Origin of the sequence: Candidatus Aalborgicola defluviihabitans (assembly GCF_016705985.1) — a bacterium.
Taxonomy (GTDB): domain Bacteria; phylum Pseudomonadota; class Gammaproteobacteria; order Burkholderiales; family Burkholderiaceae_C; genus Allorhodoferax; species Allorhodoferax defluviihabitans.
Map to the genome: position 1 here is coordinate 1 of NZ_JADJKN010000006.1, position 56675 is coordinate 56675.

At 57.7% G+C, this 56675-nt stretch carries 56 protein-coding genes, 5 tRNA genes and 3 pseudogenes (1 of these 64 running past the window's edge); 33 read left to right on the forward strand and 31 right to left on the reverse strand.

Annotated features, from left to right (window positions below; genetic code table 11):
• From IPI80_RS07510 to IPI80_RS07535, 6 genes and pseudogenes are all read right to left on the reverse strand, one after another.
• Positions 1-887: pseudogene (locus IPI80_RS07510) on the reverse strand (hypothetical protein); the annotation flags it as partial.
• Between the two features lie 182 nt (positions 888-1069).
• Positions 1070-1624 (reverse strand): PilX N-terminal domain-containing pilus assembly protein, encoded by a 555-nt coding sequence (locus IPI80_RS07515; protein ID WP_413858735.1) that lies wholly within the window; start codon positions 1622-1624, stop codon positions 1070-1072.
• 14 nt (positions 1625-1638) lie between these two features.
• The gene (locus tag IPI80_RS07520) at positions 1639-2640 is read right to left on the reverse strand and encodes a PilW family protein (protein ID WP_413858737.1); all 1002 of its coding nucleotides are present in this window, start codon (positions 2638-2640) and stop codon (positions 1639-1641) included.
• On the reverse strand, positions 2637-3236 hold the full coding sequence (gene pilV, locus IPI80_RS07525; protein WP_413858739.1) for a type IV pilus modification protein PilV: 600 nt from the start codon (positions 3234-3236) through the stop codon (positions 2637-2639). The genes IPI80_RS07520 and pilV overlap by 4 nt, the downstream gene beginning before the upstream one ends.
• Entirely contained in the window at positions 3224-3679 is a 456-nt protein-coding gene (locus IPI80_RS07530) for a GspH/FimT family protein (RefSeq protein WP_413858741.1), read from the reverse strand. The genes pilV and IPI80_RS07530 overlap by 13 nt, the downstream gene beginning before the upstream one ends.
• 38 nt (positions 3680-3717) lie before the next feature.
• Positions 3718-3795: pseudogene (locus IPI80_RS07535) on the reverse strand (prepilin-type N-terminal cleavage/methylation domain-containing protein); the annotation flags it as partial.
• Between the two features lie 106 nt (positions 3796-3901).
• On the opposite strand from IPI80_RS07535, the gene ribD reads away from it, so the two are divergent.
• Genes ribD through IPI80_RS07585 form a run of 10 tightly spaced genes read left to right on the forward strand, consistent with a single transcriptional unit; the run spans position 3902 to position 12451 of the window.
• Complete coding sequence (gene ribD, locus IPI80_RS07540) at positions 3902-5029, forward strand: bifunctional diaminohydroxyphosphoribosylaminopyrimidine deaminase/5-amino-6-(5-phosphoribosylamino)uracil reductase RibD (RefSeq protein WP_413858743.1); 1128 nt, start codon at positions 3902-3904, stop codon at positions 5027-5029.
• A gap of 44 nt (positions 5030-5073) precedes the next feature.
• Positions 5074-5706: a riboflavin synthase gene (locus IPI80_RS07545; protein WP_413858745.1), complete on the forward strand. Its 633-nt coding sequence runs from the start codon at positions 5074-5076 to the stop codon at positions 5704-5706.
• Positions 5707-5754: 48 nt separating this feature from the next.
• Positions 5755-6999 carry a nitronate monooxygenase gene (locus tag IPI80_RS07550; RefSeq protein WP_413858747.1) on the forward strand — a complete coding sequence of 415 codons (1245 nt, stop codon included), beginning with the start codon at positions 5755-5757 and terminating at the stop codon, positions 6997-6999.
• Positions 7000-7010: 11 nt separating this feature from the next.
• Positions 7011-8126 carry a bifunctional 3,4-dihydroxy-2-butanone-4-phosphate synthase/GTP cyclohydrolase II gene (ribBA, locus tag IPI80_RS07555; RefSeq protein WP_413858749.1) on the forward strand — a complete coding sequence of 372 codons (1116 nt, stop codon included), beginning with the start codon at positions 7011-7013 and terminating at the stop codon, positions 8124-8126.
• Positions 8127-8135: 9 nt separating this feature from the next.
• On the forward strand, positions 8136-8609 hold the full coding sequence (gene ribH, locus IPI80_RS07560) for a 6,7-dimethyl-8-ribityllumazine synthase (RefSeq protein WP_413858751.1): 474 nt from the start codon (positions 8136-8138) through the stop codon (positions 8607-8609).
• Positions 8609-9151 (forward strand): transcription antitermination factor NusB, encoded by a 543-nt coding sequence (gene nusB, locus IPI80_RS07565; RefSeq protein ID WP_413858753.1) that lies wholly within the window; start codon positions 8609-8611, stop codon positions 9149-9151. Before ribH ends, nusB begins: the two co-directional genes overlap by 1 nt.
• Positions 9152-9172: 21 nt before the next feature.
• On the forward strand, positions 9173-10357 hold the full coding sequence (locus IPI80_RS07570) for a pyridoxal phosphate-dependent aminotransferase (RefSeq protein ID WP_413858755.1): 1185 nt from the start codon (positions 9173-9175) through the stop codon (positions 10355-10357).
• A gap of 12 nt (positions 10358-10369) precedes the next feature.
• Complete coding sequence (gene tolQ / locus IPI80_RS07575; RefSeq protein WP_413858757.1) at positions 10370-11071, forward strand: protein TolQ; 702 nt, start codon at positions 10370-10372, stop codon at positions 11069-11071.
• Between the two features lie 2 nt (positions 11072-11073).
• A complete protein-coding gene (locus IPI80_RS07580) occupies positions 11074-11508 on the forward strand; it encodes a biopolymer transporter ExbD (protein ID WP_413858759.1) in 435 nt (144 codons plus the stop codon).
• Between the two features lie 37 nt (positions 11509-11545).
• Positions 11546-12451: a TonB family protein gene (locus IPI80_RS07585; RefSeq protein ID WP_413858761.1), complete on the forward strand. Its 906-nt coding sequence runs from the start codon at positions 11546-11548 to the stop codon at positions 12449-12451.
• On the opposite strand, the gene fdxA is transcribed toward IPI80_RS07585, so the two are convergent.
• Positions 12435-12764, reverse strand: coding sequence for a ferredoxin FdxA (gene fdxA, locus IPI80_RS07590; RefSeq protein ID WP_413858763.1), 330 nt, complete (start codon positions 12762-12764; stop codon positions 12435-12437). The two genes, IPI80_RS07585 and fdxA, sit on opposite strands and share 17 nt — an antisense overlap.
• 185 nt (positions 12765-12949) lie before the next feature.
• On the opposite strand from fdxA, the gene IPI80_RS07595 reads away from it, so the two are divergent.
• From IPI80_RS07595 to IPI80_RS07605, 3 genes are all read left to right on the forward strand, one after another.
• Complete coding sequence (locus tag IPI80_RS07595; RefSeq protein WP_413858765.1) at positions 12950-14242, forward strand: protein kinase domain-containing protein; 1293 nt, start codon at positions 12950-12952, stop codon at positions 14240-14242.
• A 208-nt stretch (positions 14243-14450) separates the two neighbouring features.
• Positions 14451-14780 (forward strand): type II toxin-antitoxin system RelE/ParE family toxin, encoded by a 330-nt coding sequence (locus IPI80_RS07600; protein ID WP_413858767.1) that lies wholly within the window; start codon positions 14451-14453, stop codon positions 14778-14780.
• Positions 14777-15097 carry an addiction module antidote protein gene (locus IPI80_RS07605; protein ID WP_413858769.1) on the forward strand — a complete coding sequence of 107 codons (321 nt, stop codon included), beginning with the start codon at positions 14777-14779 and terminating at the stop codon, positions 15095-15097. The genes IPI80_RS07600 and IPI80_RS07605 overlap by 4 nt, the downstream gene beginning before the upstream one ends.
• Positions 15098-15549: 452 nt before the next feature.
• Here IPI80_RS07605 and IPI80_RS07610 read toward each other — a convergent pair.
• The 6 genes from IPI80_RS07610 to uvrC form a co-directional block, all read right to left on the reverse strand.
• A tRNA-His gene (locus tag IPI80_RS07610) sits at positions 15550-15625 on the reverse strand.
• Positions 15626-15657: 32 nt separating this feature from the next.
• On the reverse strand, positions 15658-17586 hold the full coding sequence (locus tag IPI80_RS07615; protein ID WP_413858771.1) for a SurA N-terminal domain-containing protein: 1929 nt from the start codon (positions 17584-17586) through the stop codon (positions 15658-15660).
• A 65-nt stretch (positions 17587-17651) separates the two neighbouring features.
• A tRNA-Val gene (locus IPI80_RS07620) sits at positions 17652-17727 on the reverse strand.
• Between the two features lie 17 nt (positions 17728-17744).
• Positions 17745-18017 (reverse strand): HU family DNA-binding protein, encoded by a 273-nt coding sequence (locus tag IPI80_RS07625; protein ID WP_413858773.1) that lies wholly within the window; start codon positions 18015-18017, stop codon positions 17745-17747.
• Between the two features lie 298 nt (positions 18018-18315).
• Positions 18316-18891, reverse strand: coding sequence for a CDP-diacylglycerol--glycerol-3-phosphate 3-phosphatidyltransferase (pgsA, locus tag IPI80_RS07630; RefSeq protein WP_413858775.1), 576 nt, complete (start codon positions 18889-18891; stop codon positions 18316-18318).
• A gap of 18 nt (positions 18892-18909) precedes the next feature.
• Positions 18910-20817, reverse strand: coding sequence for an excinuclease ABC subunit UvrC (gene uvrC / locus IPI80_RS07635; RefSeq protein ID WP_413858777.1), 1908 nt, complete (start codon positions 20815-20817; stop codon positions 18910-18912).
• A 56-nt stretch (positions 20818-20873) separates the two neighbouring features.
• Between uvrC and earP the strand changes: the two genes are divergently transcribed.
• The 5 genes and pseudogenes from earP (at position 20874) to IPI80_RS07660 (ending at position 26089) form a co-directional block, all read left to right on the forward strand.
• On the forward strand, positions 20874-22025 hold the full coding sequence (earP, locus tag IPI80_RS07640) for an elongation factor P maturation arginine rhamnosyltransferase EarP (RefSeq protein ID WP_413858779.1): 1152 nt from the start codon (positions 20874-20876) through the stop codon (positions 22023-22025).
• A 115-nt stretch (positions 22026-22140) separates the two neighbouring features.
• On the forward strand, positions 22141-22695 hold the full coding sequence (gene efp / locus IPI80_RS07645; RefSeq protein ID WP_413858781.1) for an elongation factor P: 555 nt from the start codon (positions 22141-22143) through the stop codon (positions 22693-22695).
• A gap of 68 nt (positions 22696-22763) precedes the next feature.
• Positions 22764-24324: pseudogene (locus IPI80_RS07650) on the forward strand (thymidine phosphorylase family protein).
• Positions 24324-25214: a ribose-phosphate diphosphokinase gene (locus tag IPI80_RS07655; RefSeq protein ID WP_413858783.1), complete on the forward strand. Its 891-nt coding sequence runs from the start codon at positions 24324-24326 to the stop codon at positions 25212-25214. Before IPI80_RS07650 ends, IPI80_RS07655 begins: the two are co-directional and overlap by 1 nt.
• A gap of 11 nt (positions 25215-25225) precedes the next feature.
• Complete coding sequence (locus IPI80_RS07660) at positions 25226-26089, forward strand: TIGR00730 family Rossman fold protein (protein ID WP_413858785.1); 864 nt, start codon at positions 25226-25228, stop codon at positions 26087-26089.
• Between the two features lie 18 nt (positions 26090-26107).
• Here the strand turns inward: IPI80_RS07660 and IPI80_RS07665 are convergent, their stop codons facing one another.
• The 5 genes from IPI80_RS07665 to IPI80_RS07685 all read right to left on the reverse strand — a co-directional run bounded on the left by IPI80_RS07665 (position 26108) and on the right by IPI80_RS07685 (position 30993).
• Entirely contained in the window at positions 26108-27310 is a 1203-nt protein-coding gene (locus IPI80_RS07665; RefSeq protein ID WP_413858787.1) for an MFS transporter, read from the reverse strand.
• A complete protein-coding gene (rmuC, locus tag IPI80_RS07670) occupies positions 27307-28734 on the reverse strand; it encodes a DNA recombination protein RmuC (protein ID WP_413858789.1) in 1428 nt (475 codons plus the stop codon). The genes IPI80_RS07665 and rmuC overlap by 4 nt, the downstream gene beginning before the upstream one ends.
• A gap of 97 nt (positions 28735-28831) precedes the next feature.
• Positions 28832-29815, reverse strand: a complete 984-nt coding sequence (locus IPI80_RS07675; protein WP_413859713.1) for a 2-hydroxyacid dehydrogenase — start codon at positions 29813-29815, stop codon at positions 28832-28834.
• A gap of 21 nt (positions 29816-29836) precedes the next feature.
• Entirely contained in the window at positions 29837-30550 is a 714-nt protein-coding gene (locus IPI80_RS07680; RefSeq protein WP_413858792.1) for a nitroreductase, read from the reverse strand.
• Positions 30547-30993 carry an acyl-CoA thioesterase gene (locus IPI80_RS07685; RefSeq protein ID WP_413858794.1) on the reverse strand — a complete coding sequence of 149 codons (447 nt, stop codon included), beginning with the start codon at positions 30991-30993 and terminating at the stop codon, positions 30547-30549. Before IPI80_RS07685 ends, IPI80_RS07680 begins: the two co-directional genes overlap by 4 nt.
• Before the next feature lie 262 nt (positions 30994-31255).
• On the opposite strand from IPI80_RS07685, the gene IPI80_RS07690 reads away from it, so the two are divergent.
• Positions 31256-31798, forward strand: coding sequence for a phasin family protein (locus IPI80_RS07690; protein ID WP_413858796.1), 543 nt, complete (start codon positions 31256-31258; stop codon positions 31796-31798).
• Positions 31799-32006: 208 nt separating this feature from the next.
• Here the strand turns inward: IPI80_RS07690 and IPI80_RS07695 are convergent, their stop codons facing one another.
• Complete coding sequence (locus tag IPI80_RS07695; RefSeq protein ID WP_413858798.1) at positions 32007-32861, reverse strand: patatin-like phospholipase family protein; 855 nt, start codon at positions 32859-32861, stop codon at positions 32007-32009.
• Positions 32862-32963: 102 nt separating this feature from the next.
• Here IPI80_RS07695 and IPI80_RS07700 point away from each other — a divergent pair, with 102 nt between their 5' ends.
• Positions 32964-34007 carry an extracellular solute-binding protein gene (locus IPI80_RS07700; RefSeq protein ID WP_413858800.1) on the forward strand — a complete coding sequence of 348 codons (1044 nt, stop codon included), beginning with the start codon at positions 32964-32966 and terminating at the stop codon, positions 34005-34007.
• Here IPI80_RS07700 and clpA read toward each other — a convergent pair.
• From clpA to icd, 3 genes are all read right to left on the reverse strand, one after another.
• Complete coding sequence (clpA, locus tag IPI80_RS07705; RefSeq protein WP_413858802.1) at positions 34000-36333, reverse strand: ATP-dependent Clp protease ATP-binding subunit ClpA; 2334 nt, start codon at positions 36331-36333, stop codon at positions 34000-34002. The two genes, IPI80_RS07700 and clpA, sit on opposite strands and share 8 nt — an antisense overlap.
• A gap of 88 nt (positions 36334-36421) precedes the next feature.
• A complete protein-coding gene (gene clpS, locus IPI80_RS07710) occupies positions 36422-36781 on the reverse strand; it encodes an ATP-dependent Clp protease adapter ClpS (protein WP_413858804.1) in 360 nt (119 codons plus the stop codon).
• Between the two features lie 175 nt (positions 36782-36956).
• Positions 36957-38216, reverse strand: a complete 1260-nt coding sequence (gene icd, locus IPI80_RS07715; protein WP_413859715.1) for an NADP-dependent isocitrate dehydrogenase — start codon at positions 38214-38216, stop codon at positions 36957-36959.
• A 217-nt stretch (positions 38217-38433) separates the two neighbouring features.
• On the opposite strand from icd, the gene IPI80_RS07720 reads away from it, so the two are divergent.
• Positions 38434-38883 (forward strand): DUF192 domain-containing protein, encoded by a 450-nt coding sequence (locus IPI80_RS07720; protein WP_413858806.1) that lies wholly within the window; start codon positions 38434-38436, stop codon positions 38881-38883.
• A gap of 41 nt (positions 38884-38924) precedes the next feature.
• Here the strand turns inward: IPI80_RS07720 and IPI80_RS07725 are convergent, their stop codons facing one another.
• Entirely contained in the window at positions 38925-39506 is a 582-nt protein-coding gene (locus tag IPI80_RS07725) for a superoxide dismutase (protein ID WP_413858808.1), read from the reverse strand.
• A 56-nt stretch (positions 39507-39562) separates the two neighbouring features.
• Positions 39563-40861: an exodeoxyribonuclease VII large subunit gene (gene xseA, locus IPI80_RS07730; protein WP_413858810.1), complete on the reverse strand. Its 1299-nt coding sequence runs from the start codon at positions 40859-40861 to the stop codon at positions 39563-39565.
• A gap of 270 nt (positions 40862-41131) precedes the next feature.
• On the opposite strand from xseA, the gene IPI80_RS07735 reads away from it, so the two are divergent.
• The 6 genes from IPI80_RS07735 to adk all read left to right on the forward strand — a co-directional run bounded on the left by IPI80_RS07735 (position 41132) and on the right by adk (position 44964).
• Positions 41132-41758 (forward strand): MotA/TolQ/ExbB proton channel family protein, encoded by a 627-nt coding sequence (locus IPI80_RS07735; protein ID WP_413858812.1) that lies wholly within the window; start codon positions 41132-41134, stop codon positions 41756-41758.
• A 4-nt stretch (positions 41759-41762) separates the two neighbouring features.
• Positions 41763-42191 (forward strand): ExbD/TolR family protein, encoded by a 429-nt coding sequence (locus tag IPI80_RS07740; RefSeq protein ID WP_413858814.1) that lies wholly within the window; start codon positions 41763-41765, stop codon positions 42189-42191.
• A gap of 4 nt (positions 42192-42195) precedes the next feature.
• On the forward strand, positions 42196-43248 hold the full coding sequence (gene lpxK, locus IPI80_RS07745; RefSeq protein WP_413858816.1) for a tetraacyldisaccharide 4'-kinase: 1053 nt from the start codon (positions 42196-42198) through the stop codon (positions 43246-43248).
• Positions 43229-43411, forward strand: a complete 183-nt coding sequence (locus IPI80_RS07750; protein WP_413858818.1) for a Trm112 family protein — start codon at positions 43229-43231, stop codon at positions 43409-43411. The genes lpxK and IPI80_RS07750 overlap by 20 nt, the downstream gene beginning before the upstream one ends.
• A 7-nt stretch (positions 43412-43418) precedes the next feature.
• On the forward strand, positions 43419-44180 hold the full coding sequence (gene kdsB, locus IPI80_RS07755) for a 3-deoxy-manno-octulosonate cytidylyltransferase (RefSeq protein ID WP_413858820.1): 762 nt from the start codon (positions 43419-43421) through the stop codon (positions 44178-44180).
• Positions 44181-44307: 127 nt separating this feature from the next.
• Positions 44308-44964: an adenylate kinase gene (gene adk, locus IPI80_RS07760; protein ID WP_413858822.1), complete on the forward strand. Its 657-nt coding sequence runs from the start codon at positions 44308-44310 to the stop codon at positions 44962-44964.
• Between the two features lie 45 nt (positions 44965-45009).
• On the opposite strand, the gene IPI80_RS07765 is transcribed toward adk, so the two are convergent.
• Positions 45010-46659, reverse strand: a complete 1650-nt coding sequence (locus tag IPI80_RS07765) for a DUF6600 domain-containing protein (protein ID WP_413858824.1) — start codon at positions 46657-46659, stop codon at positions 45010-45012.
• 171 nt (positions 46660-46830) lie between these two features.
• A complete protein-coding gene (locus tag IPI80_RS07770) occupies positions 46831-47811 on the reverse strand; it encodes an asparaginase (protein ID WP_413858826.1) in 981 nt (326 codons plus the stop codon).
• Between the two features lie 114 nt (positions 47812-47925).
• On the opposite strand from IPI80_RS07770, the gene lexA reads away from it, so the two are divergent.
• The 3 genes from lexA to IPI80_RS07785 all read left to right on the forward strand — a co-directional run bounded on the left by lexA (position 47926) and on the right by IPI80_RS07785 (position 50052).
• Positions 47926-48600: a transcriptional repressor LexA gene (gene lexA / locus IPI80_RS07775; RefSeq protein ID WP_413858828.1), complete on the forward strand. Its 675-nt coding sequence runs from the start codon at positions 47926-47928 to the stop codon at positions 48598-48600.
• A gap of 24 nt (positions 48601-48624) precedes the next feature.
• Positions 48625-48957 (forward strand): hypothetical protein, encoded by a 333-nt coding sequence (locus tag IPI80_RS07780; protein ID WP_413858830.1) that lies wholly within the window; start codon positions 48625-48627, stop codon positions 48955-48957.
• Positions 48958-49044: 87 nt separating this feature from the next.
• On the forward strand, positions 49045-50052 hold the full coding sequence (locus IPI80_RS07785; RefSeq protein WP_413858832.1) for a D-2-hydroxyacid dehydrogenase family protein: 1008 nt from the start codon (positions 49045-49047) through the stop codon (positions 50050-50052).
• A gap of 9 nt (positions 50053-50061) precedes the next feature.
• Here IPI80_RS07785 and IPI80_RS07790 read toward each other — a convergent pair whose 3' ends face one another.
• Positions 50062-51951, reverse strand: a complete 1890-nt coding sequence (locus IPI80_RS07790; RefSeq protein ID WP_413858834.1) for a FimV family protein — start codon at positions 51949-51951, stop codon at positions 50062-50064.
• 212 nt (positions 51952-52163) lie between these two features.
• Here IPI80_RS07790 and IPI80_RS07795 point away from each other — a divergent pair, with 212 nt between their 5' ends.
• Genes IPI80_RS07795 through IPI80_RS07805 form a run of 3 tightly spaced genes read left to right on the forward strand, consistent with a single transcriptional unit; the run spans position 52164 to position 55298 of the window.
• The gene (locus IPI80_RS07795) at positions 52164-52883 is read left to right on the forward strand and encodes a Crp/Fnr family transcriptional regulator (RefSeq protein WP_413858836.1); all 720 of its coding nucleotides are present in this window, start codon (positions 52164-52166) and stop codon (positions 52881-52883) included.
• 35 nt (positions 52884-52918) lie between these two features.
• A complete protein-coding gene (locus tag IPI80_RS07800; RefSeq protein ID WP_413858838.1) occupies positions 52919-54007 on the forward strand; it encodes a phosphotransferase in 1089 nt (362 codons plus the stop codon).
• Positions 54008-54047: 40 nt separating this feature from the next.
• The gene (locus IPI80_RS07805; RefSeq protein ID WP_413858840.1) at positions 54048-55298 is read left to right on the forward strand and encodes an acyl-CoA dehydrogenase family protein; all 1251 of its coding nucleotides are present in this window, start codon (positions 54048-54050) and stop codon (positions 55296-55298) included.
• Between the two features lie 359 nt (positions 55299-55657).
• On the opposite strand, the gene IPI80_RS07810 is transcribed toward IPI80_RS07805, so the two are convergent.
• From IPI80_RS07810 to IPI80_RS07825, 4 genes are all read right to left on the reverse strand, one after another.
• A complete protein-coding gene (locus tag IPI80_RS07810) occupies positions 55658-56290 on the reverse strand; it encodes a DUF6806 family protein (protein ID WP_413858842.1) in 633 nt (210 codons plus the stop codon).
• 13 nt (positions 56291-56303) lie between these two features.
• A tRNA-Leu gene (locus IPI80_RS07815) sits at positions 56304-56396 on the reverse strand.
• 71 nt (positions 56397-56467) lie between these two features.
• Positions 56468-56541: transfer RNA gene (locus tag IPI80_RS07820), tRNA-Cys, on the reverse strand.
• Between the two features lie 84 nt (positions 56542-56625).
• Positions 56626-56675 (reverse strand) — tRNA-Gly (locus tag IPI80_RS07825); it runs 26 nt beyond the window's last position.

Below are 56675 nucleotides of genomic sequence, written 5' to 3' on the forward strand. Positions count from 1 at the left end.
CCCGGATCATGCAAAAAAGCAGCTGTAGGTGCCTCGCAACCCCGCCCTGAACCCGTGCCGGTGCCGGATATGCCGGTATTGGCAAAACACCAACCCCCAGATCCACCCGCCATGGTTCCCGCACTTGCGGTGCCTGTTCCAGAGCCAACGTTAGTAGCCGTAAATACCGTGCCCACATTGTTGTTAGCCGCGCCACTCAGATTGAATTTAGGCGACCCGCCCTTTGTCACGATGGTGTAGGTGGCCCCCACAACAAACGACCCTGGGGTGAAAGTGCCGTTTGGGCTGATTTGTGTTAAATCAACCATAGGGGATTGAACGAAGGTCCACCCCGCTAGCGTTCCGGTTCCACCTGCATCGGTCACATTGACTTTGATCACCCCCGTACCGGCGTTGAAAGAGGTAATGTCGCCGTACATCCATTGCGTGGTTGGTGAGGCGGTGGACGAAATAACTACATTCTTTCCGGTCGAAAATCCCTTGCCGGTCTGCGCCAGGGTAAAGGTTTTCGAGCCGATCGCAATCGCGTTGCTGGTCGTCGATGTTGCAGTCAGTGCCTTGAGCGGCGGGTTGAGATAGGCCGTGGTCACCGGCGCATTGGGGCGGCGGGTGACTCCGTCATCATTGAACCACGGCTGGTAGCGGATCTCGGGGTTGTAATAAATGGTGTTGGTATCTGGCGACCGCAAGGCGGGCAACACATAGTTGGGCGGCACCTGAATTCCGGGAACCGTACCCTGAAAATTTACCCGCTGATAGGTATCCGTCAGTTCCCAGCCAATGCCGTTACTTTGAACCGGATTGGTTGTGATAAACGTATCACTCGCGAATACGGTTTCTGGCATATGGCGAAAACCCATGGAGCCGGAGTCATCCATCAGCAACATGAGATTCGGCTGCACACCCGCGCCAGCCCTGCTGAGCAGCGGTAATTGCGCAGGTACCTGTGCATCGGCGACAGGTGTCCAGACCGCTACCAGTGGCACAACAGCGCATGCCAAGCGCTGGCAAAGCCTTGAAAAATTTGGAATTGTCATTTGAGGACCTCCTGGGATGGCACTACTGTGCATTACTCTGCATTAACAATGGACTGCAACCAAACGACTGCACCTTGGGTGGTGGCGCCCGTTCCAGCGTTGCGCGCGTAATCGGGGCTGAAACCTCGCGCGGTGATTACGGTAATTGAGAAGGATGCGGCTGCCGGTATGGTTTGCAACTCGACCATACACTGCGGATAGGTGTTTGGCGGATTGTTATTGGCGTCATAAATATTATCGGACGCGGTAAAGTCATATCGACCCGCTGGCGCTGTGACGGCCGTCCAATTGGCAGCAGTAACCCAACGCGGCGAAGCCTGCGTGCTCGCGGGCGGCGACTGAAAGGCTGCTAAGCGTGAGGCAGTAGCCAGTTTCATTTGTCCCTCGCAAATGCGCAAGGCTGCTTCAGCATACTGCTGGGCGATGGTTTCCATCCGCAGGTTGTTGGTCGCACGTTGCTCCGAGGTGGCGGTACGCATGGCGGTAGCCCCCGTGATACCAATGATCACCAGCATGATCAACACAATGATGAGTGAAATACCCCGACTAGCGCGCTTGTTGGCGAAAGGTTTTCTTGGCGTTTGCATAGTGGTTATTCTTATCAAAGCGGCATTTTGGAACGCAGGGTGCTAGTGGTGTAGTAAGCACGATACAAGCGCTTGTCTGGAGACGTTACGCGCGCTGCCGTCAAATCACACGGCTGGTAGGTCTGGTCGTCTTCGTCCCGCAACACGGGTTCGGCACTGCGCATCAAGAGGCAGATGCGTACGCTGATCACCGCATCCCACTCTGCCGGATTGCCGGATACGTTAATGGTCGCGGCCTTTTTGTACTGGATGACTTGACGATCATCGGCAACCAGCGGAAACGTCCGCATGCCGTACCAGATTTGCATGTCCTGTACGTTCTCAATCAAGGGCGCCTTGGCACTGCCGCCGCTGGCGTTGGGGTACGGCAAAACCTCGGTCCCAGCAGTCGGAGCAGGAAAATTGGGAGAGGCAGGGCTGGCGCAATACAACTCGGGGCGCCCGGAAGATGCAGAAACATCAATGAAGTAACGGTTGCTCGCAACGTAATACGGAATATTGTCCGCGTCTTGTTGCGGTCCAATACGTGTACCCAGACAATCCGTGGGGATACCGCCACCCGTTGGAGCAGTGTTCATGGCGTCTGCTTCATAGGCAACTGAAAGCCCCGAAGACGCGAATCCTACCGTTGCACTGCAGGCTAACGTTGCGGCAACCGGGTTGGTAAAAGGACCAACACCATAGGTACCACCATCACATCCACGTATATAGCCTGATGTCTGGACAACAAATCCGGCAGTGGGACTCAAACTGTGGTATCTAACCACCCGCGGAGTCCCAGTTAAGGAAGCAGGTGCCGAGTAACCGGCCAACTGAACTTCGCGCGACAACATATTCAACGCGATTTGTGCGTCCTGATTCATCTGGGTCAGAGCAGCAAGGTAACGGCTGGCATTGCCGGAGCCAACAAAACTGACAATCACCGCACCGACCACGACCAGGCCAATGGTCATTGAGATGAGTACTTCAATCAGGGTAATGCCCCTGACTGCGCGTTTAGACCGTATGGACTTCATAGGTTAATCCTGAAGAAACTACAGCGAACACTCTCATCTGCCGGTGCAAAACCCAAACCCGCCGGGGGGCACTCCTTGGCTGTGTCGGCCGCTGCGTTGCGAGAATCAGTGGAGTTCTCTGCAGCATTTGCCACCGCCGGATCCTGCCAGGCAATCCACACATCGGCGCCAACAGTCCCCTGAATGGAAATAAAAACCGACCCATGGGGCAACTGGCTTTGAACCACTTTGCGCCAGTTATTGAGGTCATAGGCTGCCAAGTTTGCGGCAGTGCAAGTCACAGCACCTTCACAACTGGTATCGGCTGCCACTGTACTGGCTTGTCCGGTCCAACTGGTGGTGTAGGTATAGGTATTCAAACCCAACTTGTTGGCTCGCATGCGCTCCGCAATATCCTGTGCCAACATCGTTGCCGTGCCCCGGTATTGCGACATTTTTGAATAACGAATGGCGGAAACATTGGCACCGGCCAACGCCAGCAACCCAATTGTGGCCAACAAAATAGAAATCAACACTTCCAGTAGCGAGACACCGCGGCTTTTGCGTCGATTGGCACGACGGGCGTAGGCTGGGCGTATGCGGGTCAGTTGTTGCATGCTGTTGCTCCCGATGCCCCTTGAACCAGCAATCTGGGCCTACCCTGGTTAGAGATACAAACGATGCGCTTGGTAGCTGATGACACATTGCTGGTCGGAGTAACCTCAAAAGTTTCAGAAGCTGCTTTCGACCAGCCATTGGCTTCATACATAAAATAGGTTCTGGTATTTGCGGGCGTGGCGATCTGCTGGATAGTGGCAATATTGGGAGGCGGTTGCTGGACACGAATGATTTCCTCCGTTGCAGGTTCATAAGTACCTGGAGTTGCGCCATCCTGATCCGTAAAAATCATCCAACCATTTGCCCAGGTGGCTGGAGCGCCAGAGCATGCGCTGGTGCTATTGGCCGCCAAACTGCATATTGAAACTTTTTTGCTGCGACGCAATGCCTCGGTTCTGGTATACCGAAAATCGTCAACCAGTGCCTGCGATGCACTTTGCACGGGCGCTTCACCAACATAAGGGAAAAGCTTGGCATAGCCAATGACGCCAAAATGGCCATGATAGCCACCGTTATCATCACTTCGATAATCGTGAAACCATTTGGACGAGTTTTCATGCGGTAGAGACTAACCGCCGATCATGGCAGTGACAAGGCGTTACGGACATTCGGCTACATTTTTCCGTCAAACGGTAAACTGCACCAATACAAGCCAAAGTCACTCGTGCCCAAATCCACTCTCGAACGCGCACTACAACTAGCCGCAACCGCACGGCACAACTGCCCCCCTAATCCGGCCGTGGGGTGCATCGTGGTTAACGCAGACGCCACGATATTGGGTCAAGGCAGTACCCAGTCGGCTGGCGGACCACATGCTGAAATCATGGCTTTGCGGGACGCGCAGACCAAGGGCCACTCCGTTAAGGGTGCCACCGCCTATGTGACTCTGGAGCCCTGCGCCCACCATGGTCGCACCGGCCCCTGCTGCGATGCACTGATTGCCGCTGGCATCCAAAAAGTGGTTGCCACCAATACCGACCCCAACCCATTGGTCGCCGGGCAAGGCTTTGCGCGCCTGCGGGCAGCGGGTATTGAAGTAGAAGTTCTGCCACCTGGCGATCCACTGGCTGTACAAGCCCGTGACCTGAACATCGGCTTTTTCAGCCGCATGGTGCGCAAGACACCCTGGGTACGGATGAAGGTTGCCGCGTCACTGGACGGCAAAACAGCACTGAATAACGGCCAAAGCCAATGGATTACCTCCACCGAAGCGCGGGCGGACGGTCACGCCTGGCGCGCACGTTCGTGTGCCGTGCTGACTGGCATTGGCACGATTCTGGCCGATGACCCGCAGCTGGATGTGCGGCTAATCCAAACCACCCGACAGCCCCATGTTGTCATTGTGGATAGCCACTTGAGAATTCCACTCGATGCAAAAGTCTTGTGCAGTGGCCGCACCGTCTATATCTACACAGCGGTTGCAAATACATCCAAGCAGGCTGAATTGGAGCAACGGGGCGCCAAGGTCATCCACTGCCCGCAGAGCCAAACCACCGAAGCCCAACCAGCCGTTGACCTCCAAACCATGCTGCTGGACCTGGGAAGACGGGAGATTAACGAACTGCACGTAGAAGCCGGGCAGCGGCTCAACGGCTCACTGGTAAGGCATGGGCTGGTGGATGAACTGTTGGTCTACCTGGCGCCAAAGTTCATCGGACAAGGGTGGGATATGGCCCATTTCGGCCCGCTGGTAGCCTTAGACAAAGCGCTACAGCTGGATTTCTCGTCTGTTGAACTGGTGGGGCCGGACGTCCGGCTTGTGGCCAGAGTGCGCGGTCGGGACGATTTTTAGCCTTGGTGTAGGGTCACGACCCTAATCCCTGCGAAAATAGTCGGATGTTTACAGGAATCATCTCCGGCGTCGGCCGCATTACGGACGTGCACGCCCAGGGCGATACGCCCAGCCATGGCAAGCGCCTAACCATTACCTGCCCTAAAGGTTATCTGAATGACGTTGGTTTGGGCGACAGTATTGCGCTCAACGGTGCCTGCATGACTGTCACCGGCCTCGATCCCGCAGCCAACCAGTTCACCATCGACATTTCCGCCGAATCCCTCGCCAAGACTGCCGGGTTGGACGCGGTGGGCCCCATCAACCTGGAAAAGGCCCTGCGCGCCAATGACCGGTTGGGCGGCCATTTGGTTTCTGGCCATGTGGACGGTATGGGAATAGTCACGCACTTTGCTCCCATAAGCGAAAGCTGGGAGTTGCGCGTGCTCGCCCCCACAACCCTGGCCAAGTACTTGGCTTACAAGGGCTCGATCACCATCAATGGCGTGAGCCTGACGGTCAACCGCATTGCCGACCAAGCCGACGGCTGCGAGGTCAGCATCAACCTGATTCCGCACACCGTGGAAAATACCGCATTGAACAGCCTGCAAAGCGGCTCGCGGGTCAACCTGGAAATTGACCTTATCGCACGCTATGTGGAGCGCATGCTCAGCAGCAGCCCCACACCCGCAGCCTAACGCCGGTTTGCACCGGCTTCCCATTTTTCAGATTCACCAAGGATACCCATGAAACGAGTTGATGACTTTCGCCTGAAGTTCGGCAAAAGAGAGTTGGTGCCGATCATGATTGGCGGAATGGGTGTCGATATTTCTACCGCCGAACTGGCGCTGGAAGCGGCACGCCTGGGCGGTATTGGTCACATTTCAGATGCTTTGGTTCATGATGTGTCCGACCGCCGTTTTGATACCAAATACGTCAAAGGCAAAACCAAGTTCTACAAAGCCAACATCAATAACTCAGACAAGAGCATCATCAAATTTGACTTGGGTCACCTGGCCGAAGCCACCAAGCTGCACGTTGGCAAAACCATGGAAGCCAAACGTGGCGACGGCATGGTGTTCGTCAACGTCATGGAAAAGCTGACCATGAACAGCCCGCGTGAGACCCTGCAGGTGCGCCTCAACTCGGCGCTGGATGCTGGTGTGGATGGCATTACCCTGAGCGCAGGCCTGCATCTGGGCTCATTTGCGCTGATGGCCGACCACCCCCGCTTTCGGGATGCCAAGCTGGGCATCATTGTGTCGTCCGTTCGGGCATTGCAGTTGTTCCTGCGCAAAACAGCACGCCTGGACCGTTTGCCCGATTTTGTGATTGTGGAAGGCCCGCTGGCCGGTGGCCACCTGGGTTTTGGCCTGGACTGGGCCCAATACGACCTGGCCACCATCGTTACCGAGATTGCTGCCTTCCTGAAGGCCGAGCAACTTGACATTCCTTTGATCGCCGCAGGCGGCATTTTCACCGGCAGCGACGCCACTCAGTTTCTGCAAAATGGCGCCGCCGCCGTGCAGGTGGCCACGCGCTTCACCGTGTCCAACGAATGTGGGTTGCCGGCCGACGTCAAGCAAGAGTACTTCAAGGCCAGCGAAGAAGACATCATTGTCAACACCATCTCGCCCACCGGCTACCCCATGCGCATGCTGCGCAACACACCCGCCATTGGCTCTGGCATTCGACCCAATTGCGAGGTTTATGGCTATTTGTTGGACGGCAATGGCAACTGCGGCTACATCACGGCCTACAACGAGCAGATTGCCCTGCACCCTGATGGCAAAAATATCTCGGTCATGGACAAAACCTGCCTGTGCACCCACATGCGCAACTACAACTGCTGGACCTGCGGCAGCACAACCTACCGCCTGAAAGATACCACCCGCAAGGCGGCTGACGGTAGCTACCAGTTGCTCAGCGCAGAGCACATATTCAAAGACTACCAGTTCAGCGTTGAGAGCCAGATTTTGCTGCCCGTTTGAGTGACGACACTATGACTACACCCAGCCCTGTACCCATTTCCCCGGTTGAAGACATCGTTGCCGACATGCGCGCCGGGCGTATTGTCATTTTGGTGGACGAGGAAGACCGCGAAAACGAGGGCGACCTGGTATTGGCTGCCGACCATGTGAGCGCCGACGGCATCAACTTCATGGCCCGCTATGGCCGTGGCCTGATTTGCCTGACGCTCACCCGTGAGCGCTGCGAACGCCTGAAACTACCTCCCATGACCGCCCGCAACGGCGACAAAAAAGGCACGGCATTTACCGCGTCGATTGAAGCGGCCGAGGGCGTATCCACCGGCATTTCCGCTGCCGACCGCGCCCGTACCGTGCAGGCCGCGGTGGCCAAGGCCGCTGTGCCCGAAGACCTGGTGCAGCCCGGTCACATCTTCCCCCTGCAAGCGGTCGATGGTGGCGTGCTGATGCGGGCTGGCCACACCGAAGCCGGTTGCGATTTGGCGGCCATGGCCGGCTGCACGCCCGCGTCGGTGATCTGCGAAATCATGAAGGACGACGGCACCATGGCCCGGCTGCCGGACCTGCAGGTTTTTGCCGCCGAACACGGTCTGAAGATTGGCACTATTGCCGACCTGATCGAATACCGCAGCAAAACCGAGTCGCTGATTGAGCAGTTGGGATCGCGCCCGATGCAAACCGCATTTGGCGAGTTTACGGCCCATGCGTTCCGTGATACTTCAGGCCTTGGCGTGCACCTAGCCCTCGTCAAATCTACATGGTTAGCTACTGATTCTGTAGCAGTTCGGGTGCATGAACCCCTTTCGGTATTGGACGCATTGGAAACCGGGCGCGGCATGCACTCCTGGAGCCTGGAAGCCACGCTGCAACACATTCAGCAAGAAGGCTCAGGCGTGGTAGTGCTGCTCAACTGCGGCGAAAGCGGTGAACAACTGCTGGCGCAATTCGACGGCACAGCCCAGTCGGCACAGGCCCCCGTGCGTGGGCGCATGGACCTGCGCACCTACGGCGTGGGCGCGCAAATTTTGCGCCACTGCGGCGTACAAAAGATGCGACTGATGGGCAGCCCGCGTCGCATGCCCAGCATGACCGGTTACGGCCTGGAAATAACTGGCTACATTAGTAAATAGGAACCCCATATGTTTGGCGCAGACAAAGGCGGTGTGGACGCAAACGACACACGCATGAACGGCAAGAAGCTCAAAATTGGCATCGTGCAGGCGCGCTTCAACGCATCCGTAACTGATGCGCTGGCTTTGGCCTGCAAGGCTGAGCTGGTGGCCCTGGGCGTTGCCGAGAAAGACATCGACCACATCACGGTGCCCGGTGCACTGGAAGTGCCGGTCGCATTGCAGGCCATGGCAGAGAAAGCCAATTACGACGCTCTGGTGGCTCTGGGCTGCATCATTCGCGGCGAAACCTACCATTTCGAGTTGGTAGCCAACGAATCTGGCGCCGCCGTTACACGCGTTGCACTGGATTACCAATTGCCCATTGCCAACGCCATACTGACCACCGAAGATATGCCCCAGGCCGTAGCGCGCCAGGAAGAAAAAGGGCGCGATGCCGCCCGTGTAGCCGTGGAAATGGCCAACCTGCTGGAGTCGCTGTAATGTCTGAAATCAAATCTGCTTCGGCTGCCAAGCGCCCGCCTCGCCAACCCCGTACCGGGCTGACCAGCACCGGTGCGCGCAAGGCTGGCAGCAAGTCCGATCGCAGCCGCGCACGCGAATTTGCACTGCAAGGCCTCTACCAGAGCCTGGTGGGCCGCAATGCAGTAGACGACATCGACACCTTTACCCGCGACCTGGCGGGCTTTAACAAAGCCGATTCGGTACATTTTGATGCCCTGCTGCAAGGCTGCGTGGCTGAGGGCGCGCAGTTGGACGCCTTGATCGTGCCACTGCTGGACCGCCCACTCTCGGAAATCTCCCCCATTGAACACGCCATCATGTGGATAGGCGCTTACGAGTTGCAGCACTGCATGGACGTGCCCTGGCGCGTAGTGCTCAATGAGTGTATTGAACTGGCCAAGGAATTCGGTGGCACCGACGGCCACAAGTATGTGAATGCCGTGCTCAACGGCCTGGCCCCCAGCCTGCGCGCCACCGAGATCGCGGCTGATCGCAGCCCCACCAAGAAACCCCGCGCCTGAGACGCGCCATCCAGACCCCCAATGCACATATCGTCACGCGCCCAGAAGATCGAACCCTTTTATGTGATGGAAGTGGCCAAGGCCGCCTCCACACTGGCCCACGAAGTAGCGCACACCGATGCGCCCATGATCTTCCTGAACATCGGCGAGCCTGATTTCACCGCCCCGCCACTGGTACAGGCCGCCGCCGAAAAGGCCATCCGCGACGGTCGCACCCAGTACACCCCTGCCACTGGCCTGCATTCCCTGCGTGAACGCATCAGCCACTGGTATACGCAGCGTTTTGGCGTCAACGTATCGGCCGAGCGCATTGTGGTTACCGCAGGTGCTTCCGCCGCGTTGCAATTGGCCTGCCTGGCCCTGATTGAGTCCGGCGATGAAATCCTGATGCCAGACCCCAGCTACCCCTGCAACCGACATTTTGTGAGTGCCGCCGAAGGCAGAGCGGTGCTGCTGCCCACCACGGCTGCCGAACGCTTCCAGCTTACCCCCGAAGCGGTGAAGGCGGCCTGGGGTGCGCGCACCCGTGGCGTGCTGTTGGCGTCGCCCTCCAACCCGACGGGTACCTCCATCCACCCAGATGCCCTGCGGGGTATCCACCAGGTGGTGCAGTCACACGGCGGCATCACCCTGGTGGATGAAATCTACCTGGGCTTGAGTTTTGATGCACAGTTTGGCCAGACCGCGCTGGCACTCGATGACAACATCATCAGCATCAACAGCTTCAGCAAGTACTTCAGCATGACTGGCTGGCGCCTGGGCTGGATGGTGGTGCCCGAAAAACTGGTCAGCGTGATCGAGCGGCTGGCCCAAAACCTGTTCATCTGCCCCAGCACCATTGCACAGCATGCCGCACTGGCCTGCTTTGAGCCTGAAAGCCTGGCCCTGTACGAGCAACGGCGCAGTGAGTTCAAGGCGCGGCGCGACTACTTTTTGCCCCAGCTCAACGCCATGGGACTGACCGTGCCGGTAATGCCTGATGGCGCCTTCTACGCCTGGGCCGACTGCTCCGCTGCCTGCGCCAAGCTGGGCGTTAAGGACAGCTGGGACTTTGCCTTTGAAGTCATGAACAAAGCCCATGTGGCGCTCACGCCAGGGCGCGACTTTGGCACAGCCCAGACCCAAAATTTTGTGCGCTTCTCCACCGCCAGCTCCATGGAACACCTGCAGCAGGCCGTGGCCCGTTTGCGTGCGTTGTTGATGTAAATTTTTATTTCTATGAACCAAGACCTTTCCATCCTCCACCTGGTTATCAACGCCAGCTTTGTCGTGCAACTGGTCATGGCGCTGCTGCTCACCGTTTCCGTGACCAGTTGGGCCGCCATTTTTCGCAAGTTTTTTGCCTTGAAGCGGGTCAAGTCTCAAAATGAGGCCTTCGAGCGCGAATTCTGGTCCGGCACCAGCCTGAATGATCTCTTTGACTCCGCCTCCCGAAACGCCGCCAAGACCGGCCCCATGGAACGCATTTTCGGAAGCGGCATGCGCGAGTTCCAGAAACTGCGCGAACGCCGCATCACCGATGTGGGCACCTTGATGGACGGCGCACGCCGGGCCATGCGCGCAAGCTTCCAGCGCGAAATGGACGAAGTGGAGACCAATCTGTCTTTCCTGGCCTCGGTCGGCTCCGTGTCGCCTTATGTTGGCCTATTTGGCACCGTATGGGGCATCATGCACGCCTTTGTAGGCTTGGCCGCCCTCACCCAAGTCACGCTGGCCACCGTGGCGCCCGGCATTGCTGAGGCTCTGGTGGCCACCGCTATCGGCCTGTTCGCCGCCATTCCGGCAGTGGTGGCCTACAACCGCTTTGCCCGCGACATTGACCGTATTTCCACGCAGCAAGAGACCTTTATCGAAGAGTTCTCCAACATCCTGCAGCGCAACGTGGGCGCGCAATCCGCGCCAGCACCTGCAGGACGCTGAACATGCCAGCCGTCTCACACCGTGGCCGCGGCCGACGCACCATCAACGAGATCAACATGGTGCCCTTCATCGACGTGATGCTGGTGCTGCTGATCATCTTCATGGTCACCGCCCCGCTTATCGCACCCAGCATGATCGACCTGCCCAGTGTGGGCAAGGCATCGCGCCAACCTGACCAGATTATCCAGATCATTCTGGGTAAAAATGACAGCCTGGAGATGAAAATCAAGGACAAGACCACCTCCATCACGCTCAAGGAACTGGCCAGTAAAGTGAAGAGCGCTCAGGGCAACAACGACGGCAAAGCAGCAGTCAGTTCTGCCGTCGTCATCAGCGCCGACAAGGCCACAAAGTACGAGAGCGTGGTCAAGGTGATGGACACCCTGCAGCGCGCGGGCATCCAGCGCGTGGGCCTGTCCGTGCAATTGGCCAACTAGGCGCCAACAGCACACTGCCACCGACATCTTAGCTGCCATGCACGCCACCACCGAACGCCTGGAATTTGCCCCGCCGCCCACGCGGGGCTTGGTGCGGGCCGTGGGCTTGGCCATTGTGGTACACGCCCTGCTGGTGGTGATGCTTGCCATTGGCGTGCACTGGAAACGCGATGCCACACCGGTCACCGTGGAGGCCGAACTGTGGTCTGCCCTGCCGGTGGAGGCTGCACCGCGCCCCGTGCCCGAACTACCTCCACCGCCGCCACCCGAACCCGTCAAGCCAGTGCCCAAAGCAGTTGTTACACCACCCGCGCCTACACCGCCGCTACCTGACCCGACGATTGCCATTGCCAAGGAAAAGGTCCGCTTGCAAAAAGAGAAGCAACTGCAGCAAGAGCGGCTGGAGCAGGAAAAACTGGAACGAGACAAGCTGGAGCGTGACAAGCACCAGAAAGAGGCCCTGAGGCAGAAAAAACTGCTGGAAGACAAGGCTGCCCACGACAAGAAGCTGCAACAGGAACAGCAAAAGCAACAGGACGCCAAATCCGCCGCCGACGCTAAAAAGCTTGCAGTTCTGCGGCAGCAACAAATCGACCGCACCCTGCGCATGGCAGGGCAGGACGTGGGCTCGGGAGACGACAAGGCGCGTGGCACCGGCAAGCAACCTTCCGGACCATCGGCGGGGTATGCTGGGCGCATCAACGCACGGGTCAAGCCCAACATCACCTACACCGACACACCCACCGGCAACCCCAAGGCTGAGGTGGAGGTGCGTACCTCGCCAGACGGCACCATCATCAGCCGCAAGCTGGTCAAGCCCAGTGGGGTCAAATCCTGGGACGATGCGGTGCTCAACGCCATCGACAAGACCGAGGTGCTTCCACGCGATGTGGATGGGCGTATTCCACAGCCCATGACTTTGGTGTTTAGCCCTCGCGGTTGAGCTCGGCGCGTTTGACTTTCACCGTCGCCCAATGGTCGGCATCCGGCAGCGCTGGCTTGGTGCGGGTGATGGGCTTCCATAGCGGAGATAACTCGGCATTGAGTGCTGTGAAGTCGCGCTGGTCCGCAGGTACATCATCATCGGCATAGATCGCGTTCACGGGACATTCGGGCACACACACAGCGCAGTCAATGCAATCGGCCGGGTCGATCACCAGAAAATTGGGCCCTTCGCGAAAGGCATCTACCGGACAAACGTCAACACAGTCAGTGTATTTGCAACTGATGCACGCTTCGGTTACGACAAACGTCATGGCCAACTCCTGTTGTTAGCTGCATCCGACAACTTCCGTTCAGCACCTATTGAATCCGCCGGCTAGTTCTAAATGATGCGCATTACATACATCTTTATTGTACTGCTACACCAAGACTTTGGATTAAATAGACCCCTTCCGGTAAAGTGGTGAACCCCTTGCACCTTTCGACATTGGAGCGCGACATGACGGCAACCCCATCGAAAATCGGAAAGTACCAGATCGAACGCGAGCTGGGGCGCGGTGCCAGTGGGGTGGTGTACCTGGCCCGCGATACGTTTCGGGACAACTGGGTCGCCATCAAACAAATCCATCCGCACCTGCTGCGGGACCCCACGCAGGCCAGCAAATACCGCCGCTTGCTGCACAACGAAGCCGTGCTATCTGGTCAGATCAACCACCCTCACATCGTCTCACTCATTGACGTAGACGAACGTGCCGATCCACCGTATCTGGTGCTGGAATACGTGCAAGGCCAATCACTGGAACAGCACACCACGCCCGACACCTTACTGCCAGTTTCGGAGGTATTGGACATTGCTTTCAAGTGCTGCAATGCGCTGGAGTACGCCCACTTTCACGGTCTGGTGCACCGCGACATCAAACCCGCCAATCTGCTGCTGCGCAACGACGGCGAGGTCAAGCTCACCGACTTTGGTGCCGCCGTATCGCAACACGGTGACGTCACCCAGTTGGTAGGCCTGATCGGATCACCCGCCTACATGTCGCCAGAGCAGATACGCGAAGAAAAGTTGACCCATCACTCCGACATGTTTTCCCTTGGCGTGGTTCTGTACGAACTGCTGACCGGCCAAAGGCCCTTCCAGGGTGAAACCGACTACGCGACCATCTACAAGATCGGGGCGGACGAACCAACACCAGTGCGCGTACTGCGCCCGGAATTACCCGGCGCTATGGACGAGGTTGTGCGCACCGCCTTGGCCAAAAATGCGACACATCGATTTGCCACATGGAGTGATTTTTCTAACGCCATCATTGGGGCAAGTACCAGCATCTCCAATGTGGCTTCGCAGATCACCGAGGTCCAACGCTTTCAGGCCCTCAGACAACTGGATTTTTTTGAAAACTTCAGCGATGTAGCCATCTGGGAGACTCTGCGCCTGGGGCGCATACGCACGTTACAAAACGGAACCGTGCTCATGAAAGAAGGGGCGGTCGGACAATCCTTCTATCTTTTACTGGATGGCGTGGTTCGCGTAACCAAGAAGAACCTGGCACTGACCAAGCTGCGCGCTGGAGTCAGCATGGGTGAAATGGTCTACCTGCAGCCCGGAGAGAACCGACGATCCGCCACCGTGAGCGCGGAGACGGAGGTAACGGTCCTCAAGATCAAGAGTGCATCGCTACATCAGGCATCTGCTGAATTACAGTCCTGCTTCGACAAGGCCTTTATCAAAATGCTGGTGAGCCGTCTAATCGCCACCAACCAGCAATTGTCGGAGTGGGATGTGCGTTGAAAACGCTGACCCAGATGGGCTGCATCGATTGATCTGAAGGTCACGTTTCAACCCTGCCCCCGCATGGTTACAACACGAAAAGGCAGAGGCGTGGATTCTGGAACAGGCTGGGATTGTGTTTGATGCCAAGGCAGTGCCAGATGGGCTGCGTGTTGTCGCCAGTTGATGCCTGTTGAAACAAATTGACCTGTAACGCATAATGCACACTGTGACGATTGAAATCAGAGCCTACCAAGATACCGCAGGGTGTAAGCCTTATGCCGACTGGCTGGACAGTCTGACCGATAACAAGACCAAGGCCAGGATTGTGGCGCGCGTCAGCCGTATGGCTGCTGGGAATTTTGGGGACTGCAAACCGCTGCGTGATGGTGTGCAGGAATTGAAAATTGACTTCGGTCCAGGTTATCGCGTGTACCTGAGCAAGCAAGGCCCGGTATTGGTACTGCTGCTATGCGGTGGCGACAAGAGCGACCAGAGCCGCGACATAGAGCGTGCTATTGCGTATTTAAAAGATTGGAAACAAAGGGGTAAACCATGAAAGTACCACGCGACATCAGCCACGATGAAATCGTCATTGGCATGCTCAAAGCCGACCCGGATTTTGCTAACGAGTATTTGGCTACTGCTTTGGAAGAGGTGGATTTACCGGGGGGCCAGTTTGCACTACTGGCTGCGCTTCGACATATCGCAGAGGCCCAGGGCATGAGCGCCGTAGCTGCCCGTGCCGGCATACCCCGCGAAAGCCTTTACCGCGCCCTGAGCCCCAAAGGGAACCCAACCATCAAGACCTTTTTGGCCGTTGTCCGTGGCGCTGGCCTGCACTTGGAGGTTAGGCGCGAGGCATTGGCTGCTTGAAACGATCGACCCAAAGCCGCGCCATGCAGAAACCTACTCACAGTGATCGCCAAAGATTCGCTAGCGTGTGGGATGCAATTGAAGACACCCCAGAAGAGGCCGCAAGGATGCGAGCACTGTCCAAATCAAAAATGGAAGCGGAAACTGTCGCCAGCGTTGTTGTCGGTCAGTGGCCTGCGGCCAGTCATGTGGTGTGTGCCCCCGCCCTCCCGTGGGCCTCGCCGCTGCGCGGCTTGGCTACGCGCTGAACTGCCCGTCCGCCCTCCAAGGGGGCTCACTCAGTCAGCGCAAAACCGGGGGGGGGGGCAGCGGCGCTGACGCGCCGCCTTGATGCCAAATCAACACGACCCAAGGGCACGGAATATCGAAAATCGTCTTACATCCGCCCTTACATCGCGCACAAATAAAAAGACCCTGCTACTTATTCAATAACAAGGTCTTCAATATCTATATGGGGTGGCTGATGGGGCTCGAACCCACGACAACAGGAATCACAATCCTGGACTCTACCAACTGAGCTACAGCCACCGTAAGCTTTCTATTATAACTCCTGATTCGGCCTACTCCGCTTGCGCTTCCAGTCCCGCAGTCACACTGGGGTGTGGGGCTTTGATCTTGACTTTGAAACGCTGGGTCAGCAGTTTGTAATAGGCTTGGCTTTCTGCACTGGCAATCCACTGGGCGTATTGTTTGCGCCCCTGCTCGGCAGCATCGCCACTAGGCACTGGACTGGGCAGTATCTTGTTCACACGCACCACGGCATAGCCCTGAGGACCCAGGTCTACGCCCACCCAGGTGGGCAGTTTGACCGTATCAGCCTGCAATATCGCTTCCAGCACCGGAGCCGGCACAGTCTGTGCATTTTCCCGACTCACCACTACCTGCGTTGGCAAACTGGCCGGCGCAGTCACTTTCCACGTAGCAAGCTTTTCAGCGCCATCTTTCTTCGCCAGTTCGGCGGCCTGAATGGCCACCAGACGCGCCTTGACGCTGGCGCTTACCTCAGCAAGCGGTTTGGTGCGCGCGGGTGTGTATTCGATGACGCGAGCCGCAGCCAGTTGGCTGGGGCCCACTTCGATGGCCTCTGTGTTGCGTTTCTTCTCCAGCGAATCCGGACTGAACACTGCCGCCAGAAATTTGGGGTTCGCCAGTACGCCCGTCACGCCAGGCGCCGGCTTGCGTTGCAGCTGGGTAGCGGTTTTGACTTCGAGCTTGAGCCGCTCAGCCACAGGCGCAAGGCTGTCCGATTGCTCGTACACACCATTGGTAAAGGTTTCTGCGACATCGGCAAATTTGCGCTGCGCTTGTTGTGTCTTCAGGTCCGATTCCATACTGGCGCGCAGTTCTTCGAACGTGCGCAGTTTGGGGGCTTTAATGTCGGTAACCTTGATGATGTGAAAACCGAAGTCAGACTCGACTACATCACTGATATCACCCTTCTTCATGGCGAATGCAGCGTCTTCAAAGGGCTTGACCATAGCGCCCCGGCCAAAGTAATCCAAATCGCCACCGTTGGGTGCCGAGCCCGCATCCTGCGAATTCTTTTTGGCCACATCGGCAAAAGTATCCGGCGCTTTGCGCACCTGTTCCAGTAATGCTTGCGCCCGCTCACGTGCCGCCTTGCGGGCGTCCGCCGGCATGTCTTTCGGCGCATTGATCAGGATGTGGCTGGCACGGCGCTCCTCTTTGCCGCTCAGGCGCGACACGTTTTGTTCGTAATACGATTTGAGGTCCGATTCGTTGAGCACGATGGACTTCTTGACCGTATCCAGATCCAGCACCGCATACTCAATGGAAGCGGACTCGGGTGCCTGGAATAACTTGGGGTTGGCTTGGTAGTAGGCTTCAATTTCGGCATCGGTGGGGTTCACCTTGCTGGTGTAGTCAGCTGTATTGAAACGCGAAACCTGGACTTCACGGCGCTCATAGAACGCATTCAGGGCGACATCAGCAAGCGCAGGGGGAGAGAACGCCGTGTCGGTGACACCGGCCTCTACCTGGCGGGACGACAACTGGCCACGCACACGGGCCTCAAAGCCATCCGGTGTCAGTCCCTGGCTGGCTGCCAACTGGCGATAGCGGTCCATGTCCACGGAGCCATCAGGCTTGCGCAACGATGCAATGGTGGGGCTTTGCTGCAGTTCACGGGCCAGACGTGCGTCAGATGTACTCAGATGAGAGTCTTTCGCTGCTTCTGCCACCACCCGCTCACGTACAAGGCGTTCCAGTGTCATGTAGCGTGCCGCAGGAGAGTCCAGCAACTTGGCGTCTACATTGGGTGCCTGGGCCCGTATGCGATCCACCTCGTTTTTATGTGCAGCATCCCACTCGGCTTGGCCAATGTTTTCATTTGCGACCGTGGCGACCGCATCGCCCTTGGCAGTGATGCGGCTAAAACCATCCACGCCGACCAGCACAAATGCGGGAATGATCAGCAAGAACATGAGGGACATCATGACCTTTGTGTGCTTGCGAACTAAATCGAACATGCGCTAACTCTCCAATCAATAACAAAAAAGGCGAACAACACTGTTCGCCTTTGTCTGGGTACCGGTGGTGGGTGATGACGGGCTCGAACCGCCGACATTCTGCGTGTAAGGCAGACGCTCTACCAACTGAGCTAATCACCCATCCTTAAACCTAAAAATCAATTCAGGGCATCTTTCAATGCTTTGCCAGGACGGAACTTGGGAACCTTGGCAGCCTTGATTTTAATCGCAGCGCCGGTGCGTGGATTACGACCGGTACGAGCGGCACGTTTTCCAACCGCAAATGTACCAAAACCCACCAAGGACACCGAGCCCCCTTTTTTTAGGGTGGTTTTTACAGCACCGATAGTGGACTCCAAGGCGCGCGCGGCAGCAGCCTTGGAAATGTCAGCGTGTTTCGCAATGTGCTCAATCAGTTCAGTTTTATTCACAAAGACCCCTTGTTTGGAAGCAGCGTTTATCGAATTGTCTCTTCAAAATAATTTCTTCACCGGACTTTGTTTTTCGGTACGCTGCATGGATCACATACGGACCGAAAACTGGTCTGGGCTACCTGGGTTGCGGCTACAAAATACCGCTACCCATTAGAAGCCACCGATCTTCGCCATGTCAATACGCCATGCAGCATTACAACGGTGCGGACGCCGATTCTAGCGGCATTTGGACACACCTGCCCTCAGGAATACCCAGGTCAAATATGGTAAGCGTTGCATGCGCCAAAAAGATGATTTAACTGGCCCGCGCGCGAATTTCGGGCAACGCCTTTTGCAGGTAATACACCATGGACCATATGGTAAGTACCGCCGCCGCCCAAATAAGCCACACACCCAAAACGCGCGTGTTGATCAAACCAAACAACATTCCGTCAAACAGCAAAAACGGAATTGCAACCATTTGTACAACTGTTTTGAGTTTCCCAATCATGTGCACGGCGACGCTCTTGGACGCGCCGATTTGGGCCATCCACTCCCGCAGAGCCGAGATGGCAATTTCGCGGCCCACGATGATCAGCGCAACAAACACATCCGCACGCTGCAAATGCACCAGCACCAGCACGCAGGCGCAGACCAAAAATTTGTCGGCTACCGGGTCCAGAAATGCCCCAAAGGAAGACGTTTGATTGAGCTTGCGGGCCAGATATCCATCCAGCCAGTCGGTCGCAGCAAACACCACGAACATCACCGTGGCAATCAGGTTTTTTTCGCTTTGCGTTGCCACGCTGTCGGGCAGATAGAAGATGCCCACGATAAGCGGGATCGCGAAGATTCGCGTCCACGTCATGATGGTGGGGATGGTCAAAAACATCGCGCAATTGTGGCACGCCTAATGCAGGGCCCGGTAAATTTCTTCCGCCAGTTGGTGTGAAATGCCTTCCACCGTGGCGATATCGTCCACACTGGCCAGTGCCACACCGCGCACACCACCAAAACGCTGCAACAAGCGGGCGCGTCGCTTGGGCCCGACGCCTGGAATTTCTTCCAGCTTGCCGCCACCCACGCGCACCTTGGCACGCTTGGCACGCATGCCGGTGATGGCAAAACGGTGCGCCTCATCGCGGATTTGGGCTATCAGCATGAGCGCTGCCGAATCCGAACCCAGGTACACCTTCTCGCGGCCGTCGGCAAACACCAATTCTTCCAAACCCACCTTGCGACCTTCGCCTTTTTCCACCCCCACAATCAATGACAGGTCCAACCCCAGTTGTTCAAACACTTCGCGCGCCATCGACACCTGACCACGACCACCATCGATCAGCACCAGATCCGGCATGCGTGCCGTACCGCCGGAAGGCTGCCCGGTGTGCTTGGACTCTTGCGCCACGTCTGCCAGCTTGCTATAGCGTCGGGTCAAGACCTGACGCATGGCTGCGTAGTCGTCACCTGGCGTGATGCCATCGATATTGAAGCGACGGTACTCGCTGTTTTGCATTTTGTGGTAGTGAAAGACCACACACGAGGCTTGCGTGGCTTCACCGGCCGTGTGCGAGATATCAAAACACTCCACACGCAGGGTTTCGAGGTTTTCCAGCGCCAAATCCAGTGCTTCGACCAATGCGCGGGTGCGAGCCTGCTGCGAACCCTCTTCTGCCAGCAACCGGGCCAATTGCAAGGCTGCGTTGGTTTGCGCCATTTCCAGCCAAGTGCGGCGCTGTTCGCGCGGCTGGTGCACTGCCGTTACTTTGAAGCCCACTTGTTCGGACAGCGCTTTCAACAACCCTTTGTGAATAGGCTCGCTCACGATCAGCGTCGGCGGCATGGCCACGTCGATGTAGTGCTGTGACAAGAATGCTTCCAGCACTTTGGCCTCTACGGGCCGCGCCGGTGCCTCCGATTCCTCGTCGTGCTCCAGACCCACCGCTTCTTCCACATGTACCGGGAAATACGGCCGGTCCCCCAGGTGGCGGCCGCCCCGCACCATGGCCAAATTCACGCAGGCGCGCCCGCCCTGCACTTTCACCGCCAGGATGTCCACATCACGGTCTTCCACGTTGTCCATGGACTGCTGGTGCAGCACATTGGACAAGGCCGCGACCTGATTGCGCAACTCTGCTGCCAGTTCAAACTCCAGCTTCTCGGCGTGCTGCATCATGCGGGCCTCCAATTGGCGCATCACAATTTGGGCATCGCCGCGCAGAAATTTCTCGGCATTGGCGACGTCTTCGGCATAGTCCTGTTCCGAAATCTGGCCCACGCACGGCGCCGAGCAGCGCTTGATCTGGTACAGCAAACAGGGCCGGCTGCGGTTGCTGAAAAACGTGTCTTCACAGGTGCGCAGGCGAAACACCTTTTGTATCAGCAGAATGGCCTCTTTCACTGCCCAGGCACTGGGATAGGGGCCAAAGTAGTGGTGCTTTTTTTCCACCGCGCCCCGGTAGTACGACACGCGTGAAAATGACCCACCGGTCAGCTTTAGATACGGGTAGCTCTTGTCATCCCGAAACAGAATGTTGTACTTGGGGCTGAGCGTTTTGATGAGGTTGTTTTCCAACAGCAAAGCTTCGGCCTCGGAGCGCACCACCGTGGTCTCCATGCGTACGATCTTGCTCACCATGTGGCCAGTACGGGTGCCACCATGGTTCTTCTGGAAATAACTCGAAACCCGACGCTTGAGGTTGATGGCCTTGCCCACGTACAGCAACTGGTTCTGCGCATCGAAATAGCGGTACACGCCCGGCAGGGCCGGCAGGGCGGCAACCTCGCGCAGCAGCGCTTCGGAATGGTTTTCGGACATGGTCGCTATTGTGCGTTTATTCGCCCGCCGCCCTGGCAGCGTGGACAATCAGCACCATGCAAAACGCGCCGCCCCCTTCGTCTGCTGCCCTCCTGCTGTGGGATGTGTTCTGCCGCGTGATCGACAACTTTGGCGACATCGGCGTGTGCTGGCGCCTGTGTGCCGACTTGGCCACACGTGGCCACACCGTCCGCTTGTGGGTGAATGACGCCTCGGCCCTACAGTGGATGGCGCCTGGCGCCTGCCAGGGAACTTGGCCGGGCATCACGGTACGCCCTTGGGAGCAGTCAACCGATGCAGCCCAGCTGGCTAGGCTACCACGCGCCGACGTTTGGGTGGAAGGCTTTGGTTGCGAACTTACTACTGAATTCATAGCTGCTTACGTATATTCCACGAAGGCTAGAGACACTATTGACAATAGAAATCCAGTATGGATCAACCTGGAGTACCTGTCGGCCGAGGCGTATGTAGAGCGCTCCCATGGCCTGCCATCGCCCGTGATGCACGGCCCGGCCAAGGGTTGGAGCAAGCATTTCTTCTATCCCGGCTTCACCGCCGCGACGGGCGGTCTGCTGCGTGAATCCGACCTGTTGGCGCGCCAGCAGGCCTTTGACTTGCCAGGCGCCAAGGCCCACTGGCTGCAGGGTCTGGGCATTGACTGGGCGGGCGCGCGGCTGGTATCCCTGTTTTGCTACGAGCCGACGGCGCTGGAGGGCCTTTTGCAGCAACTGGATTCAGAACCCACCCAGTTGCTGGTGACCGACGGCCGCGCCAACCACGCAGTGCAAGCGCTTCTGGCCCGCCGGAGAGTGGATGGCTCGCCGCCCTGGCACAAGCTGCAGATTCACTTTTTACCGCGATTGACCCAGCACGAATACGACCACCTGCTGTGGGCCTGCGACCTGAACTGCGTGCGTGGCGAAGACTCGCTGGTGCGCGCCCTGTGGGCGGGTAAGCCGCTGCTCTGGCAGATTTACCCGCAGGATGATGACGCCCACAATGCCAAGCTCGACGCATTTTTGGACCTGCTGGCCGCAGACGACAACCTGCGCGGTGCCCACCATGCCTGGAACGACACCCGACCAGCCCCGTTACCCTTGATGAATCTCAACTCTTGGTCACAAACCGTGCAATTGGCACGTCAACGCCTGCTGCAAATGCACGATCTGACCACGCAATTGGGGCAATTCATCGCGGAAAAACGCTAAAATCTGAGGCTTTGCTGACTTTGTCGCCTTAGATAGGGTGAGTCATGCTCCGCCGCACACTGCGGCCTATTCCTGCTGACAGCACAGGCTACCAGCACCAACCGCCCGAACATTTATGAAAATCGCTCAAGAAATCCGCGCCGGCAACGTGATCATGCACGGCAAGGACCCCATGGTTGTCCTGAAAACCGAATACGCCCGGGGTGGCCGCAATGCCGCAACCGTTCGGATGAAGCTCAAGAGCCTGATCGCCAACTTTGGCACCGAAGTCGTGTTCAAGGCTGACGACAAGATGGACCAGGTCATTCTGGACAAGAAGGATTGCACCTACTCCTACTTTGCCGACCCCCTGTATGTGTTCATGGACACCGAGTACAACCAGTACGAAGTCGAGTCCGAAAACATGGGCGATACCCTGAACTACCTGGAAGACGGCATGGAAGTCGAAGTAGTGTTCTACGAAGGCAAGGCCATTTCGGTTGAGTTGCCTACCAGCGTGGTGCGCGAGATCACCTGGACCGAGCCCGCCGTCAAGGGCGACACCTCCGGCAAGGTTTTGAAGCCTGCCAAGATTGCTACCGGTTTTGATGTGGGCGTGCCTATTTTTGTGGCGCAAGGCGACAAGGTCGAAATCGACACCCGAACCGGCGAATACCGCAAGCGCGTGTAACAAGGGCTCCTTCGGGAGTCTTTTTTTTGCCCCCCGTGGTAGCCAAAATTGCGTGTAGGCTTCACCCCATGAATACAGTGAATTCCGTACCCTCACGCCTGGCCCTGCGCCGCGTCCTGATCGACACCTACCAAGAGAACGTGGCCTACATGCACCGGGACTGCGAGATCTACCGGGCAGAAGGCTTCAAGGCACTATCCAAAGTCGAAGTGCGCACCAACGGCCGCCATATCCTGGCCACTCTCAACGTGGTGGAAGACGCCTCCATCGTGGCCTGCGGTGAACTGGGACTGTCGATTGCCGCATTCGCGCAGATGGGTGTGGAAGACGGCCACAGCGCCACGGTTATCACAGGCAGAGCCGCCGGCATCCATCAGCGCACTGCATCGCAAGCTCAACGGCGAACGCCTGGGGCGGGAAGATTTCCGAAGCATCGTGCAGGACATCGCGCAGCACCACTACTCCAAGATTGAGTTAACCGCCTTCGTCGTAGCCTGCAACCGCGACGAGTTGGATCGAGAAGAGGTCTACTTCCTGACAGAAGCAATGATTGGCGCGGGCCAACGCCTGGACTGGCACGAGAACCTGGTGGTAGACAAGCACTGCATTGGCGGGATTCCCGGCAACCGCACCTCCATGCTGATCGTCCCCATCGTGGCCGCACATGGCATGCTGTGCCCCAAGACATCGTCGCGTGCCATCACCTCGCCAGCCGGAACGGCCGACACCATGGAGGTGCTGGCCGAAGTGGAACTGCCGATCGAGCAGCTCAAGGACATCGTGCGCAAACACCGCGGCTGCCTGGCCTGGGGTGGCACTGCCAACCTGTCCCCGGCCGACGATGTGTTGATTTCGGTGGAACGGCCACTGTCGCTGGATTCACCGGGGCAGATGGTGGCATCCATCCTGTCTAAAAAGATTTCTGCTGGCTCCAGCCACCTGGTGCTGGACATCCCCATCGGGCCCAGCGCCAAGGTGCGCTCCATGCCCGAAGCCCAGCGTCTGCGTCGCCTGTTCGAATATGTGGCGCGGCGCATGCAACTCTCTCTGGATGTTGTTATCACCGACGGACGCCAGCCCATCGGTTTTGGCATTGGCCCGGTGCTGGAAGCCCGCGACGTGATGCGCGTGCTGGAAAATGACCCCCGCGCCCCAATGGACCTGCGCCAAAAGGCGCTGCGTCTAGCGGGTCGCTTGATTGAATGCGATCCCGATGTGCGTGGTGGGGACGGCTTTGCCATTGCCCGCGACATACTGGACTCCGGCCGCGCACTAACCAAGATGAACGACATCATCACCGCCCAAGGTAGTAAAGACTTTAATCACAACCAACCGGATTTAGGCCTGCTGACCTTTGACGTCCAGGCGCCACGCGCCGGTATGGTCGTTGGCATTGAAAACATCCAGCTGGCCCGAATTGCCAGCCTGGCGGGCGCACCCAAGGTTAAAAATGCGGGTGTTGACTTGCTTTGCAAACTGGGCGATACGGTGTTGGCTGATGCCGTGCTGTATCGCGTGCATGCCAGCTATCCCGCTGATCTGGAATTTGCCCGCCAGGCCAGCCTTAAATCCATTGGCTACACCATCGGCGTAGCCGATGAGCTGCCCCATGTTTTTGTGGAGTTTTGATGTCCCAATCGCCTGTAATGCTGCACTTTGCGCAAGACTTGGCCAGTGCCGAACGCATCGCCCAGGCTGCTGGCATGGCGAGCGCCCCGATCGACAGCCACCGCTTCCCCGATGGCGAACTCAAGCTCCGCTTGCCCGAACACCTGCCCGAACACGTGGTGCTGTTGCGCACCCTGGACAACCCCAACGAAAAGCTGGTGGAGTTGCTGCTGGTGGCACGCACCGCCCGCACCCTGGGCGCCCGCCACGTGACTCTGGTGGCCCCGTATCTTGCGTATATGCGACAGGACATTGCCTTCCACAGCGGCGAAGTGGTCAGCCAGCGCGTGGTGGGGCGCTTTCTGGCCGACCTGTTTGATGCTGTCATCACCGTGGACCCCCATTTGCACCGCGTAGCCACCCTGCAAGAAGCCGTACCAGTACCACAAGCCATCGTGCTCAGCGGTGCGCCCTTATTGGCCGACCTGATTGCCACGCAACTCACCCGACCATTGCTGATCGGCCCGGATGAAGAATCCGCACAATGGATCGCCCAGGCCGCCGAGCGCTACGGCTTTGACCACGGTGTGTGCCACAAGGTGCGCCATGGTGACCGCGAGGTGCAGATTGCCCTGCCCACGCTGGACGTGCAAGGCCGCTCCGTCGTGGTGCTGGACGACGTGGCCAGCAGTGGCCACACACTGGCCGGTGCCACGCGTTTGCTGCTGGCCGCAGGCGCCGCTACCGTGGATGTTGCTGTCACCCACGCCCTGTTTGCAGGCGATGCGCTGAAGGTCATCAAAGACGCTGGTGTTGACAGGGTCTGGAGCACCGATTGCATCACCCACCCAAGCAACGCCGTTAGCATGGCAGAAACCATTGCCTCGGCATTGCTTGCTCTTCACGATTAGGACAACACGTTTTGGATACCTCGAAAAATCTCGACGAACGCACCATGATGGATGCTTGGGCCTATATACAAGCCCAGGCGGATGCCGGCATTCCCCTCAAACCCAACGCCTACCGGCTGGCCTTTGGCGATCCGGAATTTCTGCTGCGCCGCGAAACGCGTGGCATCCGGTTGCAATTGGAACTCCTCAAGCCCGACCTGGACCAGGCCGAGATGGGTATCGAAAGCACCATCGTAGTCTATGGTAGTGCGCGCTTCAGCGCCCCCGAAGAGGCTCAAGCCCTGCTGCAGGCCGCACAGGCCAGCGGCGATGCGCCGGCCATTGCCTTGGCCCAGCGCCACATGCGCAACGCCCACTTCTACGAACAGGCCCGCCGGTTCGGCCACATCGTTGCCACCCACAGCAAGACCAAGTCACCCAAAGAGCGCATGTACATCTGCACCGGTGGTGGCCCGGGCATCATGGAAGCCGCCAACCGGGGTGCGTCCGAAGCGAGTGTGCCCACGCTGGGCTTGAACATCGCCCTGCCGCATGAGCAGCAAGCCAACCCCTATGTCACGCCAGAATTGAGCTTCAAGTTCCACTACTTTGCCATGCGCAAGATGCATTTCATGATGCGTGGGAAGGCCATGGTCGCCTTTCCCGGCGGCTTTGGCACATTGAACGAGCTTTTTGAGGTCATCACGCTGGTCCAGACCAAAAAATCGGTCCCTGTTCCCATCGTACTGTTTGGCAAAGACTATTGGAAGCGCCTGATCAACATGGACGCGCTGGTAGAAGAAGGCGCCATATCGGCAGAAGACCTGAACCTGTTCCACTACACCGACGACCCGCAGGAAGCTTGGGAGATCATTCGCGAGTTTTACAAACTCTAGGGTGCAGCTACCCCATTTTTAGGGACGCATTCGCCACGCCAGGCGAGACCCCAGCCCCACGGCCGCTCCCACTGTCCAGAACACCGCTGAGATACCGATAACGGCACCGGCTGTACCAAACAGCATGGGCATGAGCACGCTCGACAAGTTGATAGCAGCCAGACGCAACACTAGTGCCTGACCGTGCAGGTGGTGCGGAGTGATCTGGTGCAGGGTACTCATGATCATGGGCTGCACCGAGCCCAGGGCCAACCCCAGCAACACCGAACACAGCCCCATAGACCAGGGCGACTCCATCCACGGGTAAATGCCAAACAACGCAGCGGTGGCCACCATGGCTACAGCCACCACCAACCATTCCTTGAGGTGGTGCGCCAACAACGGCATCAACACCCGCACCGCAGCGGCGGCAATGGCAAAGCCGCCCAGGATGGCGCCAATCACCGAGGCGCTGAAGACCCGCTCGTGCCCCAGCACCGGTACCACAAAGGTGTGCACATCCCAGCAACTGGACAGCAACCAGTTCACCAACAGAAGCCGGCGCATGGGTGGCTCACGCAACAGGTTCCAGACATGGAGATGGGTTGCACCAACCACTGGTTCCACAGGGGGCAGTTCCACCGTGCGCCGCACCCACAACCAGGTGGCCCAGGGCAACAGCGCCAGTAGGATAAAGGCACCCCGAAAGCCGTTGTCGTCCCCCGCAGTGCCGCCCATCCAGACACCCACGTGGTCAATCAACAAGCCAGCCAGCACCGGGCCAACAAAGTTGGAAACGGCCGGCCCGATGGCCAACCAGCTGAACACACGCTTGAGTTCGGTGGAGGTGCGCGCAGCGCGTCCCACATGGCGCTGCAAGGCAATAGAGGCAGCCCCGGTCGCGCCGCCCATGAGCAACGCGCTCAGGCACAGTACCCAGAACTGTGGCCACAGCACAGCCAAGCTGGCACCGACGGATACCGCCACCACACCCATGCCCATAGGTCGCTTCAAACCATGGCGGTCGGCATAGCGCCCGGCTGGCAGCGCCAGGAACACCTGGGTCAGCGAAAACAGCGCCAGCAGCACGCCCACAGAAAATGCGCTATGGCCTTCGCGCAGCGCCAACAGCGGCGCGGCCATACGCAAGCCCGCCATACTGCCGTGCAGGCAGATGTGCCCGCAGATCAGGCGTGCCAGCGCCCAGGACTGGCCTTCTTCACTGCCCGGCGCAGCCCTCATGCGCCGCTGGCACCATCAGAATCACCGTCTGTGCGGTCAAAGTCCTTGTCCTGGGGAATCAGCGCCTGCGCCTGCGTGTCCGGCAAGGCCTCTACCTTTTTCAGCACGCGGCCCATGGCGCGGCTGCGGGTTTCGGCGCTGTCCAGCGTGTTGAGTACGGTCTGGGTTTGCGATTTGACCTTGGCCAACACGTCGCCAAACTTGTTGAACTCGGTCTTGACCGCACCCAGCACCTGCCAGACCTCGCTGGAGCGCTGCTCCAGCGCCAAGGTGCGAAAACCCATCTGCAGCGAGCTGAGCATGGCCAGCAAAGTGGTGGGCCCTGCCAGCGTAACCCGGTGGTCACGCTGCAGGCTTTCCATCAGGCCGGGGCGGCGTAACACCTCGGCGTACAGACCTTCGGTGGGCAGAAACAAAATGGCAAAGTCGGTGGTGTAGGGTGGCTCCACGTATTTCTCGACCATGGACTTGGCCTCCAGGCGGATGCGCAGCTCCAGCGCCTTGCCAGCCGCCTCGGCACCAACCACATCTGCCCTGCCCTGTGCGTCCAGCAGGCGTTCGTAATCTTCGTTGGGAAACTTGGCATCAATCGGCAGCCACAGGGGCGCACCGGTGTCAGATTTGCCGGGCAGCTTGATGGCAAAGTCCACCACGTTCTTGCTGCCGGGCCGGGTGGCAACCTGCACCGCGTACTGGTCGGGCACAAACACCTGTTCCAGCAGGCTGGCCAGTTGCGCCTCGCCAAAGATGCCCCGCGTCTTGACGTTGGTGAGCAGGTGTTTAAGGTCGCCCACGCCCTGCGCCAGGGTCTGCATCTCGCCCAGGCCTTTGTGCACCTGTTCCAGCCGGTCAGCCACTTGCTTGAAGCTCTCACCCAAGCGGGCTTGCAAGGTGGTCTGCAGCTTCTCGTCCACGGTAGCGCGCATCTCGTCGAGCTTGGCGGCGTTGGTGGTTTGGAGCTGCACCAGCTGCTTTTCCAGCGTCTCGCGCACTTCGTTCAGGCGGCGCGCGTTGGCCTCACTCAAGCCGGAGAGCTGGTTGTTCAGGGTGTCGGAAAGCGTCTTTTGCAGCAGGGTCAGTTGCTGGCCAAAGGCGTCAATCTGGGTGTTTTGGGTGCGGGTGGCTTCGGCGCTTTGCTGGGTCAGGGTTTGCTGAAAGGTGGCCAGGTTCTGGCTAAGTTCCTGGCGTCCGCTTTGGCCCGACTCCGACACCTCGCGGCGCAGTTCGCGCTCCAGCCGTTCGCTGCTGGACTGAAGCAGGGCGCGCAGGTCTTGCAGCTCTTTGCGCTGCAGCTGCGCCTGTACTTCGCCGCCCTGCATACGACCCAAGCTGCGGCCCAGCGCCACCAACACCCAGGCCACCAGGGCGAGATTGACTGCCGCCAGCGCCAGCAGTATCCACACCATTGCACCATTCACAGCCATAGCATCCTTGCAGCCAAGTTATTCAAAGAAAAACGGGCTCTAGCCCTCGTCGGATCTACATGAGAAGCTATCAAAACAATAGTAATTACGCAAACCCTCACTTTGCCAGCTCGGCTGCGTTCAGCGGCGTCACGGCCTTGCCGTGCACCAGGTAGCCAATCAGGTTATCCACGGCCAGCATGGCCATGGCTCGGCGCGTGCCGGCGGTGGCGCTGGCAATGTGGGGCGTGAGCACCACGTTGGAGCAGGCCAGCAAATCCGGGTGCACCGTGGGTTCACCCTCAAACACGTCCAGCCCCGCCGCTGCAATGCGGTTTGCGCGCAGGGCCGCCGCCAGCGCCACATCGTCCACTATGCCGCCGCGCGCAATGTTGATCAGGGTCGCGGTGGGTTTCATCAAAGCCAACTCCGGCGCACCGATGGTGTGGTGCGACGCGGCGGAATACGGCACCACGAGCAGCACATGGTCGGCGGTTCTGAGCAATTCTTCTTTGTCCACATAGTGGGCGCGGCATTCGGCCTCTACCGTGGCGTCCAGCCGGCTGCGGTTGTGGTAGACCACCGGCATGCCAAAGCCGAACGCTGCCCGGCGTGCAATGGCCTGGCCAATACGTCCCATTCCGATGATGCCCAACGTGGAGCCATGCACCTCGGCACCAGAGAACATCTCAAAGTGCCAGTGCTTCCATTGACCGGCACGCAAAAAGTGTTCGCTTTCGGTCACGCGTCGGGCGGTGGCCATCAGCAAGGCAAAACCGAAATCGGCGGTGGTCTCCGTCAGCACATCGGGGGCGTTGGTTCCCAGCACACCGACTGCGGTCATGGCTGTCAGGTCGAAGTTGTTGTAGCCCACTGTCATGTTGGCGCAGACCTTCAGCGTTGGGCAATGGGCCAGCAGGTCTGCATCGATGCGCTCCAGCCCAAAGGTCAGCGCGCCGTCTTTTCCTTGGAGTCGGTGCAATAGTTCATCACGGCTCCAGGGCGCATCGTCGGTGTTGGACTCCACGTCAAAGTACTCAGACAGGCGCTGGGCCACTTCGGGGAAGATGGCGCGGGTGACAAGGATATGGGGGCGAGGCAAAGGGTCGGTCATACCGTGCTGTCAGTCCAGCCAGACTGTGAAATCCTGAACCGGTACACGGGGCGTATGGAAACCATTGACCGTAGCGGCTTCGTCGGCGTAGCCCATGGACATGGCGCAGACCATCATTTCACCCGCGCCAGCACCAATGTGCGGCATGATGATCGAGTGAAAGCAGTTCCAGGCAGCTTGCGGACAGGTGTGCAAACCGTGTCCACGTGCCGCCACCATGATGCTTTGCAAGAACGTACCGAAGTCCACCAAGGAGCCACGACCCATCACACGGTCGATGGTGAAGATAAATCCCACCGGTGCATCAAAAAAACGCAAATTGCACTGGTGCTGGGCGTGCATCTTGTCCTTGTCGCCCTTGCCAATACCCAACAGGCCATACAGACCCCAGCCATTCTCGCGGCGCCGTTCAAGGTACGGACTGACCCATTTCGGCGGATAGTAGTCGTAATCTTCGGTGTACTGGGCTTGCAGTGCCGGGTCGGTCAGCATGGCGTCGTGTATTGCGCAGGCTTTCGCGACCAGCGCGTCACGGCTGGCGCCTTGCAGAACATAGACTTTCCAGGGTTGGGCATTGGTACCCGAGGGCGCACGGCTAGCCACCTGCAGGATTTGCTCAAGGGTCTGGCGCGGCACCGCCTGGTTGGTAAACGCGCGAACCGATCTGCGCGAAGTAATCGCCGCATCCACGACTGACTGGGTCAACTGGACCGACTGGGTCATAACAAAGTCTCCAAAACGACTTTCAAAGGGGCCGGCAGAGGCACCGGACGGCGGGTGGTCTTGTCAACATAGACATGCACAAAATGGCCTTTGGCAGCTGTCTCATCTGAGGCGCCGAAGACGCCTACCTCGTAGCGCACGCTGGAAGTACCCAGCTTGGCCACACGAATACCCACATCCACCGGTTCGGGAAAAGCCAGTGAGGCAAAGTAATTGCACTGCGTCTCAATAACCAGGCCAATGGTGTCACCCTGGTGGATGTCGAGCACGCCGCGCTCAATCAGATAGGCGTTAACCGCCGTATCGAACCAACTGTAGTACACCACGTTGTTGACGTGACCATAGGCATCGTTGTCCATCCAGCGCGTGGCGATGGTGCGAAACGCACGGTAGGCACTGCGCGGCTCGGGCTGGGGCTTGGTGTGGGGGGTGGAATCCTGCATGGCTTGATTTTGCCAGCACCGCAGCGGTGCTGTGCCCGCTTCGTCCAGTTCGATATGCGTCGGACGCGTACCTATGACGCCCCGGTGACAAATCCCGTATTTAGAAAATGTGTTCTAAATTGTTGCAATGCAGCAAATAAGACTTGCAAGAAACAAATCGATCCCTATAATTCATACCATGCTGCACTGCAACATCGACAAGCCATCAAGGCAGGTTACGGAGCAGATAGCGAGTTTTTACCTTAACCCATTGGAGATTAATATGTTGACTGTTGAACAAGTAGTTGCTTCCCACAAAGCTAACCTGGAAACCCTGTTTGGTCTGACCAACAAGGCTTTCGAAGGCGTTGAAAAAATTGTTGAGCTGAACCTGACTGCCTCCAAGGCTGCTCTGGCCGAAGCCAATGCCCACACCCAGTCCATGCTGAGCGTGAAAGATGCACAGGAACTGTTGGCCCTGCAATCCGGCCTGCTGCAGCCTTTGGCTGAGAAGACCGCTGCCTACAGCCGTCACCTGTATGACATCGCCACGTCCACTAGCGCCGAATTCAGCAAGAACCTTGAAGGCCAAACTGCCGATGCCCAGAAGAAATTCATGGGTCTGGTAGACAGCGCCGCCAAGAACGCGCCTGCTGGATCTGAGTCCGCTGTAGCCATCATGAAGAGCTCGGTTGCTGCTGCCAACAACGCACTGGAATCCGTGCAAAAGGCCGTCAAGCAAGCTACCGAAATGGCTGAAGCCAATTTCAACTCTGTGGCTGCCACGGCAACCAACGTTACCAAGCAAGCTGCCAAGAAGCGTTAATGGCCACAGAAGGCGTGCACCGGATCCTGCATTTGGAGCGCCTTCTCTAGCAGACAAGGGGAAACCCTGACATAATGAAATGACTGGAAACGCAAATGTGTTTCCAACCGGTTGTCTCCTCGGGTCCTTTCGAAACCATCAGGTTCAGGGATCCCTTCAAGGCCTCGTTGCAAAACGGGGCCTTTTTTTTGCGTGTCACCGCGCAAAATCAACGGGTCCTGGCTGCAATGGCCGCACGCAACTGCGGCATCGACTGCAGCATGGCTTGGCGCCCCGCTTCGATAGAGCGCTTGCGGGCACTGAAGTCAGCACTGGAAACCCCGGCCAGCACTGGGCGCACCACCACATCGGCTTCTTTCAGTTCAAAGTAGTTGATGCTCTTGCTCATGATGGCAAACGTCTGCAGGAGAACGTCCAGCGTGCCGCTTGCGGGGTTGTTCTCTGGCGGGTTTGAAATATCCACTGCAATCACCAGCTCCGCACCCATCTGGCGGGCCGCCCGCACAGGCACCGGCGACACCAGACCACCATCCACATAGTCACGCCCGGAAATGTGTACCGGCAGGAACACGGCCGGAACAGCACTGGAGGCGCGCACGGCAGTTCCGGTATCACCCCGCTGGAACAGCATCCCTTGGCCGCTGTTGAGATCCGTGGCTACGATGCCCAGGGGCATGGGCAAACTTTCAATTGAGCGCGATCCCACCTGGGTATTAACATAGCGGGCCAGCGCATTACCACGCAGCATTCCGCGGTTGAACAATGGCAGCGTCCAGTCCGCCATGGTAGCCTCCTCCATGGTCTCAGCCACCTGCTGCAACTGTTTGCCGTTCTTGCCGCTGGCATAAATGGCAGCCACCAGGCTACCCGCTGAGGTTCCGGCAACCAACGCCGGACGAATGCCAGCCTCTTCCAGTACCTGGATCACCCCAACATGGGCAAATCCTCGGGCAGCGCCGCCGCCCAAGGCCAGACCTATACGCGGGGGTACTTTGGGCTCTATGGGCGCCGACGCACACCCAACAAGTACCAGACTCACGACTAACAGTGACACGTACTTCATAAACACCAACGATTCCTTGCAGAGTTCAAATAATCTTATTGCGAATGATTCGCGTTTGAATTATGATGGAGTTGCACCCACTTCCTACTTAGGTAAACCACCATGATGAAAAAACACATCGCCCTCGTCGCCCTGGTTTGCGCCGCAGGTACCGCCGCCATGGCACAAGATCAGGTTCTTAACATCTATTCCGCACGCCACTATGCGACGGATGAGGCGCTGTACAGCAACTTCACCAAGGCAACCGGCATCAAGCTCAACCGCGTGGACGCCGACGACGCCGGCATCGTGGCCCGCCTGAAAGCCGAGGGCAGCGCGTCTCCGGCTGACATTATCCTGCTGGTGGACGCCAGCCGCCTGTGGCGCGGTGAAGTAGATGGGTTGTTTCTCCCCATTCAATCCAGGGTGCTGGATGACGCCATTCCTGCGCAACTGAGGGGCAAACCCACAACCAATGGTGCAATTCCCTGGTTTGGCTTTTCCACCCGCGCCCGGGTAATCGTCTATGACAAGGCACACGTCAAGAAGGAAGACGTGGACACCTATGAGGAGCTGGGAGACCCCAAAAACAAAGGCAAGCTGTGCATCCGTTCTGGCTCACACCCCTACAACCTGTCGCTGTTTGGCGCCGTCACCGAGCACTTGGGTGAAGCGGCTGCCGAGCAATGGCTCAAGGGCATGGTTAATAACATGGCCCGCGCTCCCAAGGGCGGCGACACCGACCAAATCAAGGCTGTGGCGTCAGGTGAATGCGGCGTCGCTGTCACCAACAGCTATTACCTTGCACGCCTGATGCGGTCATCAACACCAGAAGACCGCACCGTCGTTGAGCGCGTTGGCGTGGTATTTCCCAACCAGGCGAGCTGGGGCACGCACGTCAACATTGCCGGCGGGGCCGTGGCGAAGTACTCCAAGAACAAAGCCAATGCCATCAAGTTTCTGGAATATCTGGCAAGCCCTGTCGCCCAGGAACACTTTGCCAACGGCAACAACGAGTGGCCTGCCGCAAAGGGAGTGAAGATCAACAACCCGGCACTGCAAGCCATGACCGGCGGTAGCTTCAAGAGCGAGACCATTCCCATCAGCGTGGTGGGAATGAACCAGGTCAAAGTACAGCAGATGCTGGACCGCGTCGGATTCAAGTAATCCAACTCAACCCAAAGAAAAGGGCCCAATCCGCAACGGAGTGAGCCCTTTTTTTCGGGAATTCCAGCAGGACTTCGGTCTTGCTCTCGTCTTTGTCATCCAGATCCACGGTCAGGCGACCACCATCGGTGAGGCGTCCAAACAGCAACTCGTCAGCCAAGGCGCGACGAATCGTGTCCTGAATCAGACGTTGCATGGGGCGTGCGCCCATAAGTGGATCAAAGCCCTTCTTGGCCAGATGCTTGCGCAGCTTGTCGGTAAAGGTAACGTCCACCTTCTTGTCAGCCAACTGGGTCTCGAGTTGCAGCAGGAACTTGTCCACCACGCGCAGTATGACGTTTTCGTCCAGTGACTTGAAACTCACTATGGCGTCCAGCCGGTTGCGGAACTCCGGTGTGAACAAGCGCTTGATATCGGCCGCTTCATCTCCGGCTTCACGCGGATTGGTGAAGCCAATACTGGCCTTGTTCATGGTCTCGGCACCCGCGTTGGTAGTCATGACAATGATGACGTTGCGGAAGTCGGCCTTGCGTCCGTTGTTGTCGGTCAACGTGCCATGGTCCATGACCTGCAGCAGCACGTTAAAAATCGCCGGGTGTGCTTTCTCGATCTCATCGAGTAGCAAAACGCAATGCGGCTTCTTGGTAATGGCCTCAGTCAACAAACCACCCTGATCAAACCCCACGTAGCCGGGAGGTGCACCAATCAGGCGGCTCACGGCATGCTGCTCCATGTATTCGCTCATGTCGAAGCGAATCAGGTCAATGCCCATGATGTAGGCCAGCTGCTTGGCGGCTTCGGTCTTGCCAACGCCCGTAGGACCACTGAACAAGAAGGAGCCAATGGGTTTGTCTCCCTTGCCCAGGCCGGAGCGCGCCATTTTGACCGCAGACGCCAGCACATCCAAAGCTTTGTCCTGACCAAACACCACGTTCTTCAGGTCTCGTTCCAGCGTTTTGAGCTTGCCACGGTCATCGTTGGACACGTTGGCCGGCGGAATGCGGGCAATTTTGGCCACGATCTCTTCGACCTCAGACTTGGTGATGGTCTTCTTGCGCTTGTTCGGTGGCAAGATGCGCTGCGCAGCACCGGCCTCATCAATCACGTCAATGGCCTTGTCAGGCAAATGCCGGTCATTGATGTACTTGGCGCTAAGTTCAGCCGCAGCCTGCAAGGCAGCCACGGCGTATTTGACATTGTGGTGCTCTTCAAAGCGCGACTTGAGGCCCTTGAGAATCTCTACCGTCTGTTCGATGGTGGGTTCCACCACGTCTACCTTCTGGAAACGGCGTGACAAGGCAGCATCTTTTTCGAAAATGCCACGGTATTCCGTGAAAGTGGTCGCTCCAATGCACTTGAGCTGGCCCGAGCTCAAGCCTGGTTTGAGTAAATTGGACGCATCCAGTGTGCCGCCAGATGCCGCACCGGCACCAATGAGGGTATGGATTTCGTCAATAAACAAAACTGCGTGGGGCTTGTCTTTGAGGGCTTTCAACACGCCCTTAAGTCGCTGCTCAAAATCACCCCGGTATTTGGTTCCAGCCAGCAATGCACCCATGTCCAGCGAGTAAACGATGGCCTCCGACAGAATTTCCGGAACATCCGATTGCGTGATGCGCCATGCAAGCCCCTCAGCAATAGCGGTCTTACCGACACCCGCCTCACCCACCAACAGGGGGTTGTTTTTGCGGCGGCGGCACAGGATCTGAATAACGCGCTCCACCTCGTATTCGCGGCCGATCAAGGGATCAATTTTCCCGTCCTTCGCCAGCTGATTGAGGTTGACAGTAAATTGCTCCAGTGGCGAGGCCTTCTCGCTCTTCTCACCACCGCCACCCTCTTCGGTGTCGGTCGGGCTTTCGCTGGACTTGGCGGCCTCAGGCGGATCACTCTTTTTAATGCCATGGGCAATAAAATTGACCACATCCAGGCGCGTTACACCCTGCTGGTGCAGGTAATAAACCGCATGCGAATCTTTTTCACCAAAAATGGCCACCAGCACGTTAGCACCGGTCACTTCCTTTTTGCCGCTGCCCGTGGACTGAACGTGCATGATGGCGCGCTGGATGACACGCTGAAAGCCCAGCGTAGGCTGGGTGTCCACGTCATCGGTACCCGCCACCTGGGGCGTGTTGTCCTTGATGAAGTTGGAAAGCGACTTGCGCAGGTCGTCGACATTGGCCGAGCAGGCACGCAGGACCTCGGCGGCGCTGGGGTTATCCAACAACGCGAGCAAGAGATGTTCCACGGTAATGAACTCGTGGCGCTGCTGGCGGGCTTCGACAAACGCCATGTGCAGGCTGACTTCCAGTTCTTGGGCAATCATGAGATTTCCTTTTTTTGCCTAGCGTTGATGATTCACTGTAAACCGTTTACCGGTTTAGCGTATTTTCTATTTGCATTCACACCACGAACTAACCTACGGGCTCGCAGATGCATTTCAAGGGGTGACCCGATTTGTGGGCCGCTTCCAGCACCTGATCCACCTTCGTCACTGCCACGTCTTTGGTATATACACCGCACACGCCCTTTCCATCGAGATGGATCTTGAGCATGATCCGGGTTGCAGATTCCAGGTCCTTGCCAAAAAACTCCTGGATGACCACCACCACAAACTCCATGGGCGTGTAGTCATCATTGAGCAACGCCACCTGGTACATCTGTGGCGGTTTGACGCGTTGCGTACGGCGCTCCAACACCACAGAGCCACCTTCCTCTCGGATGGGCTGCTTCACGGGCGGTTCAGAAAGTGTGGGCGGGTTATTTGTAGCCATGAAAACAATTCTATAGGTCACCTCAAAGGATTGCACCGCAAGAGTGAATTGGTGCCATAGTCCCTCGATTCAAGTCATAAAGCAAAAAAAATGCCACCATCGACCGACCCGGTCCTGGCGGCATACCTGCCAACGCAGCAATAGGCGCCACAACAGCGGCGCCCAGCACATGCCGTTACATGTGATCAATCATGACCTGCCCGAAGCCAGAGCAACTGACCTGGGTAGCACCATCCATCAAGCGGGCAAAGTCATAAGTCACCTTTTTGCTCTTGATGGATTTGGACATGGAACTGATGATCAGGTTCGCTGCTTCAAACCAGCCCATGTGGCGCAACATCATTTCTGCCGAGAGTATTTCCGAACCAGGGTTTACGTAATCTTTACCCGCATATTTGGGCGCCGTGCCGTGGGTGGCTTCGAAACAGGCTACGGAATCCGACAAGTTGGCGCCGGGCGCAATGCCAATGCCGCCGACCTGTGCAGCCAGCGCGTCAGACACATAATCGCCATTCAGGTTGAGCGTGGCAATTACGCTGTACTCGGCAGGGCGAAGCAGTATTTGCTGCAGGAAGGCGTCGGCAATGCTGTCCTTGATCACAATGTCCTTGCCGGTACTGGGATTCTTGAACTTGCACCAGGGTCCGCCGTCGATCAGCGCCGCACCAAATTCCTTTTGGGCCAAGGAATAGGCCCAATCACGGAACCCACCTTCGGTGTACTTCATGATGTTGCCCTTGTGCACAATGGTCACGCTGGGCTTGTCGTTATCAACTGCGTATTGAATGGCCTTGCGTACCAAGCGCTCGGTGCCTTCGCGGGAAACCGGTTTGATACCGATGCCGGACGTTTTGGGGAAACGAATCTTGGTAACACCCATTTCTTCTTGCAAGAATTTGATCAGCTTTTTGGCCTTCTCGCTTTCGGCTTCAAACTCGATTCCTGCGTAAATGTCTTCCGAGTTTTCGCGAAAGATCACCATATTGGTCTTGTGCGGCTCCTTGACCGGGCTGGGCACCCCTTCAAAATACTGGATGGGGCGCAAGCACACATACAGATCGAGCTCCTGGCGCAAGGCCACATTCAATGAACGGATGCCACCGCCTACGGGCGTGGTCAACGGTCCTTTGATTGACACCACATATTCGCGCAGGGCTTGCAGAGTCTCTTCCGGTAGCCACACATCGGGGCCGTACACATTGGTGGACTTTTCGCCCGCATAGACTTCCATCCAGTGAATCTTGCGCTTTCCTGCATAGGCCTTGGCAACTGCGGCATCCACTACCTTTAGCATCACGGGCGTGATGTCAACGCCCGTACCGTCGCCCTCAATATACGGAATGACCGGCTGATCTGGCACGTTCAGGGACATATCCGCGTTGACGGTAATTTTTTGACCTTCGGCAGGGATTTTGATGTGCTGGTACATGGAAATTTGATCTCCGTTGGGGTGTTGGAATCGCGATAACCTGTGAAGCCATGCTTCTAAAAGTGCATAAATTCTATTCCTAAAAAATTTTGCCTTATTGCTTTTCAGGCAAGATCGACAGAACTTCTGAAGGTACATTGGAAGGTACATTGGCTCAGCACGTTGCCAACCAGCCAATGCCCGCAATTGCGGACATTTCGGATTGCTGCGCCACAATCACGCCATGAATAAATTAATTTCTGCTTTTTTGACCAGTTTGCTGCTTGCGTCAGGGTGTGTCCATGCCCAGGAAACACCACAAACCCAACTGCAGCGAACCCAGCTGGCGATTGGCATCTACCAGATTGATGCCCAGGTTGCAGTCACCTCCGAGGAGCAACAGATTGGCCTCATGTTCCGCCAGGAAATGCCGCAACATGAAGGCATGCTGTTCGTGTTCGATGAACCCAGCCGTCTGTGTTTCTGGATGAAAAATACGCTGCTACCCCTAACGGCCGCCTTCATTGCTGACGATGGCACCATCGTCAACCTGGAAGACATGAAACCCAAAACCTTGGATTCTCACTGCGCGATCAAACCGGTTCGCTACGTTCTCGAAATGAACAAGGGCTGGTTTGCCAAGAAAGGCCTCAAGGCCGGCGCAAAACTCACGGGCAATCCCTTCAAGCCATAAAAAAACCGACCATTGGTCGGTTTCCCTAAGCTAATTTGAATTCAGGCGAAATTGGCTTCGACAAAACTCCAGTTCACCAGCTTGTCGAGGTAGGTTTCAACAAACTTTTGGCGCAGATTGCGGTAGTCGATGTAGTAGGCATGCTCCCACACGTCTACGGTCAGCAAAGCCTTGTCGGCTGTGGTCAGCGGCGTACCGGCTGCACCCATGTTGACAATGTCCACGGAACCATCAGGCTTCTTGACCAGCCAGGTCCAGCCGGAACCAAAATTGCCCACAGCCGATTTAACAAATGCGTCCTTGAAGGCTGCATAGCTGCCCCATTTGGCGTTTATGGCAGTCGCCACCGCTCCAGACGGTTCGCCACCACCGGCGGGCTTCATGCAGTTCCAGAAAAAAGTGTGGTTCCAGATCTGGGCTGAATTGTTGTAAATACCGCCGCTGGACTTCTTGACGATGTCCTCCAGCGACATGGACTCAAATTCAGTGCCCTTTTGCAGGTTGTTCAAGTTCACAACGTAGGCGTTGTGGTGCTTGCCATGGTGAAATTCCAGGGTCTCTTTGGAGTAGGCGGGTGCCAGCGCATCAATCGCGTAGGGCAATGCAGGCAGGGTGTGTTCCATGGAATCCTCTCTCGGTTGGTTAGCAGATGGGTCGATTGTAGGAATGAATTGGTTTTTTAGCTGGCCACGGTCAAGTCAACCGCACCGTCGGTAAGGGTTGCCCTTACCGACTGCCCTGCCCGTGTCTGCGCAACGCGAGTCAGCGTGCTGCCATCTTCCAGACTTAACCACGCATAGCCGCGCTTGAGCACCAAGGAGGGGTCCAACAGGCCCAGACGCAATTCAGCACGGTGCACTTGGTCAGTACAGCGCTGCACAGCGTGTTGCACAGCGGGACCTACGTCTTGCGAGCGGCGCTCCAGCACCTGCCGCCGCGATTGAAAGGTCAGGTGTACGCTGTGCTGCAAACGTTGTTGTGCAGCCGCCAGCAGCAATCGCTGTTGGTGTGCCAGTGAAGACGGGCGACCCAAACGGCTTGAAGCCTGGTCCAACCGTAGCGCCTGACGGTCGATTTGACGCAACACAGCGGCCTGCAGGCGCGCCTGCAGAGTCTGCGCTGCAGCCAGCCAAACGGCGGTGGGCTGCGCAGCCAATTCAGCCGCCGCTGTGGGCGTGGGTGCACGCAGGTCGGCAACAAAATCGGCGATGGTGAAGTCCGTTTCATGCCCCACACCGCAAACAACCGGCACCGGACTGCACGCGATGGTGCGCGCCAAAGTCTCATCGTTGAAGGCCCACAGGTCTTCCATGGCACCACCACCGCGCACCAGCAAGATCACATCCATGGCCAAGGCACCGGGCTGCTGGGGAGCCTGGGCTAAAGCATAGAGGTTGGACAGGGCCTGCACCAATTCGCGCGGGGCACCCTCGCCCTGCACCGAAGCCGGTGCCAGCACCACTGGAATATGCGGCACGCGCCGCTGCAAGGCAGTCACCACGTCGTGCAGAGCTGCTGCGCCCAGCGATGTCACCACCCCGATGCCACGCGGCGCTACAGGCAAGGGGCGCTTGCGGGAACTCTCAAACAGGCCTTCCCGCTCCAGCTTGGCCTTGAGCTTGAAAAACTGCTCAAACAAAGTTCCCTGACCGGCGGGGCGCATGCTTTCCACCACCAGCTGCAATTCACCTCGGGACTCGTAAACACCCAAACGGCCCTGCACTTCCACGCGGTCGCCATCGCAGGGACTGAAGTTCAGCAATCCGGCGGCGCGCCGAAACATGGCACAACGGATTTGGCCGGTATCGTCCTTCAGAGAAAAGTAGCAATGCCCACTGGCCGCCTTGGTAAATCCGCTGATTTCGCCGCCTACCGTGACGGGGTTGAAACGCGCATCCATCGCATCGGCAATGGCGCGGCACAACGCGCCAACCTGCCAAACCCGCGTCGCCCCAGCAGAAGTAGCCCATTCAACCATGGCACTAGCGCGCAAAGTGACACATATTTACTTGTCCACAGTTCAAGGCTGAGTCACCCGCCCAGCAGTTCGATTTCTCGGTACAAGTCATTGATTTCATTGGATTTTTTGTTGCCTCATTTGTCATCATTTTGTCAAAACCCAACGCGAATGCGGCTTCGCACCGGTGCCAGACGGGTTCTACACACAGTTATCCACATATTCTGTGGGCGGAGCTCGCGTCGGGCTGGGCCATAATCGCGGTGCATTTCATCCGTACGGAGTGAACCATTGTTTTCCATCATACAAGCCGCTGGTTGGCCTATCTGGCCCCTTATTGCATGCTCCGTCTTGGCGCTGGCCATTGTCATCGATAGATTCATCAGCCTCAAGGCGTCCAAGATCGCACCCGCAAAACTGCTCGATGAGGTGCTGAGCGTGACCCGCACCGCCATCCCCGGTCCAGACGTGGTGACGCAACTGGAAAAAAGTTCGGCCCTCGGTGAAGTGCTGGCCAGTGGCCTGCGTGCAATCAACGCCGACCCACGCTGCACCGAAGACGACCTGCGTGCCCACATGGAAAGTACCGGCCGCGTTGTCGCCCAGCGACTGGAACAGCGCCTGAGCGCGCTGGGCACCATTGCCTCGGCAGCACCATTGATGGGTTTGTTCGGAACTGTGGTCGGCATGATCGAAATTTTTGGCTCCCAAGCACCCGGTGGTGCAACGGGAGGCAATCCGGCACTTCTGGCTCACGGCATCTCGATTGCCCTCTACAACACGGCGTTCGGCCTGATTGTGGCCATTCCTTCCCTGATCTTCTGGCGTTACTTCCGGGGGCAAGTGGATGGATACCTTTTGACGCTGGAACTGTCGGCAGAGCATCTGGCGCGCCACCTCAAAGTGTTCCGCAAGTAAGGCCATGAATTTTCGCCCCCGTAAACAAGAAGAGCCCGAGATCAACCTGATCCCGTTCATTGACGTGTTGCTGGTGGTGCTGATTTTTCTGATGCTGTCCACCACCTACAGCAAGTTCACAGAAATGCAGCTCAAGCTGCCGGTCGCCGATACCGAAGCGCAGCGCGATTACGCCAAAGAATTGATAGTGGCCGTCAGCGCTGATGGCGCCTACAGCGTCAACCGCACACCCGTCGCCGGGCGCAGCCTGGAGAGCGTGGCCACCGCCATTGCCGAGGGCGCCAAGGCGGGCAAAGACACCGTAGTCATCATCAGTGCCGATGCCAGCGCCAAGCACCAGGCCGTGGTCACAGTGATGGAAGCCGCCCGCCGCGCCGGCCTGAACCAGATTACCTTCGCCACCCAGTCCTCAGCGCAGGCGGGTGGCCAATAGCGCCATGCCTGACACGTGGCAGCAGAAACTGCAACGTGGCTTGCTGCAAGCCTGGACCCACCGGGGACTCGTTTCCCACTTGCTGTGGCCCCTCTCGCTGCTGTACCGCCTACTGACCTGGATGCACCGCTTGGCGTATGCGCTGGGGGTGACCCAGGTGCGACGCGTGCCGGCGGTGGTGATTGTGGTGGGCAATGTGGTGGCTGGTGGCGCTGGTAAGACGCCCACTGTCATGGCGCTGGTTCAACACCTGCGCGCACGCAACCTGCAAGTTGGCGTCATCTCGCGCGGCTATGGGCGTGCGGAGCCATCCAGTTGTCTGGAAGTACAGACCGACTCCCAGCCCCATAGTGTGGGTGACGAACCTTTGCTGATCCGACGCACCACCCAGGTGCCAGTCTTTGTTGCACCAACTCGCTATGTGGCCGCCATGGCCTTGCTGGCGCGCTACCCGCAAACACAGATTGTGGTCTGTGACGATGGACTGCAACACTACGCTCTGCACCGCGACCTGGAGGTCTGTGTCTTTGATGACCGGGGCATCGGCAACAACCGCCAGTTACCGGCTGGGCCTTTGCGTGAACCGTGGCCGCGTACGCCTCTAGCCCGCGCCGGCCAACGGAAAGAGCGATTGCTGGTGCTGCACACGGGTAGCCACCCCGCCTTTGCTGGCTACACGGCCAACCGTGCGCTGGCAAACTTTGCGACACGGCGCGACGGTACCCAAGTGGCACTTGATACGCTAACCCAGGCAGGCGAAAAGCCTTTGCTGGCTGTGGCGGGTATTGCACAGCCAGAATCATTTTTTGCCATGTTGCGGGCGATATCCTTGCCATTGGTTCAAACTATGGCATTACCGGATCACTATGATTTTCATAGCTTCCCACATAATATCTACGAGGGCTACCGCATCATTTGTACTGAGAAAGATGCTGCCAAACTGTGGCTAGTAGCGCCAGACGCGCTTGCAGTTCCCCTGCAGTTTGAGCCCGATCCCGCTTTCTTCACCGCTCTGGACGCAACGCTATCATCGCCCCATGGACACAAGACTTCTTGAACTCATCGTTTGCCCCGTCACAAAGGGCCCCTTGGAATACAACCGCGAAAAGCAGGAGCTGATCTCCCGCAGTGCACGACTGGCCTACCCGGTACACGACGGCATCCCGGTCTTGCTGGAAAGCGAAGCCCGTACCTTGACTGACGCGGAACTCGGTCTGTAGCCACCCCATGGCCTACACGGTCCTCATCCCGGCCCGCCTGGCCTCTAGCCGTCTGCCTAACAAACCTCTGGCCGACATCGGCGGGGTTCCCATGGTGGTGCGGGTGGCGCAACGGGTGCTCTCGGGCGTACCGCCCAACACACGGGTGGTGGTGGCAGCAGATAGCCCCGCCATCATGGCCGCCTGCGAGAAACATGACATTGAAGCCATCTTGACACGAGAAGATCATCTGTCCGGCAGCGACAGATTAGCCGAAGCCGCCACGTTGCTGGCGCTGGAAGACGACGCCATCGTAGTCAATGTGCAGGGCGACGAACCGCTGATTGACCCGGCCCTGGTGCACGCGGTGGCGGCCACGTTGCTGGCCCATCCCGAGGCCAGCATGGGCACCGCCGCCCATGCTATTGACAACGTGAAGGACTTTGCCAACCCCAATGTCGTCAAAGTGGTACTGGATACCAAAGGATTAGCCCTGTATTTCAGCCGCGCGCCCATCGCTTGGTGGCGCGATGGTTTTGACCAGGGCATTCACGCCCTGCCCCAGCCGGCACCCCTGCGTCACATCGGCATTTACGCATACCGTGTCGGCTTTTTACGGCAGTTTCCGCAGTTAGCACAGGCACCTATCGAAATCACCGAAGCGCTGGAGCAGCTGCGCGCCATGTGGCACGGTTACCGCATTGCCGTGCACACCACGGAACATGCGCCCGGACCCGGCGTAGACACCCCGGAAGACCTGGAGCGCGTTCGGGCACTTTTCCAAGTGTAAGCGTGGGCCGGCTGTAAGTTATCCGCCAGTTGGTCCGTGCTATTCTCCCGGGAAATGATCGCCTAGCGTGGTGCGCCCTTGGGATGCCCTTTGCGGTGAGGTTTTTTTGTTCTATCCGAGGGTATCCATGAAACTCATTTTGTTGGGCGCACCAGGCGCAGGCAAAGGCACACAAGCCACGTTCATCTGCCAAAAGTACGGCATCCCACAAATTTCTACCGGTGACATGCTGCGTGCAGCGGTAAAGGCCGGCACACCGCTGGGCTTGCAGGCTGACGCGGTGATGAAGTCCGGTGGTCTGGTCAGCGATGATCTGATCATCAACCTGGTGAAAGAGCGCATTGGGCAGTCCGACTGCGCGAATGGTTTTCTCTTTGATGGGTTCCCCCGCACCATTCCCCAGGCCGATGCCATGAAGGCTGCCGGCGTCAAACTGGATTACGTGCTGGAAATTGATGTGCCATTTGAAGCCATCATTGAGCGCATGAGCGGTCGCCGTTCGCACCCCGCGTCTGGCCGCACTTACCACGTCAAATTTAATCCACCCAAAGTAGCAGGTGTGGACGATGTAACTGGTGAGCCCCTGGTTCAACGTCCTGACGACCAGGAAGAAACTGTGAAGAAGCGCCTGGATGTGTACAGCGCGCAGACTCGCCCCCTGGTGGACTACTACAGCAATTGGGCCAAGGCAGAGCCGCAAGCCGCCCCCCAGTACCGCGCCATCAGCGGTATGGGCGATGTGGACGTTATCAAGAGCCGCGCATTTGAAGCACTGGGCGGTTAATTCGCCACCTGACCAGCGCAGGCGGCGACTGGGTCGTTGACGATACTAGTACAAGTCCCGCTTGTCCAAACCTTCAGAGCGTTTGACTTTCTGCCTGGCATCGTCATTCTTTGGCTGGGTTGCAGGCGTTTGGTTGTTGATGGGTCGCTCAACCGGGGCGGCGTTCATTCTGGTGTTGCCTCCCTGTTTGACGCCTGCGTCACCGCGATACCCATCACGCGGTGATTGCGCCTCCCTCGATTTCATTTCACGCTCCACTGGTGGATTGCGGCTATAGACTGGGGCGGCCCGTTCAGTTACTGCAGAAGGGGGATTGGCCCGCTCTGAGGATTTGTAGGCGTCGTTTGGCGGCGCAGTCTTACCATAGGGGGCCACTGCCTCCCGGGATTTTGGAGATGCGGGCCACTGAGCCGCGGGTGGTGCCATAACGGCGGGGCGCTGCTGCTGCTCCCATTGTTGCTGCTGCTTGGCCGGTTCGCGTGGACGATGCTCCTCGTCGAAAGGGACAGGTGTTGATGGTCTAACGTAGGACCGCTGCTGCACCGGAGTTTCAACCCTCTTGTCATAGCGCTGGTCATACCCCTTGTTGATCCGGGTGGCATATCCTGGGCTGTGCTGGAAGCCAGGCTGGTAAATTTCCTTAGGTGTCAGGGGTGTCCAGCCCTGGCGCGGTGGCGCGCGCCGGTCTGTTGCGTAGCCCCTGGGAAATGAAGTTCCACCCCAGCCAACGAGGGCAGGTGCATATGCCGGTCGTGGCTGATAGCTGCCCGGAGCCCACGCCCAACGCCCACGCAAGCTCACCCAGCGACCATAGTGAAACGGCGCAAATCCCCAAGGGGCGTCGTCTACCCAACTCCAGCCCCATTGCGTGGTCCAGACCCAGCGGCCATCCCGGTAGGGTGCCCAGTCACGTCCCACCTGGCTGGGAAACCAGACAGCGCCATAATCAGAAGCCTGTTCCCAGCTTCCATACCGGTCCAGATCATCCGAACCGGTCATTTCAGGCGACACATAGCTTTGGCTGAGTTGACCTGCCGCGTCTTGTGCCATGTTTTGGGATATCAACCAGTCGTTGAACGGATCGCGCTGGATGGTTTGGGTTCCGCTGCGTACGCTTCCATCCCACAAAAACTCACCCATCTCCCCCTGACGTAGCCAAACATCTCGCGCGGCGCCCGGTTGTGCCGACTCAAAGTGCGCGCGCCCCTGCAGTGCAAAGACACGGGTCATTTGGTCGACCTGGTCCACGCGAAAAAGACCTTCACTGTCCGCGACGATGCTGCCATCACGGGTCAGCACGGTGTAGTCGGCCACCGCATCGCGCGTGCGCAGGCGCAGGCCCAGACTGCCTTTTTCGAGCTGCAAGGAGACCCGCCCTTCGTCGAGTTGCGCGAAAACCAGATCGCCGTTTTCCTCCAGCCAGACACTGCTGGAGCCGATGCGCAGGCTCACCCGGGCCCGCGCGTCGGTGTGCAACCGGTCGCCCTGGGCGATGGTCTGATTGCGCATAACTTGCGTCCACGCCCTATTGTCCGTGTCGAACAGCCAGACCACTCCCGCGAGGTCGGCGACGCGCCCAGCTTGCGTAGGCGGATCAGCCCATGCGCTGGACAGCAAGCCAAAGCCCACTATCAGGGTGGCAATCATGTGCCAACCACGCATGGCCAGCTGTTTTGTCAGGATGGTAAGGCTCAATCTTCTACTCCGGTTAGACACTTAACACTTAACGCGCGAGGGCAATTTTGGGATGACCGGCTATGTGACAGGCTCCGTTTGTGCAGACACCTCTGTTTTGAAAAGCACTTGGCGGACAATTCACCAAATGGCTCAAACCCCAAAAGGCCACAAATGCGACCTTTTTATGGGTCAGTGGCCGGCCATAAGGTCTAGCATCAAGGCAATGCGGGCCTTGACCGGCGATAGTGCTATTGATGGCGGCCATTTGTGCTCAGAAGTACCTGCCACTACACAGCCCAGTGCACAGCGGGTGGTGCGCACCACACGAATACCACGCTGCTGCGCGCCACGCAGAGCGGCTTCCAAATCCTGGTGAATGGTGCCATTGCCAGTACCGGCCACCACAATGCCACGCACTACCGGGTCTCCATCTGCAGGGGGCGCGCAAAGGGCTCGAACAATGGCACCGCTGGCTCCCGCATGGTTCAGGACGATTTCAACCCGGGGCCAAGCCGCCGTCGTTAAATTTGAAATGCTCACGGTGGTGCCGGTTGGCTCTGCTACTGGGCAGGCATGCAGCCAGCGCACCACGCCCTCTTCCACATAAGCCAATGGCCCGGCATCCCCGGAATCAAAAGCATTGTGCCGGTAGGGATGCACTTTTTGAACGTCGCGGGCCGAATGCACGGTACCGGCGCACACCGCCAACACCCCCCTTGCGTGAACAGAACGGGCCACGGCAACGGCGTCCAGCACGTTCTGCGGTCCATCCGGCGTGAGCGACGACGCTGGGCGCATGGCGCAAGTGAGGACCACCGGTTTGGATTGCACAGCAGCTGGCAACACCTGGGACAGAAAAAATGCCGTTTCTTCGAGCGTATCCGTGCCGTGGGTGATGATGAGCGCCGCCACATCGGTTTGGGAAGTCTGGTGTTGCACACGTTGGGCCAAAGCGCGCCACTGCGCCCACCCCATGTCCTTGCTATCGACTTGGGCCACCTGCTCAAACGCAACCGCCCAATCCCCCACAGCCAAGGCCAAAGTCGGAATTGCGGCCAACAACTGGTCAACGCCGACTTGCGCCGCCTTGTAGCCCACGTTATCGCCAGCACTGCTGGCCATACCCGCAATCGTGCCGCCTGTGCCGAGAAATACCAATTTTTTCAACATATTTGTACATTTCCCTTGCAAACAAAATAAAACTGGTTAAAAATACAGTTACTGGATGCCGAAACAGTGTGTATGAACCAACAGCAAGCGGCCCAGCACCAAGGAGTCTTCAGCATGCTCGAAAGTCCCAAACTTACCGCACGGCAACAGCAAATTCTGGAACTGATTCAAAACGCCATCGCGCGCACCGGAGCCCCTCCAACCCGGGCCGAAATCGCCAGCGAACTCGGTTTCAAGTCCGCCAATGCCGCTGAAGAACACTTGCAGGCCCTGGCCCGCAAAGGCGTCATCGAATTGGTCAGCGGCACTTCCCGAGGTATCCGCCTCAAGAGCGACACCCTGCGCTCTATCCACGAATCCCGCATCAAGCAATTCTCCCTGCCACTGCCCGGTTTGGCCCAGTTGGCGCTGCCGTTAATAGGCCGTGTTGCAGCGGGTTCACCCATTCTCGCCCAGGAGCATGTGGACAAAACCTACTATGTGGAAAACAGCCTGTTCCAGCGCCAGCCGGACTACCTGTTGAAGGTACGCGGCATGTCCATGCGCGACGCCGGCATCATGGACGGCGATCTGCTCGCTGTGCAGGCGACCAAGGATGCCAAGAACGGCCAGATTATCGTAGCCCGCCTGGGCGACGAAGTGACCGTCAAGCGCTTTCGGCGCAACAAACATTTAATTGAGCTGCATCCTGAGAATCCGGATTACCAGACCATTGTGGTTGAACCCGGCGAGCCGTTCGAGATTGAAGGCCTGGCCGTCGGCCTGATCCGCAACACCATGCTCATGTAATCCTTTTTTGAAAACGCTACCACCATGAACATCGCCCTGATCGCCCAAGCCGGAATTTTTGAACCGCTGAACAAACTGTTACACCGGTGGTTCGCAAAACGCCCGGCAGCAGCGTGGACAAACGTCAGTCCAGTTGTGAGCAGGTCTCAATTTGCTCCTAATTCTGTAGCGTCTTACGTAGATTCGACGAGGGCTATAGCGGAAAGATACGATAAAGCCCAACCACTACGGGTGATCCGCGTGGTAGAAGCCGGCCAGCCCCGCGCCAGCACGGGTCGCATGGTCATCTCGGGCCGTATGGCCGACGTTTGTGCCGAACTGGATCGTCTGGTAGCACGCGAAGCAGCGCTTTCCTGAAATATTCAGCTGTATGGGTCAGAATGGCCCATCCAAATTCGACCCTGACGCCTATTGCGGGTTGCCTGACAAGGCACAATGGCATCCATGAATATCGTGATTCTGGATGACTACCAAGATGCCGTCCGCAAGCTGGAATGCGCCGCCAAGCTGGATAGCTACCAGGCCAAGGTCTACACCAATACCGTCAAAGGCATAGGTCAACTCTCCGTCCGACTGAAGGATGCGGACATCATCGTTCTGATCCTCGAGCGGACCCACGTCAACCGCCAGTTAATTGAGAAGCTGCCCAAGCTCAAAATGATTTCTCAAACTGGTCGCGCTGGCCAACACCTTGATGTGCAAGCCTGTACCGAACGGGGCATTGCCGTGGCTGAGGGCATGGGCTCTGGTGTCGCGCCGGCCGAACTTACTTGGGCTCTGATATTGGCTGCCATGCGCAGGTTGCCGCAGTACATTGCAACCCTCAAACATGGCGCTTGGCAGCAAAGTGGACTTAAGTCGGGGTCAATGCCTCCCAACTTTGGTATCGGCAGCGAACTCCATGGAAAAATCCTGGGGGTATGGGGCTACGGCAAGATTGGCAAGATAGTAGCTGGCTACGGGCGCGCATTTGGCATGCAGGTTGTCGTGTGGGGCAGTGACGCATCGCTGGAAATGGCCCGTGCCGATGGCTACGCCACCGCCGCCAGCCGCGAGGCATTTTTTGAACAAAGCGACGTGCTCACCCTGCACTTGCGACTCAGCGACACCACGCACCACATGATTGACCACATGGATCTGGCGCGCATGAAACCCACTTCACTGCTGGTCAATACCTCCCGGGCCGAGTTGATCGAAACCAATACGCTTATCGGCGCACTCAATCGTGGTCGCCCGGGGATGGCAGCCGTTGACGTTTTTGAGGCGGAACCCATTTTGCAGGGACATGCGCTGCTTCGGCTGGAAAATTGCATCTGCACCCCGCACATCGGGTACGTGGAGCAAAACAATTACGAACAGTTATTTGGTGCTGCTTTTGACAACCTCGTCAATTTCATCAAAGGCACCCCGACCAACATCGTCAACCCCGGCGCACTTCAAGTCAGACGGTAAGCCCGGTTTTCACTTAAGCTTGTGTGGCGCAATGGGTTTGTACGAGACCAGTTCATCCGCATCAAAGTCGATCAAGTTGCCTGGCGGCTCTGAAAGATCCAGATCAACCACAGTACTCTCGCCGGTTGCCAAATAGGCCGACGGGCTAGGGCTCGTTTCAACGGCCGCTCCCCGCACTGCACTAAATGGCTGAAAACCCGTGTCCAAACTGGAGATAATGCGCCGTGCCATGCCATGCAGCATCAACAGATCACGAAAGGCCTCCAGGTCAAAGCCATGGGATGGGTCATCTCCTGGTGCGCGCACCAAGTGCTGCTCAATGTAGTCAACAGCCTCTTGAGTTGGCCACCGCGCACTGATTTCCTTGCACACGTCGGGATAGGCCTGCGCCAGTCCCGCCTGACTTTGATTGAATTCGGTATAGGCCGGCACACGGCCGGTAAACAGCGCATTGAAGTCATCGCGGTACTGGTCAAACTCGGTCTTGCGGCCCAAGGTATGCAGCAGCCGTAGCAGATCCAAATACACCAGCGGGTTGGAGTCAGGGCTGCCATCTATACTGTCCTTGAGCATGCCAATAGCATCTTCATGCTGACCTAGGGTCATGAAGAATTCGGCCTGCTGTCGAACGTCCAGCATCTCCCGGGTGTTCAGCGCCTTCAAGCTGGCATTCATACTGTTGGAAAAATCTACATGCCCCGCAGCCCGGGCAACTGCAACGTTAGGCACAGGTACAGATCGGCGCTGGGCAACTTGCGCCGCAACGACTGCAGCGGGTGTATGCGGTTTACCCAAATGGACGTCGATATCCACTTCCGTCAGCGCCGGAGCAACTTCAAAGACCGATTCAGACAGTTCCTCTACGGGAATCTGCGTGGGCAGCGAAGGGGGCACGGTATGCACTGCATCCGCCCACTCAGACTTGACGGAAACACCACCATCACGCCACCACGGTGTCATGTTCTGTCCCGCCTGACGCATCCGCCACCATGCGAAAGCTACTACTGCGCAACAGGCCAGCAAAAATGCCAGCAGACCATAGACCAGCGGATTTAGATAGCGCTCGGATTCGGCCTTTCCAAGCCGTGCGGTCAAATCCTGCAAGGTTTGATTATTTTTTGCAGTCACCGCCTGCAACCCTTTGAGATCCGTTTCAATGGACAAACGCCGCTTGTCGGCATTGAGAATGTCTTGCGGGCTGGCATTGAGTGATCGCCACAAGGCCACGGCCTCTGCACGCTTTTGCAAGTCCTCACCTTCCCCAAGCACCAATTCACTGCTCAGTTTCAGCGTCGGATCGCGCTCTATCGTCAAATCCAACGGAGCCAACTTGAGATGGGCCCGGCGGGGTGCGACTGGCTTGGCAAGCAAAATCGCCACAGTAGTCGCCGCAACGGGTTCGGACGGTTGGACCTTTGTGGACCTCTTCACCGCCTTGACAGGCTTTGCCGGTTTGGCGACTGCCAAACGATCAACCGCCCCCGTGCCGGGGGCTGTAGCCGCTGGCAATGTAATCGGTGACTGCGCAGGAGCCTGCTCACGCCCGCCTGCAGGTGCGGGCTGCCCTTCGCTGGCCAGATCTGCCAACAAGACAAAACTTCGCGTCGTCTTGTGCTCGCACCCTGCGCGCAAGTACACAGTAACAACGGGTTCATCGACACGGGCACTGGCGTTCACGACGACAGTTCCCGACTGTGATCCCGCTGTGACGTTGCTGCTGACAGTCACTCGGCTGGCATCCTGCTTGCTATCTCCATAGAAAACATCAGCCTCGAAGCATTGCGAATACGGGTCGTCCTGCGGATCCGTCTGAATCAAAACCGTCAATTTAAGAGGTTGCCCCAACAGCACCGCCCCCCGGGCGCGGCCCAGGGTCAGTGCTGGGCTGCTGATCGCCAAACAAAGCGCAGCTGTTCCCAGAATTGCAAATCTATATTTTCTATAAGAAACCATTTATGTCACGAATTTTCGCATAAGCAGGGCCTGTCTGGGTGCGTTCTATTACAACCAACACCAGACACACAGGCGACAAATACGTGTACCAGCCGCCACCCCGCAGGTCACAATGGTGCTGTCACCTTCGACACACGCAGTCACCCAAAAGACAAGCCATGGACGAACCCATCCTTACTATTGATGAACGTTCAGCGATCAACACCGGTCGCTGGTTTTCATCCCTGTCCCCTTCGCTCAAACACGACATACTGCGATGCGCTTACGTCAAACGTTTCAAAGATGGCGATCTGATTGCCGCACGTGGAGAACCACCGGAGGATTGGATTGCCTGCGCCAAGGGTGCGGTACGGGTGAGCTCAACCTCCATATCCGGCAAGCAAATCACACTCACCTACGTGGAGCCGGGCATCTGGTTTGGAGACGTGTCCATCTTCGACGGCGACCGGCGCACGCACGATGCCTACGCCCATGGGGACTCCACCATCCTGTGTGTCGCCAAGGCGGACTTCAAAAAAATTCTGGCCTTGCATGTGGAACTCTACGAAGCCCTGTTGCGCCTGCATTCGCGACGCATACGTCAGTTGTACGGCTTGGTGGAAGATCTCAACACCCTGCCACTGCGCGCACGCCTGGCCAAGCAGTTACTGCACTTGGTACGCAGCTACGGCGTGCCATCGCTGAGCGATTCAACCGAGATGCGCATTGGCCTACAACTAGCCCAGGAAGAATTGGCGCAACTGCTGGGGGCATCGCGTCAGCGGGTCAACCAGGAATTGAAGTCCATGGAGCGCGAAGGCGCCATCCGCATCGAGCAGGGTGGCTTGGTTATTCGCGATCGCCATGCACTGATGCAAATCATTGACGCTGACAACTGAACCCGACGACCTCATCCAACTACTGCTCCACATCCATGAGTGAATTTGACCATTTCTTGGGCACACGTCCAGTATCCGATCAACATGCGTTTGACGTCCACGCACTCACCAATTGGTTGGACCAAAATCTGAAGGGATTTGCCGGCCCGCTCAGCGTGGAAATGTTCAAAGGTGGGCAATCCAATCCCACCTACAAGTTGATCACCCCCAGCAAGAGCTATGTGATGCGGGCAAAGCCCGGCCCCGTAGCCAAGCTGCTGCCTTCGGCCCACGCAGTGGAGCGCGAGTATGCAGTCATGAGTGGGTTGCAGGACACGGATGTGCCAGTTCCCCACATGTACTGTCTGTGCGAGGACGAATCCATCATCGGGCGCGCCTTCTACGTGATGGAGTTCATGCAAGGTCGCATTCTGTGGGACCAATCGCTACCGGGCATGGACCGCCCGAAACGCGCAGCCATCTACAGCGAAATGAATAGTGTGATTGCAGCCCTGCACAAGGTTGATGTGGCCGCGCAGGGCTTGCAGAACTATGGCAAGCCTGGCAATTACTTTGAGCGGCAGATTGGCCGTTGGAGCAAGCAGTACATGGCGTCCATCACCCAGCCCATTGCCGAGATGGACCAATTGATGGAGTGGCTACCAAAAAACATTCCGACTATGGCCCGTAACGACAAGATGGTCAGCATCGTGCACGGCGACTACCGTCTGGACAACCTGATGTTCGACTCCGAACAGGCCAAGATCATTGCCGTACTGGACTGGGAGTTGTCAACCCTGGGCCACCCCTTGGCCGACTTCAGTTACCACTGCATGGCCTGGAATATCCCTCCAGGCTCGTTCCGTGGTATTGCCGGACTCGATTTGGTGGATTTGGGCATACCGTCACAAGACGAGTACATCCGCATGTACTGTGAGCGGACGGGTCTCGTAACACCAGAACAGCTCAAGGCCGACTGGAACTTCTACATGGCCTACAACATGTTCCGCATCGCTGCCATTCTGCAAGGCATTGCCAAACGCGTCGAAGCAGGCACGGCGTCCAGCGCGCAAGCCGTCACGTCCGCAGCGGGAGCACGCCCGTTGGCACAGATGGCCTGGAAGTTTGCCTGCGCCATCCACTAACGTTTTTACCCATTTTCCGCATACCTTAATTGGAGACCCCATGGACTTTGACTATTCGCCAAAAACAAAAGAACTTCAGGCCCGCCTGCTGCGGTTCATGGACGATTACATCTACCCCGCTGAAGGTGCCTACCATGCCGAAATCGCTGCCAACACGGCTGCAGGCAAGCGCTGGACACCACTGAAAACCATTGAAGACCTCAAACCCAAAGCCCAAGCAGCGGGCCTGTGGAACTTGTTTCTACCCGTCGATAGTGCCCAGGCATCCGGCTACGAAGGTGCTGGTTTAACCAACCAGGAGTACGCGCCGCTGGCCGAGATCATGGGCCGCGTGATGTGGTCCAGCGAAGTGTTCAACTGCTCCGCGCCCGACACCGGCAACATGGAAACCATAGCCCGCTACGGTTCGGAGGAGAACAAGGCACTCTGGCTCAAACCACTGCTTGAAGGCAAGATCCGTTCCGCCTTTGCCATGACCGAACCCCAGGTAGCGTCCAGCGATGCCACCAACATTGAGACCCGCATCGAACGACAAGGCGACGACTACGTTATCAATGGCCGCAAATGGTGGACTTCGGGTGCAGGCGACCCACGCTGCGCAGTTTTCATCGTCATGGGAAAGACCGACCCCGAGGCCGCTCGCCATTCACAGCAAAGCATGGTACTGGTTCCAGCAAAGACACCAGGCATCACGATTGTGCGTCCGTTAAACGTGTTTGGTTACGATGACGCGCCTCACGGCCACATGGAGGTGCTGTTTGAAAACGTCCGTGTACCAGTCAGCAACATTCTTCTGGGGGAAGGTCGTGGTTTTGAAATCGCGCAAGGACGTCTTGGCCCCGGACGAATTCACCACTGCATGCGCCTGATTGGTCTGGCAGAACGCGCGCTGGAACTGATGTGCAAGCGCGCCTCGCTACGCGTTGCATTTGGCAAGCCCATTGCTGCCCAGACTGTGACCCAGGAGCGTATTGCGGAAGCGCGTTGCAAGATTGACATGGCGCGTCTGCTCACGCTCAAAGCCGCCTGGATGATGGATATGGCCGGAAACAAATTTGCCAAGAATGAAATTGCCATGATCAAAATCGTGGCACCCAATATGGCCTGCGAGGTGATTGACTGGGCCATGCAGGTGCACGGCGGGGCCGGCATGTGTGACGACTTCCCACTTGCCTATGCCTACACCAATGCGCGAACATTGCGCTTTGCGGATGGCCCGGACGAAGTTCACCGCAACGCCGTGGCCAAAGCAGAACTTGGCAAATACAACCCAAAACCAAAGATCGCGTAAAACGTTGCCCACGAGCAAAAACAGTCCACAACTCATTGAGAGGTGGGCTTCCTCAACCATGGAGGCGGCCGCTTGCTTGAATTGCCGGCAAATATTGGCTGCGCGCTTCGGCCTGACTGCGGTGGACACTAGTGCCAGTTGACGCTTAACGTTGTGCTCTTGCTGCAGTTGAACTTCAATCTGGGCCTCTTACTCGGCCTTTAATATGGCCGTGATGTCTTGGGAATCTGAAATCACAAACGCAGTCACCAGAAAGCGATGCTCCATCCACGAGCCACGAAATTACCCGAAGTGCATCCCGCTAAACCAGTTGTCCGGCGTTAACGTTCTTACACATCGCCGTTCAACATACTCAGTCGTCAGTGAAGATGCCGTGGCTTTCGTCCGCCACCACCATGACCGCCTCCATGGTTGCCGCCAGGACCACTAGGGGGCTTGCCTAGCGCCAGCGAATTCACCAGCGCATCAAATCGTTGTGAGAACAATTTATCAACCTCTGCAACCACGCCGCTCAACTCGGCACCATCAAAATGGCGCTCCATCAAGTTGATGACATCCTGCACCAACAGGTCGCGTTGCACTTGCATGATGGCTGCGGGATTCGGCCCCACAAACAACATTAGGAAATCGTCGCGCGACTCGCCGCCCTGTGCGCCGTCTTCGTCATCGAATTCGGCGTCGTAGAAAGTCACCTCGACGGCCGCACCTGAATCAGCAATGTCGTTGAGATTCATGCACAACTCGTCAAGTGCTTGGCGAAAATCGTGATCACCGGCCACGGTCCAGCACATTTGCAACAGGTGTTCCGTTGCGTCAAATTTGATGCCTGGCTCGTCTTCATAGGAACTGTTAGCCCCATCCGACAAGGACCTCGCGCCAGCGTACTTCCAAAGGGGCTTTAGTGCCTCCTGCAGCTGCTCAAAGCGAACATCCGCGCGCAGAGCGACTTGACCATGGACATGGATCTCAAAGGGGGCGTTGTAGCGTGGCATAGGTGAAGTGTAGTGGTGCCCGAGACCGGAATCGAACCGGTACGCCCGTTATTCACGAAGCGGCGGATTTTAAGTCCGATGTGTCTACCTATTTCACCACTCGGGCACATTCGGTCTATTGTGGAACAAAAATGCCCCGTCAGCGAATGTTGACGGGGCATATTGAACCAAAATATTTGGAGGCGCGGTCCGGAGTCGAACCGGACTAACCGGATTTGCAATCCGGGGCATAACCGCTTTGCTACCGCGCCAATGAATCCCACCTACCATGTCACTCCAACTCCACCACTCCAGAGAATGAAAAAGGGAAGCGATTAGCTTCCCTTTTTGGAATTTGGAGCGGGAAAAGAGTCTCGAACTCTCGACCTCAACCTTGGCAAGGTTG

What these genes read in the sequence shown, in the direction of transcription:
- IPI80_RS07515 (WP_413858735.1), bottom strand. Translation starts at nt 1,624, where the DNA reads ATGCAAACGCCAAGAAAACCTTTCGCCAACAAGCGCGCTAGTCGGGGT.
- IPI80_RS07520 (WP_413858737.1), bottom strand. Translation starts at nt 2,640, where the DNA reads ATGAAGTCCATACGGTCTAAACGCGCAGTCAGGGGCATTACCCTGATT.
- pilV (WP_413858739.1), bottom strand. Translation starts at nt 3,236, where the DNA reads ATGCAACAACTGACCCGCATACGCCCAGCCTACGCCCGTCGTGCCAAT.
- IPI80_RS07545 (WP_413858745.1), top strand. Translation starts at nt 5,074, where the DNA reads ATGTTTACAGGAATCATCTCCGGCGTCGGCCGCATTACGGACGTGCAC.
- IPI80_RS07550 (WP_413858747.1), top strand. Translation starts at nt 5,755, where the DNA reads ATGAAACGAGTTGATGACTTTCGCCTGAAGTTCGGCAAAAGAGAGTTG.
- ribBA (WP_413858749.1), top strand. Translation starts at nt 7,011, where the DNA reads ATGACTACACCCAGCCCTGTACCCATTTCCCCGGTTGAAGACATCGTT.
- ribH (WP_413858751.1), top strand. Translation starts at nt 8,136, where the DNA reads ATGTTTGGCGCAGACAAAGGCGGTGTGGACGCAAACGACACACGCATG.
- nusB (WP_413858753.1), top strand. Translation starts at nt 8,609, where the DNA reads ATGTCTGAAATCAAATCTGCTTCGGCTGCCAAGCGCCCGCCTCGCCAA.
- IPI80_RS07570 (WP_413858755.1), top strand. Translation starts at nt 9,173, where the DNA reads ATGCACATATCGTCACGCGCCCAGAAGATCGAACCCTTTTATGTGATG.
- tolQ (WP_413858757.1), top strand. Translation starts at nt 10,370, where the DNA reads ATGAACCAAGACCTTTCCATCCTCCACCTGGTTATCAACGCCAGCTTT.
- IPI80_RS07580 (WP_413858759.1), top strand. Translation starts at nt 11,074, where the DNA reads ATGCCAGCCGTCTCACACCGTGGCCGCGGCCGACGCACCATCAACGAG.
- IPI80_RS07585 (WP_413858761.1), top strand. Translation starts at nt 11,546, where the DNA reads ATGCACGCCACCACCGAACGCCTGGAATTTGCCCCGCCGCCCACGCGG.
- fdxA (WP_413858763.1), bottom strand. Translation starts at nt 12,764, where the DNA reads ATGACGTTTGTCGTAACCGAAGCGTGCATCAGTTGCAAATACACTGAC.
- IPI80_RS07595 (WP_413858765.1), top strand. Translation starts at nt 12,950, where the DNA reads ATGACGGCAACCCCATCGAAAATCGGAAAGTACCAGATCGAACGCGAG.
- IPI80_RS07605 (WP_413858769.1), top strand. Translation starts at nt 14,777, where the DNA reads ATGAAAGTACCACGCGACATCAGCCACGATGAAATCGTCATTGGCATG.
- IPI80_RS07615 (WP_413858771.1), bottom strand. Translation starts at nt 17,586, where the DNA reads ATGTTCGATTTAGTTCGCAAGCACACAAAGGTCATGATGTCCCTCATG.
- pgsA (WP_413858775.1), bottom strand. Translation starts at nt 18,891, where the DNA reads ATGTTTTTGACCATCCCCACCATCATGACGTGGACGCGAATCTTCGCG.
- uvrC (WP_413858777.1), bottom strand. Translation starts at nt 20,817, where the DNA reads ATGTCCGAAAACCATTCCGAAGCGCTGCTGCGCGAGGTTGCCGCCCTG.
- earP (WP_413858779.1), top strand. Translation starts at nt 20,874, where the DNA reads ATGCAAAACGCGCCGCCCCCTTCGTCTGCTGCCCTCCTGCTGTGGGAT.
- efp (WP_413858781.1), top strand. Translation starts at nt 22,141, where the DNA reads ATGAAAATCGCTCAAGAAATCCGCGCCGGCAACGTGATCATGCACGGC.
- IPI80_RS07655 (WP_413858783.1), top strand. Translation starts at nt 24,324, where the DNA reads ATGTCCCAATCGCCTGTAATGCTGCACTTTGCGCAAGACTTGGCCAGT.
- IPI80_RS07665 (WP_413858787.1), bottom strand. Translation starts at nt 27,310, where the DNA reads ATGAGGGCTGCGCCGGGCAGTGAAGAAGGCCAGTCCTGGGCGCTGGCA.
- rmuC (WP_413858789.1), bottom strand. Translation starts at nt 28,734, where the DNA reads ATGGCTGTGAATGGTGCAATGGTGTGGATACTGCTGGCGCTGGCGGCA.
- IPI80_RS07680 (WP_413858792.1), bottom strand. Translation starts at nt 30,550, where the DNA reads ATGACCCAGTCGGTCCAGTTGACCCAGTCAGTCGTGGATGCGGCGATT.
- IPI80_RS07685 (WP_413858794.1), bottom strand. Translation starts at nt 30,993, where the DNA reads ATGCAGGATTCCACCCCCCACACCAAGCCCCAGCCCGAGCCGCGCAGT.
- IPI80_RS07690 (WP_413858796.1), top strand. Translation starts at nt 31,256, where the DNA reads ATGTTGACTGTTGAACAAGTAGTTGCTTCCCACAAAGCTAACCTGGAA.
- IPI80_RS07695 (WP_413858798.1), bottom strand. Translation starts at nt 32,861, where the DNA reads ATGAAGTACGTGTCACTGTTAGTCGTGAGTCTGGTACTTGTTGGGTGT.
- IPI80_RS07700 (WP_413858800.1), top strand. Translation starts at nt 32,964, where the DNA reads ATGATGAAAAAACACATCGCCCTCGTCGCCCTGGTTTGCGCCGCAGGT.
- clpA (WP_413858802.1), bottom strand. Translation starts at nt 36,333, where the DNA reads ATGATTGCCCAAGAACTGGAAGTCAGCCTGCACATGGCGTTTGTCGAA.
- clpS (WP_413858804.1), bottom strand. Translation starts at nt 36,781, where the DNA reads ATGGCTACAAATAACCCGCCCACACTTTCTGAACCGCCCGTGAAGCAG.
- IPI80_RS07720 (WP_413858806.1), top strand. Translation starts at nt 38,434, where the DNA reads ATGAATAAATTAATTTCTGCTTTTTTGACCAGTTTGCTGCTTGCGTCA.
- IPI80_RS07725 (WP_413858808.1), bottom strand. Translation starts at nt 39,506, where the DNA reads ATGGAACACACCCTGCCTGCATTGCCCTACGCGATTGATGCGCTGGCA.
- xseA (WP_413858810.1), bottom strand. Translation starts at nt 40,861, where the DNA reads ATGGTTGAATGGGCTACTTCTGCTGGGGCGACGCGGGTTTGGCAGGTT.
- IPI80_RS07740 (WP_413858814.1), top strand. Translation starts at nt 41,763, where the DNA reads ATGAATTTTCGCCCCCGTAAACAAGAAGAGCCCGAGATCAACCTGATC.
- lpxK (WP_413858816.1), top strand. Translation starts at nt 42,196, where the DNA reads ATGCCTGACACGTGGCAGCAGAAACTGCAACGTGGCTTGCTGCAAGCC.
- IPI80_RS07750 (WP_413858818.1), top strand. Translation starts at nt 43,229, where the DNA reads ATGGACACAAGACTTCTTGAACTCATCGTTTGCCCCGTCACAAAGGGC.
- kdsB (WP_413858820.1), top strand. Translation starts at nt 43,419, where the DNA reads ATGGCCTACACGGTCCTCATCCCGGCCCGCCTGGCCTCTAGCCGTCTG.
- adk (WP_413858822.1), top strand. Translation starts at nt 44,308, where the DNA reads ATGAAACTCATTTTGTTGGGCGCACCAGGCGCAGGCAAAGGCACACAA.
- IPI80_RS07770 (WP_413858826.1), bottom strand. Translation starts at nt 47,811, where the DNA reads ATGTTGAAAAAATTGGTATTTCTCGGCACAGGCGGCACGATTGCGGGT.
- lexA (WP_413858828.1), top strand. Translation starts at nt 47,926, where the DNA reads ATGCTCGAAAGTCCCAAACTTACCGCACGGCAACAGCAAATTCTGGAA.
- IPI80_RS07780 (WP_413858830.1), top strand. Translation starts at nt 48,625, where the DNA reads ATGAACATCGCCCTGATCGCCCAAGCCGGAATTTTTGAACCGCTGAAC.
- IPI80_RS07785 (WP_413858832.1), top strand. Translation starts at nt 49,045, where the DNA reads ATGAATATCGTGATTCTGGATGACTACCAAGATGCCGTCCGCAAGCTG.
- IPI80_RS07795 (WP_413858836.1), top strand. Translation starts at nt 52,164, where the DNA reads ATGGACGAACCCATCCTTACTATTGATGAACGTTCAGCGATCAACACC.
- IPI80_RS07800 (WP_413858838.1), top strand. Translation starts at nt 52,919, where the DNA reads ATGAGTGAATTTGACCATTTCTTGGGCACACGTCCAGTATCCGATCAA.
- IPI80_RS07805 (WP_413858840.1), top strand. Translation starts at nt 54,048, where the DNA reads ATGGACTTTGACTATTCGCCAAAAACAAAAGAACTTCAGGCCCGCCTG.
- IPI80_RS07810 (WP_413858842.1), bottom strand. Translation starts at nt 56,290, where the DNA reads ATGCCACGCTACAACGCCCCCTTTGAGATCCATGTCCATGGTCAAGTC.